Origin of the sequence: Anaerotignum sp., from assembly GCF_030625865.1 — a bacterium.
Classification (GTDB): domain Bacteria; phylum Bacillota; class Clostridia; order Lachnospirales; family Anaerotignaceae; genus Chakrabartyella.
Genome location: NZ_DAOUQB010000018.1, coordinates 1 through 57,671 on the forward strand (window position 1 = coordinate 1; position 57,671 = coordinate 57,671).

Genomic DNA, 57,671 nt, shown 5'->3' on the forward strand with positions numbered 1-57,671 from the left:
CTACTTAATTTAACCTTATAATCACATGAATTTGTTGTTTCATTACTTAATCTTAAATAAGACATTTTATTTCCTCCTATGATTTCCCTTGATTTTTTAGTTTTGCATTAGCTAATACATATGTTAAAGATAAAAAAGAAAGGGATTTGTCAACTTAAATATAAAAAAATATATTTTTTAATTTGCGTTGACTGTATTTTAAAGGATTGAATATCGTTCAAAGTTTTTATTGGCACTATAAAAAAGACAACACATAAAAACAAAAATGAGAACAATGATGCAGTGCTATCTGAGTTCATAATCCCTTGTAAACAAAAACAAAGTGGCAAGAAATTGATAATCAATTTTCTTTACCACTCTGTTATAAGAAATACTTTAAAAAACACATTAAAATTACCAGTACATTTAATTCCATATCTGCATTCTCTCTTAATGTTTTAATTCATTAAACTATGTTATGTACATCCTTTTACATGTCGTTTATTTTCATTTCACTAAAATTTTTTTGTAAACCTTAATTTGTAAATAAATCAAAAGCCTTAGATATAGTTAATCAAATCCTTTTTCCCATAAATTTATCAACTAACAATTTTCGTATTTTATTGATTTTTTTATTTATTGCCTGCCTTGAAATATTGTATTTATGAGCAATCTCTATTTCTGAATAGTTATTAAAAAGCGTAATTTAAAAAGCTCAAACTCCTCTTTATTTAATATTGCCTCAATAGCAATTAATAATAAGTTATATTCTATCTCATTTGATTGATATTTAGATTTTACACTGTCATCAAATTCGTCTTTTGAATCATGCTTCCTATTGTACTTACTAAGCTTTATATATTCGGACTTAATTGACTTATAGATATAATTAACTATATACTTATCCTCTTTAAAGTTAGCACATTCGTAGGGTATTTTTAAAAGTGCGATGTATAACGCTTCTGCTAAAAAATACTTTATATCTTTCTCTCCTAATTTCCATGCAAACTTTTCTAACAATGGCGTAAATCTTACAAAAAATTCTTCAAAAGCTTGTTCCTTTATAGGCCCAGTAGTATTCTTAAACTCTTTTAGAAGTTCATATTGATTGAGATTTTCATACATAGTCCATTCCTCTTTTTCTAAAATGCTTACCGTTTTTTAGAAGAAAGAGAGATTAACCATCTTATTATGCAATCTCAATTTTAATTTTTTTACATTTTTTCAATATTTTAAGAAATTTGTAAAAAATTTATATATAACTTTTTTGTTCTAAATCGCATTCTATCTAAATCCTATCTCTTGATTTAGAAAAGTAATCAGGCGGATCCAATTCGCCCAAATAGCTTCAGTATTGTTGATTTATTTGTTCATACACACTTTAAGAGCCTCATGAAAAAACTTACGCTTTGCATGTGCCCAGCATCCGCACAAAGTAACCCCTTATGCCCGTTTGCTGATAATATCTGCCCCAGCCATCTGTATGAAGATAGCCTTTAAACCATACAATTTATAACTTTTGATTTTTGATTCTTGATATATGCCATTACACTTGGAGATGCCAGGCTTTTTGGAATAATGCACCTCCTTTTTTATTCATTATAAGAAAAGAATCTGCTTTAATAGGTAGGCATTATTTGACGGCTACCCACTTTCTTTTTCCTACCTAAATTAAAAAGATCTTATATGATTTTTATCTAAATCATATAAGATCTCATAAAAACTATTTACAGAAAATTTTGCACGGCTGTTCTTTATTGACCAATAAACTCCACATCTTCTTTTTCAATGTATAAGCCAAAAGCCCCAGGAAATGTAACATAATAATTTGTATCATTTTCATTCTGAATTTTTCCAATCATTGTACTATCAAATATATATGACGATTGTCCTTCATTATTTTCAAGAATACCCACAGTTCCTTTTTTTATTCTTACCTCCATATTAATTACAGTACCTAAAGTTGAAAGAACTTCAACAAAGTCTTTTTTTATCCACATTTCCAGAAAGTATCTGCTGCATTACTTAATAATTTAATATAATACCACCCGCCGCTTTCCCCAATTACTTCTATAGCCATACCTTCTGATAATAATTTTATTACTCCTGAATTTTCGTTTGCACCATAGTATGCTTTGTTTCATTTAAAATATATTTTTCTTCATTTCTCAATATGAAATATCAACCCATTTCTGTTTTCCATCTGTTAAATTTTTGTTTTCATCACCGATTTCAATATAGGCCTTATGTGGGCCATGAGAACCATTAGAGTTGATACTACTACTAATCCCAAGATTTTAACCGTTATTTTCTTCATCATAAACCTCTTTCATATTGATTATAGCATGATATTTTTAGTAATAAAATAATACCATTGTTTACATTTTTTGTAAATAGTTGCCGATAGTAACAGTCAATGGCTTTAAGATTTAAGAGAATAATGATTATAATGTAAAAACGAAACTAATGTTGGTGACAAAAAGCCATCTAAAAACAAATTTTAACTTCTCATGCCCATTTTCAGTTAAATTTATAGTGAATTTATAAACCTAAAAAATATTTCTTCTAAGTCTCCAAATAAAAGAGTTAATATGTAAATCGAGCAGGAAAATTACTCCCGCTCGATAAGTATTGATCATTTTCTAATACTTTAAAATTAATCTTGTTACTATTTTTTAGGCAAAAAAGACGTTATATAATTTTATCTAAATCATTTAATATCTCATAAAAAACTATTTATAGAAAATTTCACACAGACTTTTCTTTATTGGCCAATAAACTCCACATCTTCTTTTTCGATGTATACACCAAAAGCCCCAGGAAATGTAACATAAAAATTTGTATCATTTTCATTCTGAATTTTTGCAATCCTTGTACTATCAAGTATATAAGACGATTGTCCTTCATTATTTTCAAGAATACCCACAGTTCCTTTTTTCACTCTTACCTCCATATTAATTACAGTACCTGAAGTTGAAAGAACTCCAACAAAGTTTTTTTTTACCCACATTTCAGGATAATTTACTGATGCTTCACTTAATAATTTAATATAATACCAACCATTACTTTCTCCAATTACTTCTATAGCCGTACCTTTTGATAATAATTTTATTACTCCTGAATTTTCGTTTGCACCGTAATATGCATTTGTTTCATTTAAAATATATTTTTCTTCATTTTTCTAAACCCAAACACATTTCATGAATTACTCGAAGTTTTACTGAGTCATAGGAGTGGTTAATAACATTGCCTATTGTTGAGCGAGGGACACCACTTTTCTTAAAGAAAACAATCTTGACGATTAAAAGCTCGACACAACAACTGAAGTGTCGAGCTTTTATTTAAAATTGCGGTTGATTCACTTTTTCAATGTAAGATATTAAAGTTAACCAATACCACCGAACATAGCACCTGTAACAAGTGCGATAAATGCAAGTGGGACAAAAAGAAACTTACCAAGAGACATAAACCAAGAACCGATAAGTTTATTTGCTCCTTCGTTAACTGAATCAAGTGCAAACTTGTCACCTGCAACATAGAAGAACATGATGCCTGCCAGCATAGCACCAAGTGGACATACATAAATAGAAACTGCATCCATCCAACCCGATACGATACCCTGTATGCACAGTGCAACCCCACATCCTACAACTGCGATTGCTCCAACTGCCTGAAGTCTCTTCATACCAAACCTCTCTTGAAGCGTAGCAACAGGTGCTTCATATAAGTTAATGAGTGAGCTTATACCTGCGAAGAGTACACAGACGTAGAAAATGATTCCTACAATCGTTCCCCCAGGCATACCGTTGAATACATTAATAAGGTAGATGAACATAAGTCCAGGACCACCTGATGAGAGTTCTGCACCACCTACTGCCATGGCAGGAATAATAACTAAAGCGGCAAGAAGAGCTGCGATAGTATCAAATATAGCTACATTACGTGCTGCAGTTATAACATTTTCAGATTTGCTTAGGTAAGAACCATAAATAACCGTTCCGTTACCTGCAATAGAAAGGGAGAAGAACGCCTGACCAAAAGCGAAAATCCAAACCTTTGGATCAGCCAGACCGGCTGGATTAAGGGTAAAGATATATTTATATCCCTCATGTGATCCATGAAGTGTGAAGATATAGATTCCAAGTCCTACAAAAAGTGTAAACAATGTAGGCATCATAATTTTGTTTGCTTTTTCTATGCCCCCGGCAACACCAAGAGCCATGATGGTAAGGCTGACTACTATTGCAATCATAATCCATAAGTTATTGCCCCATGATATTGCGGTATTTCCAAACATGCCACCGATCTGATCCATATCCTGCCCCATAGCAGCAAGCTTACCACTAAAAGCAAGAAAAGTATATTTAAAGATCCAACCAACTACGACTGTGTAACCGATTGCTAGTGCCAGTGAACCCAGAACCGGGATTGCACCGATTGATTCACCTAATTTTTTATTGCCGTTATGAAGCTGAGTGCATTTTCCAAATGCTCCTATTGGGCCTGCACCCGCTGCACGTCCAAGTGCCATCTCTTCGATAACGCCGGTAGAAGCAATCAAAATTACAAATAAGAAGTACGGAAGCAGGAATGTCATGCCTCCCCATGCTGAAACCATATATGGAAAACGCCATATATTACCCATACCTACTGCTGAACCAATACACGCTAAGACAAATCCCCATTTACTTTTAAATCCATCACGTTGTGTTGTTTCACTCATATTTGCCTCCTAAAAATAAAGTGATGGTGCCCAACAAAAAAATATATACATATTCTTTGCGGACACCATCATAGTTGCCCGATAATTTTGCGCATTATCTATACTATATATGAAAAGCTCTTGATAATAAACAACTTTTCTTATTTATTTGGATATGGCTCAAGGAATGCGTGGAAGTGACGCATGGGAAGCTTATGCCCTAAGGTAATCCTCATATTAGGAATATTCTCTCTGTCTTCATAAAGAGCCTTAACAGCTGCTATAACATAATCCAGATGTTCCTGGCTAAGCTGACTGCGGTTGATAGCAAAACGAACTACGTTGCAAACCTCGGCCTGCTGCTCCGGCGTCTTAAGATCATACTCCATGGAGTAATCACCAAGCTCAGAAACTCTGATTCCGTATCTTCTGATCAATTCAAGTGAGAAGCCCTCTCCCGCAAATGATTCGTGTCCACGTTTACCATGGAAGAATTCGTCCATATTGATATATACACCATGGCCGCCAGCAGGAAGCACAACCCCCTTAACTCCAGCCTTGTATAAGCCCTGTGCAAGATATTCGCACTGTTCCACCCTCTCCTTGAGGTAATTTACATTGCAGCACTCATAAAGACCAACTGCAAGTGCCATAATATCTCTTCCCGACATACCACCGTAAGAATCATTACCGTAGCAAGAAATCTGTTTCACTTTCAGAAGCACACCCACATCAGTCTTAACTGTTCCATCTTCGTGAAATTCCGAGAAATTTTTCCAGAAGAGTCCCCTATCACAGAAAGCAAGGATGCCACCCATGTTAGCATGCCCATCCTTTTTAAGAGACGCACAGAAGCCATCGCAGTAAGAAAACATTTCTTTTGCAATCACAGGGATGGATTTATCTGCATAACCTTCTTCGTTCATTTTGATAAAATATGCATTTTCTGCCCAACGAGCTGCATCAAGTATGTAAGGAATACCATACTTATGAGCGATCGCACTAACCACACGAAGGTTAGCCATAGAAACAGGCTGCCCACACACAGGGTTGTTCGTAATACATGTGAAAACGAGGGGAACGTTCTCAGGGCCTACTGCTATAATAAGTTTCTCTAACTTATCAGTATCCATGTTACCTTTAAAAGGATTTTTTGCGTATGATCCCCCTTCAGGTACTTCAAAGAGTAGTTCTTTGTTGTAAAGGTTACGAGGAACTGAACCCATTTGTTTAATATTACCTTCGGTTGTATCAAAATGTCCGTTTGAAGGAATCGTAAATACTTTTCCAGGATGACGAGTGTTCAGAATCTTCTTAACGATCTCCATAAGAACCGACTCTGCTGCACGTCCCTGCTGAATAATAAATGTATTTGGTCTCTCCATCTGAGCTGCACCACCATTGAAAAGACCACCTTCATATTCACAAAGATACATCTCATCCATCATCTTATTTATATCTTGACAATCTGTACGAACAAGATCAATAATCTTTTTCTGATCATCACCACGTTCAAATACATCTCTTAAGGTATCAAGAAGTACATAGTAACCTTTATTACGTCCATAAGCTTCATCACCAAGGAACATGGCTGACCACTGCACATCCGTCATAGCTGTTGTGCCTGAATCAGAAAGCATATCAACTGTAAGCATGCCAGCTGGAAATGCAAATTCATTATAATGTGTTGCTGCGAGAGCTCTCTCTCTCTGCTCAACCGTTACCTGTGGGATGTTTCTTTTCACATATGAGAATGAACTAGGTGTTGCTACGTTTAATGGATACTCTTTCATTTATTTTTCCTCCTAATATGGCGTCTTACGCCTTCATGATAGAGGATACCCCGGTCATCGCTTTAGAGTGACTGGCGGACAGTATCTTTTGTGGTTGGTTATGTTTGTTTTGCACGCTCTTATTTTTCTGCAATAACTTCAATTTCAACTAATGCATCCTTCGGTAATCTTGCCACCTCCACTGCAGATCTTGAAGGATAGCTGCCCTCTTTAAAGAAAGTAGCATATACTTCGTTCATAGCAGCAAAGTTGTTCATGTCGCTAAGGAATACTGTAGTCTTAATTACATCCTCCATTGAAGAGCCGGCTTTTTCAAGAATAGCCTTAACGTTCTCAAGTGATTGCTTTGTTTGCTTTTCAATTCCTTCCGAAAATATTCCGGTTGCCGGATTGAGCGGCAACTGCCCTGATGTAATAATCAGATTTCCAGTAATAATTCCCTGTGAATAAGGGCCAATTGCAGCTGGTGCCTTATCTGTATTTACAATTTCATTCATTCTCCCCCTCCTTCCTATGAAAATAATTATATCTCTAGAAATAATTTATTTCTTTGGAAATAATTTATCTCTTTAATAATATATTATTTTTATAACAATATATTTTCACGATAAAAAAATATTCCAGATTTTCTTTTTATTATCATAAAAGGAAAACTAGGCAAACAGAAAGAAGGAGCACACCATACTTACTGTGGTGTATTTGGAGAACAAGAATATCGTTAAACTGCAAATTTTTGATTGGAGGTACTTATATGGCAAATTCATTATTAGCTCCATATATTAAACTAACTGAATTTTTAGGAAATGCTTTAGGACCTGATTACGAAGTGGCTTTACATGACTTGACAAATAGGAACCAATCCATAATAGCAATCGCAAACAGCAATATAAGTGGGCGAGATATAGGTGCTCCCCTTACAAATATGGCTTTGCAAATGATTAAGGATAACGTTTATGAGACAACTGACTTTTGCTCTAACTACAAAGGGATTGCTGAAAATGGTAAGGCTCTTCGTTCTTCAACTATGTTTATCAAACATGAGGGAAAGTTGATTGGCCTTCTATGTATCAATTTTGATGACAGCAGATATCAAATCATCAGTGAGGAACTTATGCGAATATGTCACCCGGATACTTTTATTGGAACCAGTTTTCAATACGGAGGACAACATGTAACATTTTCCAGCAACATCAAAAGTGTATCCTCTGAAAGGTTTCCGGATTCTAAAGATTCTGTAATTTCTGAAGCGGTTTCAACCGAACTTGCTGTCCTCAACGTCAGCGTAGAAAGACTTACAGCTGATGAACGAATATCTATTATATCTTCACTTGAAAAAAAAGGGGTTTTTCTTTTAAAAGGGTCGGTTCAAAATGTTGCTGACAACTTACACTGTTCTTCTGCCAGTGTATACAGATACCTATCTCAACTAAAAAACATTGTATTTAAATCTGATTCTGCTAACATTCCACGAAAGGAAGATGAAGAATCCTAATTTGAATTTTTAGATTTATTGCACTGTTTGTAATATTTCTTCGTTCGTTAAGTGTCATTTTCAAACTTCCCACAAGTTTCTAGTGGTGTATCTTAGGGTATACCACTTTTTCTGGTAATACAGGGTACTTTTCATACCTTAACTAATCATCCATATGAATATAACCGCAATAACCACCCAGAAACTTCTGAGGATAGATTCCGATTTCTTCCGCCTATCCTGTCAATTTTCACAAGAATGAATCGGCGATCTGTCTCGTCTAAATGAAGCCTTGTGGCATTAATGCCCACAATCCAATCGGCTTTTTGTCTGCAATCAGCACACTCGTATAGTAGGCGAAAATCTTTCCCGTGCTTTAGATTATTTCACTTTACCTACTACAAATCTTATAAACTCATCAGGAGTAGGTACTTCATCTCTTCGAGGCACTTGGTTTTGATACGCTTTGATAACCCCATTATTTGAATTATTATAGGCATTTTCAAGGACCAACTGCATTTCGCGTTTTACTTCAGCAATAGTTAGCCCCTCTTCTTTTGCTATTTTTCGATACATCTTTCTGTTAACCATTTTGCACCCCCACATTTATTTCACAAATATGTTGCTCAATATATTGAGCAACATATTTGCTATTTTAGCATATAATAAAGCAAATTGCAAACAATATTGAGCAAATGGAGTGCTATATGGATAAACTAAGACAAGATATTACTATCGGTAGTAATTTAAAAAAGTTACGTAATAAAAGCAGCTTTACCCAAGAACAGGTTGTATCAAAACTGCAGCTTATGGGTTCTAGTACCACTCGTTCTATTTATTCCAGATACGAAACAGGAGAGTTGAATATTAAAATAAGCGACTTGGTTTTACTTACCCAAATATTCAAGTGTGATTACAATAATTTTTTTAACGGTATCGCAGTCCCTAAAAAATAAAATAATTCAAGAACGGTGAGTTCCTCCCCGGGAATTAAGGTTTGCATTATTTCGCTTTAAATAAAAAAGACGGAAACAATACGAATTACCCCGTTCTTTACATTTTCTATTCTGCTGTTTGCTGGATAAGCGTCCCCTACAGACACATCAGTTAAAACTACCATTATAGCTTAAAGTATTCTTTATTACTGGCAAATGTGTAATATCCATAGTCTCGTTCCAAGGATTTGCGTTTGTTAAATCATCAATGCTATATGCCATATATCCCTCAAATCCATACACTATTGCAGGTGATTCAAGTGTCAACATAGATAACTTAAGATTGGTTATATTACGGTTGGAATTATTCAAAGTAACAATTATTATTGTCAGAGCAAACCAAGCAACAATGGCTGCCCATTTATAGGTTTTCTTTTTTGCATAATTCTCTCCTTCTTCTAAAAACTCATTGTCTATATTGTTATTTATTTCAAAACCCTTATCCTCTTTCATAATGCCACTCCTTCATATGCAAAATATTTTATAATTTTCTGGTTCTAAAAAGATTCTACCGTGATCACAATGGGTAATGTTTTGCATAACTTTTTTATTGATTCTGCAAGCCAGTTTCCTTAAAGAATAACACTACAATCTCTTTAATCTATTTCCTCAAAAACCTAGCATGATGCTTATTTGAGATAGTTATCACTTGCCCACCGGAAAATAATCCCCATCTTCCAGTTGAAATGCTTGACTCTCTTGCACGATCATAGGAAGCCAACCATTCATCTCCACATATACAATTTGCGATCCATTTATTCCTTGAACCATATAGCGTGATATCCATTCAAAATCATGATAGGAATGATATCCGATACCCACAAGCTCAATGGAAGTAAATTCATATTGTGGATAATGGGTGTGAATATAATGGCTTGCAGTCATCTTTGCAAGCACAGACCGGATGGGTGTGGCCAGATAGATAATAACTCCTAGAAATATAATTAAAACCATAAAAAAAGTCTTGGCCTTTGTTTTTTTCATTCCTATATGTACCTCCTCAAAAACAAAAAATAATTTCCCTTAATTGTTTTTATCATCTTTTAGGTATTTTAACATACATTTGATTCCCAATATAGCAAGTAGAATTCCTAACCCATAAATAATCAAGGTTGGAATTAAGTACAAAATTGGATATATTGAACCCATTACAAAACCTCCTATCAAAGATAAACCCATTAACAAATGTATCATATTATTCCAATAAATTCCATATTTTTTTGTAAAATAAAAAATTCCTTTATCCCCTATATTAAAAAAGTTTTGACAAAGCCACGAAGTCTTTTGTTATTTATAACTATATCCGTTCTTGGCATTAATGACATTTACATTTTTTATCTTTCTGTACACTAAAAAAGCACCTGTTATAAACAAGTGCATTTTTACTAGTATTTTCTTGAAAAAAGTGGTTCAGGAATAACCCTATCCCTGCCTACCTCAACATAAAAGCTTATCCAGTCTATAAATAACAGAAGAAACTTCTGCACGAGTGGCAATCTGCTGAGGGTTAAAACAATTATTTTCATTACCATACATTAATTTTGATTCCTCTACGAAAGAAACTGCATCTTTGGCCCAAACATCTATCTGATTACTATCCGCAAATTTTTCGGACTCTGTAACTGTAATATCCCTGCCTGTTTGCTCAACATATTTATACAGCATTACTGCAAGTTCCTCCCGTGTTATGGTAGAACTTGGACTTGCATCACCACTTTCGGTCAATAGATTATTTGCATCTGCCCATACTATGTATAAACTGTAATTTGTGGTTAAATCCTCCACCGAATTTTCCAACTTTAATCCAACTACCTCTGCATCAACGGCTTTTCCCAACATCAATACATACATTCCTAATGTAGCGCTTTTATCTGGCTCAAACTTTTTATCTCCTGTACCCCTTGCAATTCCTTCATCGGCCAAAGCCTCAATAGAATCTCTAGCCCAGTGATTGGCTATATCACTAAAAACAGGCTTCTCTACTTTCTTAAGCTCAATCCCATCAACAACTTCACCTAACGAATGGGCGAGCTCCTTTATCGTTGCCTCATCAAATGTGTTTCCAAAGCCTAAGTCTGAAAGAGTCTGCATATATGTATCGGCCTGCTCTCTGTTGACTAACTGCAAATATCTTTCTTTTGCTTCTTCAAAGTCTGTTTGTGCTTGCATCCAAAGCTCCCATGCCGGAATCATAGATACGGCATAGCTTATATAGTATAGCGGATCTGTGAAATTATGAATCGTTTCTGTCCAAGCATATGACTCACCTAATTCTGCGTCAGAATATCCACTTGTCGGCGTATAACCGTACTCTAAACAAAGATTGTAGTATAATTGATTCATTTGGGATAACGTCATATCAGGATGATGATATATAATCTGCTGAAATTCATCATGCATACATCCATCAATAATGCTTCTAATCCAACTTTTAAGTAATTTTATCTTAAGCAAATCAGTACATTTGTCATCGCCAATCATGTCATCATAAAAATCATAAAACAAAAGTTCCAATCCTTGGGAATCTATTTCTGACAATTCCAACATCGGCAAAATATCTCTGGAGATAAAAAATCTATTATAATGCCCTGTTTCATGAACCAATATCCATACATCATTAAAATCTCCGTAAGGTTTATTGAACATAAATGGAACATTATAATCCAGTAATAAAGATGTAAACCCGGTATCCGCCTTATTATCATCTGCTCCAATATCATAAAAACCGTGATCATACATATAGTTAAAACTTTCAAGTAATTCAGGAAATTCTTTTTCAATAACTCCCTTTTCTCGGGAAATCAGTGTTTCAGGAGAATAGTCTAACTCATTCAAACTACTAAAATCTATATTGGTAATTATCTCGTTTAACTTTTTATTTATTGGAGCGATATACTCCTTAACTAAAGTCGACAACGCTGTCACATCTTCCGAAGTAAAATCTCTAAAATAAGTATTCTCATAACAATAGTCTGTATAGCTTTCATATCCACAAAGCCTTGCAATCTTTGCTCGTGTTTTAACAAGATTTATATAAACTTCGCCTAGGGCAGAATTTTTATTTTTATGGATTTCTCTAATAGCATCTTTATATATGTCTTCCGGAAGCTTTGCATTCTTAATTCCATCTAAAGTCATTGCTTCCCCATTTACAACTGCCGTATACTCCTTATTTGCAGTTTTATAATATTGGTTTATAAACTCTTTTTCCGCAGACATTAAAGAACTCAGCTCAACATCATCCGCACCAGCATCTACTTGTTGTAATATGTATGTTAACTCGCTTTCATCTAACACATCATAAACAGTACCTGCACACGGAGATTCCAAAATGATTTCTAAAGTGTCAGCTAAAGAATGTAAAATTTCCGTGTCAAGATTAAAAGAGTATAAATACTCCTCATTATATGTTGCATCTGAAGCATCCTTAGATTGCAATATTACTGCCAAAGTATATTGGGTATTAACACGATACCAAAAATCAACAAGTTTGCTGATCAAACTTTCAACGGAACTGTAATTATTCTTGTCCGCCGCTTGCGTAATAACCAAATCGGTAACTTTATAAAATTCTGCTGGATCCACATGCTCATATTCAATTTCAGAATAGTTAATATCGGCATGTTCTGCAGCAAAAACCGTTGAAGAAAACGTTGATATCGTAAATACCATCGCCAGCAACAGGGATACAATTCTTTTCTTCATCAAAATTTTTCCTCCGTTTCAAAACTTATCTCTTTGTCAGAAATTTTTTTATCTCTTCCTACAAATTGAATCGGTCAGCGAATAAAACTCTGTCAATTCACCAGGTTCATATGTGATGTCAGCGTAATGAATCTTGACATGCTCAAAGCATACATTGGTAAAGAAAACATGGATACAGAAAATACCATAGCTAGAAACAGGGCTGTCATTCTTTTTTTATCATATTGTTTCCTCCCAGTATAATAATCTAAAAGTGCACTAACATTACTATTCCATTATATAAAGTGATTCAAGCATCAATAAAATGGTTAATTTATAATACTAACTTATAAAATAATACCTGAAATGTCAACAAAATTCGACCATTTTCGCCCAAAAAATGGATTGAATAACGAATTTTATCCCATTCAAATATTAATTTTCTTCTACGCTTTTAAGCTTAAAATAAAAAGTATTTGGTCATCTCAATAGGAATATCTGATTTTTTCAAAAAACAAAATAAAAAAGGACGGAAATTTTTTTTAAAAAATTATTCCGCCTTTTCAAAATTAGTCGTAAATTTTCATCCTGAGCAAATGTACATTATGGATATTCCCATATTATTCAGCCAGATCTTTAAGGGTGTTCCCAGCAATGCGATAAACCGTCCAATCACTCATAGGTTCGGCACCAAGGGATAGATAGAAATCTATGCTGGGCTTATTCCAATCAAGACACCACCACTCTAACCTGCCACACCCACGGGCAACCGCTATTTTCGCAAGTTCCTTCAACAATGCCTTTCCATAATTTTTCCCCCTATATTCCGGCAAAACATATAAATCCTCTAAATATATTCCTGCACGGCCTAGGAACGTAGAGAAGTTATGAAAAAACAGCGCAAAACCAACTTCTTTTCCCTCTTCCATGGCAAAAATCACTTCTGCTTTTTTCTTTTCGAATATCCATTCCTGAATCAATTCTTCCGTGGCAATCACTTCACCTAACATCTTTTCGTATGTCGCAAGCTCTTTTATAAAGTATAAAATCTTTGCGCCATCTTTTTCGTCTGCAAATCGAAAACCTAATTCTCTTTTCATCTCTCGTTCCTTTCTTTTAACCTCAAATTCAACTATATATAAGGATATTTTACCATAATATTCCGTTATAGTAAAACACAGTAGCACGGTAAACAAAATGGGGATACCTTAATGAAATAACTAACTGAATTTTCAACATATTTAAAAAACAAAGGGATACTTGGTCTATTGTCAAATTATTTATTGAAATTCTTACTTCTTATACAATCTATAAGAATGCTGTATACGGTTTCACAAAAGCCTTCATCCTGATACCTTTCTTTTTCTGTGATTGTCCCTTGCAAATCTTGCACCAATTTTTCAACCATGTGCCTACAAGAGCTGTTTTTATCATTAATTGCAATCTCCAGCTGCATAATCCCCATATCCCCGGCTGTTAGCAAAACACTCTGCAAAAGCTTTCTCCCAATCTGTCTGCCTCTTTCCTCTGATTTTACAGCAATTTGCCAAATAAATATTTTTCGTTTTTCTGCGGACAGGAGTGCTCCGATGTATCCCAAAACTTGACCATTCTCCTCTGCTACAAGACAAGTGGACGGAAAATACTTTCCAAGCATCCAATAAATATAATTATTATATGATGCCACAAAAGGCTCCCCCTGTATTAAAATCTCTCTTACGGCCTTGATATCTTCTTTTTTTTACGTTCTAATGTACAAAAGCATCCTCTCCCTTAAATACTCACTTTTCTTCTACATTTGTAAATTTTCACCATACCAAATCAATACACAAAGGGTAGAGAATACAAATAATATAAGGCTAAATGAAACAATGTACCCACCAAAGGCACCTGCCACCTCTTGGAATGCAATTGATGCTACGATGTATATTGTTGCCATAAAAGGAACTAGTTTTTCAGTAAAGCTACCGAGCCTCTTAACTCCTCCGATTACAACGATACCTGTAATTACCATAACAGCTAATATGTTGTCAACTAAAAAATTCTTCTTTGCTCTTTAAAAAAGGGCGTGGCAAATTAACTAGGCTAAATTAGAAAGCCCAGCTAGATTGTTTTGATGCGATTAGGCAGCGTAAGACTCTAAGACTCTGGCATAGTAAATTCTAAGGAACTTATTCATGGCTGCCACTTTTGCAACCATTTTAGGTTTTCCTTGGGCTTCTTTCTTTAGCATAAAATCAAATACAGCGGTATCTTTCTTTGGTGGCTTCAATTTCAATGCCATCATTGCCTCAAAGCATAATTTTCTCAACTGAGACGAGCCACGCTTAGAAATATGTCGTTTTGTTCCATCGTATATACCAGATTTATTTGGTGGGGCATCAAGGCCGGCATAGGCAACAAGAGCACTTCCGCTATGAAAGCATCGTACATCAAACGAACCTCCCTTCCTTTAAAATAACAAAATTCAAGAATATTTCATTGCAAAATCCTATCAAATTTAAGTTAACTTATATAACCCTTTTTAACAATGCAAAAAAAGTAAAAAAGTTGCCATAAATTTTTCTTTTTGCTATAATAAAAGCATTTGAAATAGCATTTTATAACCATACTTCGTAAGGCAGAGGAGATTGAAATGTATAGTATACCGCCGGATATCGGAAAAGAAATGAAAAGAATACGAACAGAAATGAGAATCAGCCTTGATACCGCAGCCAGACTTACGGGTGTTTCTAAGGCTATGCTTGGACAGATCGAAAGAGGAGAATCTGTCCCTACCATATCAACCCTTTGGAAAATATCAACCGGATATAAAGTTACTTTTTCCAATTTTATTTCTCAGCCATCAGATGAAAATAACATATTAAGTATTGGTGATATCTATCCAATTAAAGAGGAAAATGGAGAAATGCTCCTCTACAATATTTTCCCCTTTGATCCTATTTCAGGTTTGGACTTTTTGCAAATACACATGAACCCCCATTGTCGGCATGTGTCTTTTCCACATACAAACGTATTAAACGAATACATTGTTGTAATTAAAGGACAGTTGGAAATGACAATAAACGAAAATGTATATTTATTAAAAGAAGGCGATGCCATGTCCTTTCATGGAGATGTGAACCATATCTATGCTAACCCTTCCAATGATGAAACTATATTCCATAATATAATCAGATATAAATGAAAAATGTTGAAAGTGGCAGAGAACAATATAAATGTTCTTTGCTCTTTTTTTGTTAAGTCACCATTAAATTATAAAAATAATTTACTCACCCCTTAGTTTTTAAATCTTATAGCAGCATTTCTTTTCATTTTTCGCAACTTTCTACATTATGCGATAAAATATTTTTTATGTATTTCTCATAAAAATCACTAAGTTTTTTAAAAATAATTATAGATATTGCAAGTATTTATATTGACATTTCTGTAAATCTGTGTCATATTAAAAATAGATTTTGAGCGTTATAGCATACATATATATTTTAAAATATTCGTTATAACGCAAAGTTTTAAATAATATTTCTATTGTTGTTCTCGTTTATTTCATTTCAAATTAGGAGGGTCACTATGAATACAACACCACGAATTGAACGGTTAAGACAAAATTACGTAAATTCAAAACCGTCTGTGTGCATTGAAAGAGCTCGAATTTTCACCGAATCCCATATGTGTACAGAAGGTATGCCTACCCCTATTCGCAGAGCACAGGCCTTTTATGATTTTTGTAATGAATTTGAAATTAAAATATTTGAAGACGAGTTAATTGTTGGTACCGCCGGCAAATTTAGAAGAAGCGGTATCTTAACACCTGAATTTTCCTGGAAATGGGTGGACAAGGAAATGGATATGTTTGATAAACGCCCCCAAGATCCTTATGAAATGACAGATGTTCAAAGAGATTATGTGCGAAATAATATTTTTCCATATTGGAAAGGGCAATCCTTAGAAGAACATTTTCTTTCCATTCTTCCAAAAGAAACAGCGAAAATTGCCGTTGACACCGGAATTGTAGATAATGACTCAAAGTGGCGCCAAGCAGTTGGTGAAACAACTCCGGACTATCAGGACGTTCTGTTTCCTTCTGGCTTCCAAGGGATTTTAAAGGAAGCAGAAGAAAACTTGGCAAAATTAGACTATGCAAATCCTGATGATTTAGAGAAAATCATTTTCTACAAATCAACCATTTTAACAAGCAAAGGCATCATGCGCTTTGCTGAAAGATATGCAGATTTAGCAGAACGAATGGCAAAAGAAGAAAAAGATAAAGAAAGAAGCAATGAGCTCCTTAAGATTTCAAAGGTTTGCCGTAATGTTCCTGCAAATCCGCCAAAATCTTTCCACGAGGCAATTCAATTTGTTTGGTTTGTTCAATTGGGTGCAATTATTTCCGAAAACCCATTGGCTCTTAACCCCGGAAGATTCGATCAATATATGTTCCCTTATTATGATGCAGATATCAAAGCAGGTACAATGACTAAGGAAGATGGGGAAGAACTGGTACAGGCTCTTTGGCTGAAATTTTCCGAATGGGTATGGACTATTTCCGCAAACACAACAGGTTATTTTGCAGGCTATAATCAGTTCCAAAACCTTACAGTTGGGGGTAGAAAAAGAGATGGCTCTGATGCTACCAATGCGCTTTCCTATATTTGCCTCGAAGCCACGGATAAGGTTAGAACCCATCAACCCGGTTTAAGTGTACGGATTCATTCTGATTGCCCGCAAAAATTCTTAGACGCCGTAACTGATCTTGTAAGCAAAGGCACCGGCTTCCCCGCAATCCACAATGACCAAGCAGGTGCACAAATGCTTCTTCAGGCAGGCTATGAACCAGAAGATGCCAGAGATTGGAGCAATTGCGGTTGCGTAGTCCCCCATTTCCGTAAAACAGGGCAATGGACAGCGGCGGTAAATATTAACTTTGCAGCTGCATTGGAATATGCCTTAAATGAAGGAAAAAGCAGGCTAACCGGAGAAAAAATGGGTCTGGATGCAAAGCCAGTTTCTGAATATAAATCCTACGAAGAAGTAAAAAACGCAACTTTGGAACAAATGAAAAATTTAATTTATCATAGTGTAGTCGCTACCGTTGTAGCTCAAAAACTACATACACAACTTGTTCCCCGCCCCTTCCTTTCCACTTGTGTTGAAGATTGCATGAAAAACGGAAAAGATCTTTCACGGGGTGGCGCTCATTATAACGTGGGTCCTGTTCTTACAGGGATCGGCCTTGCTGTAGTCGCAAACTCCCTTGCTGTAATAAAAAAGCTCGTTTTTCAAGATAAAATTATAACTATGTCTGAATTAAACGATGCTTTAAATGCCAATTGGGTAGGCTATGAAGATTTAAAAGCAAAAGCCTTAAGCGTTCCAAAGTACGGCAACGATGATGATTATGTGGATGCTATTGCAAGAGAAATTGCCAACTATTACTACGAAGAAACCAGAGCCCATAAAGATATTTTTGGTTCGAAATTTAACTCTGCTTTCATGGGCATCTCCAATTATATCCCAACAGGTAAGGTTGTGGGTGCAACCCCTTGCGGAAGAGAAGCAACAAAGCCAATTACAGAAGGTGTTTCTCCTTATGCCGGAAGTGATATCTCAAGCCCTCTTGCGGCAATGCGTTCCAGCGCAAAAATGAATCACGATGTACATACAGGCGGTACACTACTTAATCTTCGCCTAAGCGAAGATATGGTAAAAACGCAAAAAGGCAAAAGAGATCTTGGAAATATCATCCGTGCATATTTTTCACTTGGCGCTTTCCATGTTCAGTTTAACACGCTTTCTACAGAAGTACTTCGTAAAGCCCAGAAAAGTCCGGAAGATTACAAAGACCTTTTGGTACGTGTTGCAGGATACAGCACGCAATTTGTAAATCTATCCCCAGAGATGCAAGAAGCAATCATTGCAAGAACAGCACACACAAACATGTAATAAAAAAATAATTCGCCTGCTCCCACTTCGGGGCAGGCGTCTAAAAATAGGAGATCTTTATGGGAGAATGTTCAAATACCGGTGTAGTTATCCAAATGCAAGACTATTCTATTCATGACGGTGATGGCGTAAGGACAACCATATTTCTTGCAGGCTGCAAACTGCGCTGTCAATGGTGCGCCAATCCCGAATCTTGGACACCTAAGAGAAAATTAGTATATTACAAACATAAATGCACTAATTGTATGAAATGCTCCCTTGCTTGTCCAATGAATTTAGTTCCTTGCAAAATGGAACGTCCCAACGATGTATGTATTACCTGTGGAAAATGTGTAGATGTTTGTCCCCAAAAGGCCCTGGATATCGCCTGTGTCGAAAAAAATTCAGAGGACTTGTTAAAAAAAATTGAAAGAGATGCTCTGTTTTTTCGATTTACAGGAGGTGGCGTTACTTTTTCCGGTGGAGAGCCTTTTTTGCAGCATAAATTTATGAGAGTTTTATTGGATAGGTTTGAAGAATTGGGTATAGATAGCTGGGTTGAAACCTGCGGATACTTTGATTTTGAATCAGTGAAAGATTTACTGCCGAAATTCAGCCATATTTTTATGGATATCAAGCATATGGACAGTAAAAAACATAAAGAGTTCACTGGCTGTGGCAATGAATTGATATTGGAAAATGCAAAAAAAATATATGCTACCGGCGTCCCAATGACAATTCGCATACCAACAATTGCAGAGGTTAATTTAGACGACAAAAACCTTGAACAAACGGCACAGTTTATCAATAAAAACTTACCCACAGCTGATGTGGAATTGCTCCCATACCATGAACTTGGTAAAGCGAAATATATTTCTTTAGGTATAGAAGATAAATTTGTCAAATTCACAACCCCAACAGTTGAACAACTAAACCATGCATCTGAAATTTTTAAAAACCATGGCATAGAAATAGTTGAGTATAGATAAAATTTGGAAATAAGCTAGTCTTTTCTTATATTTAAAAAAGGGTTCGATAAAAGGACTCTTTTTCTTTTTCACAATTTTGCAATCGCAATCAGCCCACAAAATCCAATGGATTCTTTAAATAAAAAACCCCCGCTCTTCTTACTCTGCTGAAAAGCAGAAATATTATCGGAGCAGGAAGCTTTCATTGCTTAAGTTATTATTTTTACAATAGTCAAATTAAAAACCTTCATTAGATCTATTTTTTCTTTGGTTTTGGTAATGACAACCTTGGGTCTTAAGTGATGTACATGGTTTTGCTTAACCACGATCGCCTCTTGCCCATCAGAAAGCTCCACGGTAATTCCAGTGGGATAAGGAGAAATATACTCCATGGCTTTTTTCACACAGCTTACGTCAAACATAATGTATGAATTGGACATTAGATATTCAAGAGCATCCGCTGGATTCATGGCTTTTCTATAAACCCTGTTGGAAACCAAAGCATCATATACATCACATACATGGATAATCTTTGCATATATATGAATATGTTTTCCTATTAGACTACGAGGATACCCGCTCCCATCTTCATTTTCATGATGTGAAAGAACAGCATTCTTTACCAGGCCTGAAATCATAAAATTATCTTTGATAATGTTGTACCCCTCTTGGGAATGGGAACGAATAATATTCATTTCTTCATCTGTCAATTTTTCTTTTTTATTTAAAATATCAATGCTTATGTTTACCTTTCCAATATCATGAAGCAACGCTGCCTCTGAAAGCTCTTTCAATTGGGTATAGTTTAAGCCCATACCAATTCCTAAAATAACCGATAAAACCGCAACATTAATGCAGTGTATATAAGTATAGTTATCAAAGGATGCAATGTTTACCATATCAACGGAAACATCAGATTTATTGAGCAATTCATCTACAATGGAATGCGCCATAAGCCTACAAGAATCAAGATTAAACGATTTCAGCGCTTGTACGGTACTTCTTTTAAGTTGCTCGGAAAGCAATTCAGTTACAATAATTTCGTTGGAAATGTCATCATAAATATATAGACCCGCATACCCAAGGACAGCTAATTTTTGAATATAAGCACGTTTCAAAATCGTATTCGCATTAAGAAGGATGCTTCCGGTATCGTTATACACAGGAATCGCCAATATTGAGTTTTCTTTTATTTGTTGTAATGGTAAATATCGCATCTACTGCCACCTAATTACTTTCTCTTATCTACGAATTTGCCTCTGAATATCCACACTAATTTGTTACAACAACTGTTAAATACACATCTTGCTCTGGCTTTCTACATATTTCTGTAGTATTACATTAAAAGTTTATAAGTATAACATTTCAAATTTTTTGAAACTTCAAAATTTGGTAAATATTTTATTTGGCGAACAATAACAAAAGGAAAACCAACTGGAAATCAAAACAAGTTACATTTTCTTATGAAAAAATGTAAACTTTTGTAAAAATATAAACAAAAATTATTGTACTTTATTATGACTTTTCTGTCGAATCTATTTTACCAAATATCTACAAAAAATGCAAATTACATTTAAATTGTTTTAAATATAATTCTTATGATATACAGGAGCTCTAATTCATTACTTCCCCTCATAATTGTATCTAATAAAAAATCACCATGTTCGATGGTGATTTTTTATTAGATACAATTATCTTAATTTTTAAAAGCTTTTCAATTTAAATAATTATCATCCAAACCATCTGATGGAGAATGGGCTTCCTCTTCTTGAATGGGATTGTCTGATATATTTCTTAGCCTAAAGCTGCTTACAAGCTCTTGCAGCAATTGAGCTTGACTAGTTAGCTCCTCACTTGCCGCAGCACTTTCCTCAGCGGTAGCACTATTTGTTTGCACAACAGCAGAAATCTGCTCAATTCCTGTAGTAATCTGGATAATAGATCTAGTTTGGTGTTCAGACGCAGAAGAAATTTCACCTATCTTCTGTGATACAAGCGTGGTTTTTTCAACCGCGGAATCCAAAGAATGTGCAGCCAAATCAACAATCTCTTTCCCTTGATTAACAGCTACAATTGCACTTTCAATAAGTACTGTTATATTTTTTGCCGCTTCAGAAGATTTTTGGGCAAGGTTACGAACCTCATCAGCCACAACAGCAAATCCTTTTCCTGCTGACCCTGCCCTTGCAGCCTCAATGGCAGCATTGAGTGCAAGAATATTTGTTTGAAAAGCGATAGCATCAATTGTTTTTATAATATTACTAATTTCAGTAGAAGCTTTTGTGATATTACCCATGGCTTCCACAATATCTTTCATATGCTCATTGCTTTGAGCAATACCTTCACTTGCATTAAATGAAAGTGTATTTACAGCCCTTGCATTATCAGTATTTCGCTTTGCCTGTTCCGAAATTTCTACAATAGTTGCAGATACCTCTTCAATGGAAGAAGCCTGTTCCGTAGCGCCTTGGCTTAGTGACTGCGCTCCATTGGAAACTTGTTCAGAACCAACGAATACCTGCTCTGCCACATGGGTAATATGGGAAAGTGTTGAATTCTGCTGATTTATTACATCTTTTAAAGCAGTTAAAATCCCACTATAGTCTCCTTGATACGCATCGTCATTCGTACTACTAACAGTAAAATTACCATCCGCAAGATTACTGAGTATATATTTTATATCGTTAATCACCATGTTCTGACTTTGGACTATAAATTGCATTGCCTCCGTCAAAATGCGTGTTTCATCTTTAGCCGTTACCATAGGCACTTCTGATGAAAGGTCGCCCTCACCAAGACATTTCAATCTGTCCGCACAAGCAGTAATTGGTGTTGCAATTTTTGTTCCAAAAGACCTCATTATGAAAAAAGCAATCAATATAAGCCCAAGGCATATAAGCGTACATATTATGGCATTTGTATATGTAGACTGCAAAAAATCTTTGTCATCAACATATATTCCCAGTGACCATCCATCAGTGGAATCAATCGGAGTCATAAAAATCATTTTCTTTATATTTGCAAACTCAATCTCTCCAAAACAAGGTTCCCCATTTACAGCAGTTTGCTCAACAACTGCAAGTTTTTTCATACTGGGGTCATTTGCAGAAAGTTCAATATTATTTTGACCAGAAATCACCTGGTTATAATCACCATTGGCAATGGTGGTTCCTTCTTCATTAATAACATAAGCTCTACCACTTTCTCCAAATTCAATTTCATTTGTAATATTTGAAAGATATGTTCCATCCAAAATGCCCATAACGCAGCCTTCGATAAAACCATCCTGAATGCCATCCTTCCACAAAGGCGCCGATACAAGTATTTGTGCCCCTTTGCCATCAGAAGTAGTTCTTGGATAATCAAAGTATACCTCACCCTTCATTGCCCGCTGAAACGCTTCCGTATTTGCATAATTATTACCGTCAAGTCCCTTACCATTTTTATCCGTTATGGTTGAAGATAGAAAATCATTTTTTGACGTAGTGCTGTCCAAAATCTTCTGCTTGTCTGCCACTGCACTATTACTGTCGACAAGAACACTATTAACACCAAGTTCTTCTACGGCATTTTCTACAATAAGTAGCCTGCCTTCCACAACATTAGCTGCCGTAGCCGTAGTTTCTTCAAAGATCTCTCTTACTGTTTTCTTCGTGTTTGCAATACTTGTTAATGTTAAAATCAAAGTAATTAACGCCATTGAAATAAACAAAATCAATGACGTAGATAAAACAATTTTCTTTTTTAGGCTATGCATTTTGTACCTCCTCTTAAATTTGAATCATTTGTCGTGTTTTGTAACTTGAAAAATTTCCCAATAAACATTATCCCATATATGTTATCTCGTCTTTAATTGAAAAAAATAAAGCCTTATTACATTAAAATCCCAAATAACATGTTAAAATCCCATTAAGTTCTGTTAAAAATGTATAAATTCCCTATTCCCCTTCGTGTCTATGCAAGAAAAAACCTACAGATACCCGGCATTTATTTCCTTTAAGCGCTAACAAAAAAAGCCTCTGCCCACGCAAAAGCCCGCATCACACACAATATTGTAAAACATCTAATTCTTGTCTTTCTAAATGACAAAAAACGCTCCCAGTACTATTTCCGCAATAACACCCTCTGTGTTGACTCTCTTGGAAAACAAGCATATATGTACGCAGGAAAAATCACCATAACAGGAATAGCCAACCCTGTAATCCAAAAATAAATAGTATCTCCTATATTTATTGTAAAAGCAAAACCAAAGGCACCAGACATCATAACTGCAAGTCTAGTCCCAAAAATTAATCCCTTATCTTCCGCTTCTTTGTTAATAACCCGTTTTATGATATCGTGCTGAAAATTGCATTCCAATCATCGGCACATTGCGGATCATTAAGCTGATGGCAACAGGTATTCTTATCCATTCATTTTAGTAGGACGATACGGAATATGACAATATACCTCTTCTTCGCCACATTGTAAAAACTCTGACATCGCCGAAGTTATATCCGTTAGCTTTCAAAACAGCCATAACCTTCACGTTTTGTTTAAGTAAGCTTTTTATTTTAAAAGTTATACTTTGAATTTTCAATAGAAATTTTTACCCATGCCCTCTTAATGAAATCCATTATATTCTCCCGCTAAAAATGCCCTAAGAAATCCTCTTAAGGCATTTATTTCGTACTTTTTAGTTTTTCATATCTTGCTCTATAGTTTCAAATGAAACCTTTTCCGGATTTTTTCCTGCTTTTAATTCAGGGATAAATCGTTTCCAGAAATCATTGTATAATCTGAATATTTCTTTCCGTTTTGCATAAATAAATGTCAAAGTAATGATTACATACATGGCACTTAAAATATCCGTAACTGCCCAAAGCATGTCCGCTTTTATATTGTAGAAGACAAGGGCTGGAATTAAGAAATATACCATATAAACCGGAGTGAATTTTTTATTCAGCTCTGTATCTCCAAGGGCATAATTGACTGACTTTGCACAACTATAATACATACCAATAATCGTAGTCCATGCAAAAATGGAAATTGCACTGGCCATAAAATAACCGCCAAACTTACCATAAGCTACTTTAAACGCAACTGTAGTTAACTGCGCACTGGTAATACCGGGGAAATCAATATATGAATTGGTTAGAATAATCGTTAATGCTGTAACTGAACAAACTACAATGGTATCTAAGAAAACTTCACCCCATCCCCAAGAAGACTGACGTACAGGATGATCTGTTCGTGCTGCTGCATGGGCAACAATACCATAACCGGTTCCCGCATCATTGGAATAAAGCCCACGGGCAATTCCGTATCTTACCGCATCTCTAACGGTAGCACCTGCGAAACCACCAACTCCGGCCATAGGACTAAAAGCACTTTTAAAAATCAGTGCAATACCGCTAGGAACGGCATGAATATTCATAATTAAAATTCCAATTCCAGACAATATGTAAGCCAGAGCCATAAAAGGTACTACTTTTTCCATAACACCGGAGATTCTCTTTAACCCACCTGCAATTGTTGCAAAGCATGAAACACCAATTACAACAACGGAGATAATGGGAGGAATTTGAAATGCTTCATATAAAGAACTGGTTACTGATTCTGTTTGAACCGCGTTCGTCCATGGTCCAAAAACAAATACAAATACAGCAAGTATAATGGAACCTGTTTTCCAGCCAAGGGCATTCTTCATAACGAACGACCTGTCACAAAGATATTCATCCATTGACTTTTCATACTTTACTCTGTATCTTTGACCTAAAATAATTTCACATGCTTTTGTACTCATTCCCAACAATCCTGACATCCACATCCAAAAGATTGCGCCAGGTCCACCCATGGTGATTGCAGTTGCTACACCACCAATGTTCCCTACGCCAATGGTATTGGCCATAGCGGTACATGCCGCTGCAAAACCCGAAACTGTTCCCTCTCCTTCGCCGCCTTTGAACATTTTACCAAATGTGTTTTTGAAATGAAACTTTATTTTCGTAATGTACGCAAATCTAAATTTAATTGTAAGATAAAGTCCTGTTCCCACCAATGCAATTGTCATAGGTGTTCCCCATAAAAAATCTGAAATCGCCCATAATACTTTTAAGATATTATCCATCTTATAAAAACCCCTCCGTTTTAATAAAAACTTGATCTGTAACGCATTATACTTACTTAAATACCTCCAGTGCTTGGTTTAAGTCCTCAATTAAGTCTTCTGCATCTTCTGCGCCTGTGGAAATTCTAATGAGCCCTTCATGAATGCCCATTTTTCTCAACTCCTCCTCTGTAAATTCATTCCGAAAGGCTGTTGCAGGGTGAGCTAATGTAGTTCTTATTCCCCCTAAGGTACCTAAATACTTAATTATTTTAAGACGATGGATAAATTCGTCAACTTTTTCTCTGTTGTCTTCTACGGAAAAGCTAATCATTGCGCCATAGCCATAGGAAAAAATTTGACAGGCCAACTCATGCTGGGGATGATTTTTTAAACTTGGATGATATACATACTGAATTTTTGGGTTTTTGCTTAACGCTTGTGCAACAAGAATTGCGTTATCCAATTGCGCTTTCATTCTTAAACCCATAGTTTTGATACTTCTTTGCAAAAGCCATGCTGAATTTGCATCCAGTGATGCACCCAATAATAAGTAGCTTGGTTTAATTTTTTTAATCATAGCACTGCTTGAGGTAACAGAACCACCGGTCACATCGCTATGTCCGCCAAAAAACTTTGTCAAGCTATGGATTACAATATCTGCTCCAAAATCAAGGGGCTTAATCACAAAAGGTGTGGTAAATGTACTGTCCACAACAACTATCGCACCATATGAATGCGCAATTTTACTGATTGCTTTAATATCAACAACGAGTGTCAAAGGATTGGCAATGATTTCTGTATAAACTACTTTCGTATCCTCTTTCATGGCATTTTCAAATTCAGTAATATCTGTAAAATCCACCAAAGAAACATGTACTCCAAAGCCTTCCAGTATCTCTATCAGCTCAATTGTTTCTCCATAAATACTTTTATTAAAAACTGCATGGTCCCCACATTTTAAAAGTCCTAATACCGTAGTAGAAATAGCACCCATTCCAGAGGAACATATTAAGGTGTCCTCACCATTTTCTAAATAAGAGATGGCCTCCGCCAACCCATCTCTATTGGGATTTGCAGTTCTGTTATAAAAATATTTTCCTCCATTGTTAGCGAAATCATAATCTCTGGTATCATCAATGATATATGCTGAGGAGGGATAAATTGCCGGTGTTTCCGGATGAATTGCCCCTTCCCGATCCTCTGTTCCTTTGTAAAGAATTTCTGTATTTTCCTTAAACAACTAACCCACCGCTTTCTTGATTTTTCTTTAACAAAATCCTAATTCTTATACCTACTATAAGGTCAATTAGTACTTATTGCCAAAGAAATATCTGCACTTCGTACTGGGCATTAGAATAATCCACTAAGTTATCTTCAAATTCCATAGCCAATACCAACTTGGGTTTGGGTCTGTTGCCAAAAAACTCTGTAAGCATATTAATATCCCAGCTTTCCGATAAAGCCTGGGTTTGAAAACACAAATACTCTCCAGCCGGAATTACATCATACAATGACTTATCCAAATCAGGCTTTTCTCTAAAGTATACAAAATACTCTCTGGGGTAAAATTCTTTTTTTAATAACGCTTCCACATCTAGTTTATATCCATACTGCCTTCTAAATTTTGAGTTGACATATTCATTTTTACTTTTTGCCCCTGCCAAGCGAATTTCCATCTGGGGTAATTGTTCTTTATAGAAACAAGGAACACTTAAAATATACCTTTCTTCTTTCTGAACTTTATATAGATTGTCTAAAATTTCGCTCTTATTTATATAAGTAAAATAATCAATATACCATTCAATATCTTTGATTCTTTCCTTCGTTTCCTTTAATTCCTGTATTGCTTCTTCTCTTTTTTTCCTCAAATAAGGTAACAGTAATTCAACACTGCCACTGTGTATTATTTTTCGAATATCTTCAAGCTGCATACCAAAGCTCTGAAGATACCTTATTCGATCAATATAATGAAATTGGTTATAGTAATAATATCGATAACCTGTAATTTCATCGGTAAATCCCGGAGAAAGCAACTTAATTTTATCATAGTAACGTAATGTTTGTGTAGAAATTCCTAACAGGGATGCTGTTTCACCAATCGTAAATTTCTCTTTCACGATTTCACCTCTTAATTCCTTAAAATTCCTCTTATTATAACCTTAATAAAAGAAGAATTTCAATAGTAAGCCCTGAATTAAAGGCTACCTTCCAGTGCCATTCCCTTTTTGAGAACACAAAAAAGACGATATATAAAATTAAATCGTCTTCTTTGCTATAGCTATAAATTTAAACCATTTATTGAGGAACAACTTCGCAAACATAAATTCCTTATTAATTTTCTTCATCTCTGATATAAAACCAACTTGTGTATACTCGGATTTGCCGCTGATTTTGAAAATATTTTTAAAACTTATTGTCCCTCATACACATCTGATATTATCCAACTACCATTTTTAAACTCCGAAGTCACCTGAACATCAGCACCCCAGCTTCCATTAGAATTTCCATCAAAAGATACGTCATAAAAATACCAGTAAACTGATTTGGCTCCTGTAAACCAGTGAAAAGTAAGCACAGGAGTACGAAAAGAAATTTCCCATGCCTCTGGGTATGTATACTTATTTATAGCATATTTATACTTATAACATAATTCCTGAAAATCTTCATCTGAAATCATCTCGGGTTTTGGATTAATTTTATCTGGCATTTCATTCCCTATACGTATTAAGTTATCAATTCTTAAACTAATAAATACAGAAAAAAGGCAATAAAAAATAATAAACAAATAGAGACAAAATAGAATTTTCTTTTTTATTGTAATTGTTTTATTCATTTTACTCCTTCTTTTTAAGCAATATAATAACTGAAAATATATGATTATTTCAAATCAATACTGATGTACCTGGTACATATATAGTATATTTAATACTAAAATAAATGTCAATAAAATTATTTTAAATATAAGTTAGATTGATGAATTGTCAAGTCAAGTGCGCCACTTTTGGCTTACTAAAGCTAAATTGGTTCTCTTAGGATAAAATGCTCTCAAAAGACCATTAGAATTTTCATTGCTACCACATTGCCATGAAGAATAAGCATTGGGAAAATAAAGGATTAAACCGAGCTGTTCTTCAATATTTTTGCAACAGGCAAACTCTTTGCCACGGTCTGTCGTGCCGGTCTTGAATGCAGTATATAATCGACTTTTTCGTTCTAGAGATGAAGCTTTTGTGGGATTTTCGATGGAAATAGCCCGGTGATAACAATTCTTGTATGCGCCCTCGCTCGTATGTGGTAAAATAGTGGTAGCCCATAATGTTGCCTTCGTTTGAATGTTGTCTCGATAACTCCATTCTACATGATGGTCTCCATTATGGGCTATTTTTTTACCCTATTAGTGTGGTGAATTCATTTTACAATCTAACTTATATGAAACGCATTACGTCGAACAGCACTTTAGAAAGAACCGTTCGACGTAAGTTTATAAATATTTTTTATGTGGGTTTTTATAGAATTTTATTTTTCGCCGCAAAGAACCAATAAATCAATCCAATGGCGGTTAACTTCTTCTTGCATCTTTTCGACCATCCATTCATTACCCGGCTTTAACATATGGGAAAAACGCCCTTGCGCCTTTAAATAATCTTCAACCGGCAATTTTGTTTTCGGTTTATAACTCAAAAAATATTTTCCATCAATCACTTCATAAAGGGGCCATACACAAGTATCAACTGCCAACTTTGTAATTGTCATCAATTCCTCTGTCTCATAACGCCAACCTCTGGGACAAGGAGCCATAACATTTAAAAATGCAGCTCCGGGTGTGTAAATCGCCTTATGTGCTTTTTCAGAAATATCCTTGAAATTACCCATAAACGTTGTCTGCGCAACATATGGTACATTATGGGCTACCATAATTTTTGTTAAGTCCTTTTTCTTCTGCAATTTACCGGGGATTACAGCACCAACAGGGCTTGTAGTTGTATCCGCAAAATGCGGTGTGGAGGAGGATCTCTGGATACCTGTATTCATGTACGCTTCGTTATCGTAGCATACATAAACCATGTCGTGCCCACGTTCCATTGCCCCACTCAAACTCTGGAAACCTATGTCATATGTACCGCCGTCACCGCCGAAGGCAATGAATTTATAAGTATCGTCGATTTTGCCACGCTTTTTCAATGCCTTGTAAGCTGTTTCCACACCGGATATCGTTGCTCCTGCATTTTCAAAAGCATTATGGATAAAACTATCTTTCCATGCAGTAAAAGGATACATGAAAGAAGAAACTTCCAAACAGCTTGTTGCAGAACAAACAACAGCCTTGTCCTCAGGGTTTAGGGCACGTAAAACCGTACGTACTGCAATAGGAGAGCCACATCCTGCACACATTCTATGTCCACCGGTAAACCGTTCTTCTTTTTTTAATTCTTCTTTTAAATTGTAACTCATGTTTTATCCCCCCCTATTCCCTTACATCAAGGTAACGATAGCTTTCGCCAACATCACCTGTTTTAACAATTTCATCAAGCTGTGCAAAAACTCTTTCAATGCTTTCTACACGAACATCACGACCTCCAAGACCATAAATAATATTAATCCCCTTCGGATTATTTATATTGGCAACACACATTGCCGCACTAACCTCCGCAAAAATAGGACCACAATGACTGTTAAAGCTATCAGCTTTATCCATCACAGCGAAAACTTTTACATTTTTGAGTGCCCGGGCAATTTCTTCGGCAGGAAACGGACGGAAGGAACGAATTTTAATAAGTCCTACTTTTTCTCCTGTTGCACGTAAACCTCTAATCGCTTCTTTTGCCGTACCAGCAGAAGAACCAATTATGATTATTGCTCTTTCTGCATCTTTCATTTCGTATTCTTCAATCAAATCATATTTTCTTCCTGTCATTTTTTCAAAATCAGCAGAAACACTGCGAATTACATCTTTGGCATCAATCATTGCCTGTGCTTGTTGCCGTTTTGCTTCAATATAGAATGCTGGGGTTGCATAAGGTCCAACTGCCATAGAACCTTTTAATAATGAATATTCGGGTTTGTATTCACCAACAAAATCCTTAACTTTATCATCTTCAACTAATGTTATGTTTTCAATTGCATGGGATGTAATAAATCCATCTTGACAAATCATAATAGGTAAATTAACAGCTTCTGCAATTCGCATTGCTTGTAAATAGTTATCATATGCTTCTTGATTTGTTTCTGCAAACAGCATCAGCCAACCTGCATCACGCACACTCATAGCATCTGAATGATCATTATTAATGTTTATTGGACCTGATAATGCACGGCAAGAAACCGCCAATGTGATTGGCAAACGATCTGACGCTGCCACATAAAGCATTTCATGCATGTAGCTTAATCCGCAAGAAGAAGTTGCGCTAATTGCACGACAACCTGCCGCTTGAGCACCAATGCATGTAGACATAGCACTATGTTCACTTTCAACAGCGATAAATTCTGTATCAACTTCTCCATTATCAACGTAACTTGAGAAATATTGTGGTATTTCAGTTGATGGTGTAATTGGAAATGCACCCATTACATCGGGATTAATTTGTTTCATTGCCACAGCAATAGCTTCATTCCCTGACAATCTTTCTCTGATACCCATATATTGCAACCTCCCTATTTTTCGTCTTTAATCATTGTAATTGCATCAAACGGACAAACTTTTGCACAAATGCCGCATCCTTTACAAAAAAACAAGTTAAATTCTCCACGACGACCATCTTCTTCTACCGGTATTGACATATCAGGACAAACAGGAACACAAAGCATACATTGTTTGCATTTTTCCATATCTATAACCGGTTTAATTGTTCTCCAATCACCTGTGTTTACTAATTCAGCACTACCCCCTTCAAAAACGCTGCAGCCAAGCGTAATTTCTTTCCAAGTAATTGTTTCATTAATGTCTTTTGCTTTTAAGTTACTCACCCTACTGTCACCTCCTCCATAGAACGTTTTAAAGCTTCCATATTACCTCCAATAACTTGTGGTTTTGTTGCAAATTTATGATGGAAAGATGCGTCCATATCTTTAATAAATTCTTCAACCGCAACTACACCTGAAACTTTAACAATTGCTGCAAGCATAGGTGTGTTGGGGAAGTTTTTGCCTAATGTTTCTTGGCTGATTTTGCCTGCATCGATTGTACAGACTTTCCCTGCATAGCCTCTAAGCAAAGGACGAAGCTCTGCGGGAGTCTTCGCACTATTGATGACAATTGCGCCTTCCGCCTTAAGCCCAGCAGTAACGTCAACAGCACTAAGTAAAGTTTCATCTACAACGACCACATAATCAGGGTAATAAATATTTGAATGAACACTGCTTCTTTCTGAACTGATTCGATTATAAGCAGTAATCGGAGCGCCCATTCTTTCCGGTCCATATTCAGGAAAACCTTGTACAAATTTGCCAGTATTAAAAGCTGCATCTGCTAATAACAATGATGCTGTTTTTGCGCCTTGCCCACCTCGTCCATGCCAACGGATTTCTACTATGTCTTTCATCTTAATCCTCCTTAAACATATTTCTAAATAACGATAAAACTTTTATGGATTTTTATTATCTATAATTTTCAGAAAATCTATTAATTTATCCACATCTGCCATGTTATTAAAATAATGTAATCCTATTCGTACTAATTTTCCGTTTTTAAAGCAATGTGCTCTAATTCCATATCTCATTAACATCTCATCTGCACCTATGGCAATATAATACTTAATTACTTGCACTACAGCTTCAAGACACAATATGCTTAATTCTCCCCATTCAAAACGACTTACATCGGTTTTAAATCTAAAACTTGCAGGGTTATCAATTTCGTTTATAAACAATGTAATAAAGAAAAAGGACGGTTAATCTTCCGTCTCTTCTTCTGTTTTAACTGCTGTATTCCCTTTGCCGAAGCATTTTTAGTGATTACAGAATCTATTTATATTAAATTACAAGCTAGAAATGCTTGCTGTAAATCTTCAATCAAATCCTCCGCGTCCTCCAAACCTACGCTAAACCGGAAGAAGCCATCTTGAAAAATTTGAGGATAATGGGGCAATTTATCGCTGTTTTTATCATAATAAACAATCAGGCTTTCAATATCACCTAAAGATACGGCATGAGTAACCAACTTTAATTCATTTAGAAACTGCTGGTGTGCCCGCTCATCTCCTTTAATGTCAAAAGCAATCATACCAGAATACTGACCGTGCATCAGCTCTTTGGCTCGATTATGTTGTGGATGGCTTTCTAAGCCTGGATACCAGACAAATCTAACTGCTGGACTCTTCTCTAAAAATTCAGCCACTGCCAAGGCAACACGACTATGTTGCGCCATTCGCATAGGAAGGGTTACCAATCCCCTAGCAATTAGCCACGCATTAAAGGGACTTAAAATGCCTCCAAAATTCACCATGGCAATTTCCTTTACCTGTGTTAACAGCTCTTTTTTGCCTAGCACGCAACCCCCCAGCGAATCACCATGACCATTTATGTACTTTGTCATACTATGAATTTCTAAATCTGCTCCCAAACGAAGAGGAAAGAGGCTTACTGGTCCTGCAAATGTTGCATCTATAGAAAGCAAAGCACCAGCAGAATGTGCCAATGTTGCAATTGCTTGTATATCACTGATTTCCGTCGTTGGATTTCCAGGTGTTTCTATATGAATCAAGCGTGTATTGGGACGAATTGCAGTACGTATCGCCTCCGTATCAGTTGAATCTACAAAAGTTACTTCTATATTATACTTTTCCGGCAAATACTTACGAAACAACAAATTTGTTGCACTATAGCAGACTTCGGAAACAATTACATGATCACCAGTGTTCAAAAACGGTACAAATACACCAGTAAGCGCCGCAACACCACTTGCAAATATTGCGCAGTCTTCTGCACCGGTTAAAGCACAGAGTTTGTCTTGTAAAACCATTTGGTTAACATTGCGATTTCTAGCATAAATATTGCTCTCCGTTCCACTCCAATCCACAGGAGTGCCATCTGTGGGAATGCGATAATTCGAAGTCATATAAATAGGTTCATTAATGGCTCCAAAGGTGTCGTCTTTTCGAATACCACCATGTACAGCAGTCGTTTGTGTCCTCATTGATTGATTCATTACATATTCACTCCTCATCTATTATGTTGGAGAAACAATACTTCATCTCCTTAAAAGCATCATAGCATGCTATGATTAATCTGTAAAACAAATGGTTTTGATTAAAACAATCATTTTTTTCGATTGATTTAACAAGCAAAATATTGTATTATAAAACCATTGAAAACATCTGGAGGCTATCATGGAAATTCGGAATCTAAACACTTTTTTGAAAGTAGCTGCTTTGCAAAACTTTACACAGGCAAGTCGAGAATTAGGTTACTCGCAATCAAATGTCAGTGCACAAATTCAACAATTAGAGCGGGAAGTTGGTGCCCCACTGTTTAACAGAATCGGTCGTAGTGTCTCATTAACTCAATACGGAGAAGAATTACTGCCCTATGCACATCAAATCGTGTCCACTGCTTTACGTATGGAAAGCTTCCTAAGATCCGAAGACGCCCTCGGTGGAACGATACGAATAGGCATGGTAGAATCGCTTTTTAATTTGGTCATGGAAGACACACTTATTAATTATCATCATCGCTTTCCCCGTGTAAAAATTGAAATAACCGTGGATGCTACAGCAACTCTGAAAAATGATTTACAATACGGGCTTTTAGATGCGGCTTGTATTATTGATGACCCATTACCCAAAACTGAATGGCAGTGTTGGCACATGGTTAACGTCCCTATTGTAATTGTTGCCAATCCATTGCATCCACTTTCAACTCAACGCCAAATAAAACTTGAGGATTTGTCCGGACAAGATTTTATTTTAATGGAAGAATCCGCACCCTACAGCGTACATTTTCAAGGTATCATGGCAAACCATCACATTGAATTTCATCCTTTTTTGAAGTTACAAAGTGCAGATATGGCACGAAGGATGGTTGAAAAAGACACTTTCTTATCTGTTCTCCCCCTCTATGCTGTACAAGATTCTATTGCGCAAGGAAAAATCCATATTCTCAATATCCCGGAATCAAATCAGGCACAATCTGTGCAGATGGTTCTCCATACCAACAAAGTTTTGACCCCACAAATTGAAGGATTTATGGAAGAACTGCGAAATATTCTTCAAAGGGTTTTTCCTGAAAAATAAAATGTACGGTCATATTTTGTTAAAAAAATTTTTGACTTTTTTATGTAAGTATGATAGATTTTATTTATATTATTATTTTGCCGCCGGGTAAACGTCTTGATACCATTCCATTAGGCCTTAGAAGGAATGGTGTTAAGGCGTTTTTTTGTTTATTTGAGATATATTCTAAACAACTTGGTGCATCAGGAAGGAGGAAAAGAATCATGTTTAAAGAAATGCGTAGGACTGATAGAAAGCTAACAGAACAGGAATCCGTGCAAATTTTGTATGACAATCAATATGGCGTACTATCTACTGTAAGTATGGATGGCTATCCATATGGCGTTCCAATCAGTTATGTTTATGCAGACGGGAAAATATATTTTCATGGTACAAACGCCGATGGACTTAAAAAGGAAAATATTGAACACAATTCAAAGGCATGCTTCACAGTAGTTGGAAAGACAGAAATTCTTCCATCAAAATTTTCAACAAAATATGAGAGTGTAATTGCTTTTGGAAAGATAAAGGTTTCTGAAAATACTCAGGATATACTAAGAAAATTACTTCAAAAGTATAGTCCAGAGTACTTGGAAAATGGAGAAAAATATATTTCTGCTTCTATGAAAAATGTAACGGTCTATGAATTTGAGATTGTATCTATGACCGGCAAGGCAAGAAAAAATGGTTAGATCAATTTATATATAATAAAAAATTGCAAAAATAGAGCATTGTTTGAGGAGGCTAAACTATGCAAGGATTTGATTATAAAGATATTTATATTGAGGACGGTAAAAGAGTATTGGAAGTAAATATTCTTCCAGAAAAGTATTGTAACTTTGATTGTATTTTCTGTCCGATTGGAAGATCAAAAAACAAGATTGATACTCAAATTACATTTGGTAATGTGACTGAGTCGTTAACTGAGTTAGAAAAAATTATTGAACAAACAAACGCAGAACTTGTCTTAATTAACTCTAAAGGGGAAGCTCTTATACATAACCAAATCCGCAATATTATCAGTTTCATAAAAAACAAAGGACTATCTGTTCGATTGTTTTCCAACGGTTATTTGCTCGGTAGAAAAGACTGTATGGAAATTGCAAATATGTGTGATGAGGTCGTTGGCGAACTAAAGGTAATTACCGAAGAAACTTTTCAAAAAGCACAAAGACCAATTCAAGGGTATACATTAGACCAATATATTTCCAATATGGTTAACTTTCAAAAACAGTACAATGGGAAGTTTATCTTTGAAGTCACAATTATAAGAGGGTATAACGATGATGAAGTATCTGTTCAAAAGCTAAAAGATGTTATTGAGGATATTTCTCCTGATAAATTGATAGTCGTAAGGCTTGAGGAAGAAAAGTTTCAAAAAAAGCTTGGGATCACAGATGAGCGGTTTGCAGAAATTACAAATATGCTTCAAAGTATTGCCCAATAGAATTTGGCATTGGAACAGAACCAATATTATTACTTAAAAATAGCAAAATCAACCCGCCGGGGTTTCTATTGTGTAGTAGGCCTGTGTTACGCAACGCAGGTCTACTTTTTTATTTTTGCATGGAGGTTTCATTTAATGAATAATACAAATTGCTTTAAAGATTTTATAAAATATTCATCACTAAACGTACTTGGTATGATGGGGCTATCCTGCTATATTTTAGCAGACACTTTCTTTGTTTCAAAAGGACTTGGAATAAATGGCTTAACAGCATTAAATCTTGCAATTCCAATATACAGCTTTATTCATGGTAGTGGGTTAATGATTGGCATGGGTGGCGGCACTAAATATTCTATTTTAAAAAGTCAAAAGGACAAAGGGGCGGCAAATCGTACATTTACAAATGCTGTTATATTGGCACTTGGTTTTGCAATTGCTTTTTTTATAATCGGAATTTTTTTCTCTGAAGCAATTGTAGAAATGCTTGGAGCTGATGAGACGGTTTTTCATATGAGTAAAACTTATTTGCAAGTAATCTTACTGTTTGCCCCTATGTTTATACTGAACAATATTCTCTTATGCTTTGTAAGAAATGATGGCGCACCACAGCTTTCTATGACCGCAATGATTGTGGGAAGCCTATCAAATATTGTTTTAGATTATATTTTTATTTTCCCATTTAAAATGGGGATCATGGGCGCAGTTCTCGCTACAGGTCTTGCCCCGGTTATCAGTATATTTGTACTATCTCCTTTTTTCTTTAAAAAGAAAAATTGCTTTCATTTAAAAAAATGTAAAATTTCAAGCAAGTTGATCATGACTATTTTTTCAAGTGGATTACCTTCACTTATCACAGAGGTTTCTTCGGGTATTGTTATCATTATATTTAACATTATTATATTAAGACTGCAAGGAAATATCGGTGTCGCTGCATATGGCGTTATAGCTAATCTCTCATTAGTAGTAATGGCAATATATACAGGTGTAGCGCAAGGGATTCAGCCAATTATCAGTAGTAATTACGGATCTGGGAATCATGCCAATGTTCAAGGGATTTTACGTTATGCTATGACAACCATATTAGTTATATCTGGCATAGTCTACTTCTGTGTATTTTTCGGAGCATCACAGATAGCCAATATATTTAACAGTGAACATAATGCTCTCCTGCAAATTATTGCTGTAACCGGGTTAAAGTATTATTTTACTGCTTGCCTTTTTGCCGGGTTTAATATCATCATGTCTGTTTACTTTACGTCCACTGAATATGCACTCCCTGCGCATATTATTTCTATTCTGCGTGGATTTGTAATTATCATACCTATGGCTTTCTTATTATCGTCAATTGGTGACATGATAGGCGTTTGGTGTGCATTCCCAGCAACTGAATTACTTGTATGTATAATTGGATTTACTTTATATCTACTGCATAAAACTTATATCACCTGATGAAAAAGAGATACTTTGTTCAAACGGCACTTTAAGTACAAAAAGTAGAAATTTTAATATTTTTGTGTCTACTTTATTGACTATTGTCCAGCCAATTCCAAGATTTTAACCATTATTTTTTCATCTTTAATTCCCTATCATGTAGTTTGTTGGTATAATATCTTTTATTGTTATACTAGTATATTTTACATTTTTTTCAAATAATTTGTCTGTGTATGTGTTCGTCAATCAAATTTAAAAGGGGTAGAATATTTGTTTATTATATTGTTAGTTTATAACAAACACAAATACCGATAGAATAATAAAGAAGTGTTCATTCCTTTTTTCTTTTCAGATAATTTTTATCAGTTTTTAAATCCTAAAAATTGCTTCTAAATCTGCACAAAAGCAGTTAATATGTAAATCGAGCAGGAAGAATTACACTCCTGCTCGATACGTGTTTATTATTTAGTTCTGCCTTACTTCTCTGTTCTGGCTTAATCTTGTCACTATTCTTTAGCCATAAAAGCAAAAATTTTTCGCCTTTATAAATGCTGCTGCTAATGTGATAATGGCAAGACCTGCTATTACAAATACTAAATCTTTATACTTACCTTCATCGAAAGTGTAAGAACCACCGTGAAAAATAATGCCATCAAAATTACCATTGTTACAGTTAAAAGTGGATCGACCGTTTTTCTACATTTAGGGCTGCTTCTCGCATGGTTTCTGTAACAGTGGGATGGGAATGTATAGTGGAAATTAATTCTTCCGCCGTTGCTTCCAATCTAATCGCCAAAGCACCTTCTGCAATCAAATCTGTTGCTCTTGGCCCTATGATATGCATTCCCAAAACTTCCTCATATTTCACATCGGTAATGATTTTGACCAAACCCTCGCCCCCGTTTAAAATAAGAGCTTTCCCATTTGCCGACATCGGAAATTTACCAATTTTATACTCAATTTTTTTCTTTTTGCAAGCTTCTTCCGTAAGCCCAACTCCAGCCGCCTCAGGCATCATATATACGCAAGTAGGACTTGTGTTTTCAATATATTGAGAAGAAATCCCGCATATATTCTCCGCCGCCACTTCACCCATAGCAGAAGCCGTATGTGCAAGTTGCGCATGCCCCATTACACAGTCCCCTATGGCATATACACCGGGTACATTGGTTTCCATCTTCTCATTGACAATGATACGCCCTCTATCGTGGCTGACACCGCCCAAGTCTAATTGCAACGCTGCTGTATTGGAACGACGACCGATTGCCACCAATACTTTTTCTGCTTCAAAAGCCACAGTCTTTCCGTCCTTATCCTTGCAAACGACTTTTGCTCCAACTGAGGAGGGCTCTATTGCCTGTACAGGGCATTCCAAATGGAAAGAAATTCCCATTTTCTTCATATGGGCAACACCAACTGCTGTAATTTCCCCATCCATCATGGGCAGCATATGGTCAAGAGCTTCAACTACAGTAATCTTTGTACCAAAACCAGCGTAGGCACATGCCAATTCCAAACCAATTACGCCGCCCCCAATTACCACCATGGATTTTGGTAATGCTTCCAGGCTAAGGGCACCTGTAGAATCGATACAATTTGAATTTTCCTTCAAACCCGGTATGGGTGGCACAAAATTAACAGAGCCAGTAGCCAAAATAATAGCATCCGCTTTCAATTCTTCCTTTTGACCATCTGCCTTTTGTACCAATATGGTTTTAGGCCCAAGAAAGCTTGCTTCACCGTCAATTTTTTTGATTTTATTTATTTTTAATAAGCCCGCAACGCCAGACGTTAATTGTTTGGAAATTGCATCCTTATGGGCGATTACCTGAGAAAAATCCACCTTGAGCCCTGTGGCGTTAATCCCCAATTCTTTTCCTTGGTGTTTGATTTGTTCAAATAGCTCTGCACTATGCAGCAAACACTTTGTGGGGATACAGCCAATATTCAAACAAGTGCCGCCTAAATATTCTTTTTCAATTACCGTAACGTCTGCGCCTAATTGCGCCCCACGAATCGCCGCTACATATCCACCTGGGCCGCCACCCACAATAATAATCGATTTTTTATCAGAACTCTTCGATGCCGTATCCTTGGAAGACTCCTGAATAGGTGTGGTTTCCTTTTGTGCGCCAGCATTTTCTCCAACGTTTTCTCCCGCCTGCCCAATGTATGCAACAACGCTTTTGCAGGAAACCGTTTCTCCGGCAGAGCATAGAATTTTCAGCAATACCCCCTCTTTGTCGCATTCCACATCACTGGTTAATTTATCAGTTGCCACGGAAAAAAGCACGTCCCCTGCTTTTACCGTATCCCCTTCTTGCTTTTTCCATTCCTCAATGGTTCCTTCAGTCATGGTCAACCCCAGTTTCGGCATCAAAACTTCACTTGCCATATACTCAGTCCTTTCTTTTTTATATTTAACTTATAACCTTGCTATTTCCTCTTTTGTAAAAAACGGATAAAGACGTTTGCCTCCATCCGTTTTGTTTTTTATGTAAACAAAAGATACGGGTTTTCCAAAAGCTCGCAAAGACGTTTTAAAAATTTTGATGCCATAACCCCATCAACCACTCGATGATCTGCAGTCAAACAAAGGTTCATCATTGGGCGAATTACAATTTCTCCATTGCGTACCACGGGAGTTTCCACCATATCGCAAACGCCTAAAATTGCCAATTCCGGTTGGTTGATGATGGGTGAAAAATTCGTTATGCCATAAGGACCCAAACTGGAAATGGTAAAGGTGCCCCCTGTCATATCTTCCATACCGATTTTTCCGCTGCGAGCAGCTTCAATCAGAGCCTCCGTTTCCTTCGCAACCTCTACCAATGATTTTGTGTCCACACTCTTGACATTGGGAACAATAAGCCCATCTCCCTTTGCCACCGCTAAACCCACATTTGCATGGATATGTCTTGTAATCATGTAATCTGTAAAGCTTGCGTTGACATCAGGAAACTCCATCAAAACCTTTGCCGCCATCTTCATAATAATATGGTTATATGTTAATTTAACATTGTCTTGTTTGCATGCTTCTTTCAATTTTTGCCGCATTTCTTTCATAGCTGTAGCATCCACAGGGTGTGTGTATGTTACACGGGGAGAGGTATTCCAAGATAATGTCATGTTTGAAGCAATACTCCGACGCAAAGCATTTACTTTTATTGGAGGTAAGTCATTTCCATTAACCTTTGCCACTTCACCCATATCTACATTAGCCGCTGCTAAAACGTCTTTTTTCATTACCCTGCCGTCTACACCAATTTTTTCAATGTTCACACCCAATTCTTTTGCCAGCTTTTCCGCCATCGGGCTTGTTTTTGTTCTTTCATCGCAATTGTCTTGTTTCGGGTTTGCACAATAATCCTCTACATCTTGCAACGTAATTCGACCATTGGGGCCAGTTCCCGAAACCAGACTAATGTTGATATTTTTTTCTTTTGCCAATTTTTTCGCTGCGGGTGAGGCCAAAATATTTCCTTTTGGAGGTGCCGTAGGAGCGGTTGTTTTTTGCATGGGTTCCGCTTGTGATTTTTCTTCCGCTTTTTCTTCTGCCGTATAATTTTGAGAAACCGCTTCTCCCTCCTTCCCAAGATAGGCAACAGCAGCCTTGCACGCTGCTGTTTCACCGGCAGGTACCAGAATTTTCAAAAGTACCCCATCTGCTTCTGCCTCAACATCATTGGTCAATTTATCTGTAGAAACACTAAATAAAATGTCTCCTTTTTTTACAAATTCTCCTTCTTTAAACTTCCATTCATCAATGGTTCCTTCTGTCATGGTCAGTCCTAACTTGGGTAATAAAACCTCCTGTGCCATAACTCCACCTCCAACTTATATGATTTTTTATGGCAGCACCACACATCTGAATACACAAAATTGTGCGATATTGCCTAGATTCTTTTGAATAAACCTATTTCAACTGCTTTTTCAAGCGTCCTCTTAATCTGAACTCGCCAAGGTCCTCCTTGTGTAATCGCAAACGCCAGACGATCGCCTTTTTTACCACGCAATTCCCGTTCTCCGTCTAACGCCACCATGCAATCCCACTCCATAACCAGTTCCATTGGCGTCCCTAAAGGTAGAAACTCTGCCTTCAAATAGTTCAAGGATGCCAAAAACCCTGCCGCAATCGGTGCAATGATTTCCTCCCCATTTTCTCCTAGGGTTAAGGCTAAACCATATGGGTCGTTATCCTCCACAATCTGAATGCACCCCGCCGCTGAAGAAAATCCGATACTTGCCGGATGGCATCGAGTCACAAAAATATGCTTTAATTTTTCCGCATCCCATATGGCTTTCGCTCCAACCCAAAGATCATCTGTAATCACCGCATCAATTAAGGCAATATCCAAAAGGCTACCATTTTTATATATTTCAATTCGCTTATCTTTCGTACAACATTCCTTTGCGTTTGGCATCAGTGCAATTCCCGCTGCTGCCATCCCCGCTACAGTCCCTTCCACCATAGTAGGGTATACGTTATTTGTTCCTGTGGAAAGAGGAAGAAGGGGAGTGTCCGTTAATCCCTTTGCAACCGCCCGACTTGTTCCGTCTCCTCCCAGAACAATTACACAGCCCACCCCCATTTTTTCCATTTCAGCCGCCGCCCTCGTTGTATCCTCGGAGGTAGCTGTTAGAGGAATGTCCATCACTCTACAATCTATATGTAATTTTTCATCACAGGATAAGTCAGAAATGGCCGTAAAACCCATTTGAAACGTGTCCGGCATAATCCAAACCGAATCAACCCCAAGAGATTGAGCAGCCAATATGATTCGTTTTACGATATTCACTTTTTCTTGGTTGTCGATGGTCGTTGCATAGGAAACCAGCCTGCGAATGTCCTTGCCCGAGGCAGGATTTGCAATGATGCCGATGCTGGACATAAATACCCTCCTTCCTAATACTTTTTAAATCAATGAACGGATAGCACCTAAAATATCTTTTGCATTGGGGATACAAACCTGCTCCAATACCGGTGCAAAGGGAATCGGTGAATCCAAAGCGCCAATACGAACCACAGGGGCATCCAAGAAATCAAACATTTCTTCTGCAATAATCGCAGAAATTTCTCCGCCAAAACCGCCGCGTCTGGTTTCTTCCGTCACAATCACAGCTTTATGTGTCTTTTTCAAAGACTGGGCAAGTAATTCTTTATCAAAAGGATATAAGGAACGAGGATCCAATATCTCAACAGAAATACCGTCAGCTTCCAGTTGTTTTGCCGCTGCCAAGGCTTCATGTACCATTTTGCCTGTGGCAATCACGGTTACGTCATCCCCGGCATGTTTGATATCGCCCTTGCCAAGGGGAATGGGTTCAAAGCTTTCCACATCACCCTTCATGGTATACATTGCTTTATGTTCGATAAACATAACGGGGTTATCATCGTCAATTGACGCTAGCATTAAGCCTAAGGCATCCTGAGGTGTAGAAGGATAAACCACCTTCAAGCCGGGTACATGGGTCACCCACGCTTCTAAAGATTGGGAATGCTGTGCCGCTGCGCTAACACCTGCACCATTTGGTAAACGCACTACCATAGGCATGGAAATTTTACCGCCAAACATATAACGCATCTTAGCTGCTTGGTTTACAAGCTGATCCATACCAACGGTCAAGAAATCGCAAAACATTAATTCCGCAATAGGACGTAAACCCGTCGCCGCCGAACCCACCGCAGTACCAATAATTGCACCTTCGGAAATGGGAGTATCACGTACACGCTTTTCGCCGAATTCGTTAAACATTCCTGCGGAAACACCGAAACACCCACCAAATGCACCAACATCTTCGCCAAACAACAATACATTGGGATTTTCACGCATCCGGATGCTCATGCCTTCTCGGATTGCCTCTGCATAACTCATCTTTTTCATCTTACCCGCGCCTCCTCTACAATATCGGAATAGATGTCCTGTACAACGGATGCAACGTCAGGATCAGGACTTTCTTCTGCGAATTGAATTGCTTCTTTAATTTCATTCTTTACTTGATCAACGCAAGCTGTAAGTTCTTTTTCGCTTAAAATACCATTTTCTTTCAAGAATGCCTCAAATCTGGGAATTGGATCTTTTTTCAACCATGCTGCCTGCTCTTCTTTGGGCTTATAATTTCCGGGATCCCCTTCAAAGTGCCCTCTCCAACGGTAGGTTTTGCACTCAACCAAAGTAGGTCCTTGCCCTTTTCTCGCCCTTGCCACTGCCTCAGATGCCGCTTCATAAACAGCCAAAACATCATTTCCATCTACAGCAATCCCAGGAATTCCATATGCCGCACCACGGTCAGCCACATCTTTGATTGCTTGGTGACGGGATTGACTCATGGAAATACCGTAATTGTTGTTTTCACATACAAACACAATAGGAAGTTTCCAGACTGATGCTAAATTTATTGATTCATGGAAGGTACCTTGGTTTGTTGAAGCATCTCCGAAAAAACAAATACAAACCTGATCCGTCTCACGATATTGTGCAGATAAACCAGCACCAACCGCAATATTATGACCGGCGCCTACGATACCGTTTGCACCCAAAATGCCTTTATCACGATCCGCAATATGCATGGAACCGCCTTTTCCTTTGCAGTAGCCTGTTGCTTTGCCGTACAGCTCTGCCATCATAAATTTCAGATCGCCGCCTTTTGCCACAATATGTCCGTGTCCTCTATGGGTACTGGTGATGTAATCCTCATCGCTAAGGCAAGCACAAACCCCTGTAGCAACCGCCTCTTCCCCTAAATATAGATGTACAAAGCCCGGAATCCTTCCATCTGCAAACAAGGTTTGTGCCTTGCTCTCAAATTCACGGATGCGCAACATCCGCAGATACATATCCTTCATGACTTCCTTAGGTACTTTCATTTCATAACCTCCTTTAAAATATTGTTCAAGAACGCCTTATGGCTCCAGAATCCAAACCTCCACCGCCGCAATGGCAGCCTCGATACTTTCATCTTTATCGCCAAACCTTGGTATATAAAGTCCCGGTACCTGCAATCCTCCTTTTACCGCCTTAACCTCAACTTCTCCAATCGGTAAACATTTTACAATTTCCTCAGAATCTGCTTTTTCCGGACTTGACATAGCCACAGTGACTTTAATTTTTACCGACTTGTCCAAGTCTTCCAACCCCAAAACCTCTGTCAAGCCACACAGACAACTTCGAGAAACTGCATCCCGTACTGCTTTCACTGCTGCCTTTCCTGCATCCTGACCATGGAAATCCGTGCCGATTCCAAATTCAATAATATAACGCCCCATACCTCACCTCCATTCACATATTTCTATCTTATTAATAAGCAATCTTTGTGCCATAACGGGTAGATGAAATTCTTTTTGTGAATTTCGACAAACACAAATGTTTTTTGAGAGATTACATCAAGTGATTTTTATACATTTTTAATAAAATACAAAAAACCGTAAGATTTGGGAGGTAAATTTCCCTCACAAATATCTCACGGTTTTTGATAATTTCTCAAGACTATTTGAGAAATTTGAGAATTATAATTTTATTTTCTTCGGCTGTATTCCATATTTTTTACAAATACGGTAAAACGTTGCCCGACTTACTTGCAGAATTTTTGCAGCCTGTTCAGCATTTCCTTTTGTGCTTAAAAGTGCTTCTACTACCTTGTTATACATTGAATCTCTTTGAGAAAAGCTATCCTGCTGTAATTTTGTATTGCCCGTTACATAGCAAAAATCCTCTGGTGTCAACATATCTTCACTACAAGCATAAAATGTTCTTTCTATGCTGTTTTGCAATTCACGCACATTCCCCGGCCAATTATACTGCATCAACGCATCTAAATACCCCTTAGACATATTTTTTTGTTGCTTGGGATATCTTTTATTGAAACGATCCAAAAATATCTCTGCGCATCCGATGATATCCAGCGGCCGTTCCCGTAAAGGCGGTATATCCAATTTTAGGACATTTAATCTATAAAATAAGTCTTGGCGAAAACGTCCCTGCTCTGATTCCATACGCAAACTACGATTTGTAGCAGCAATCACCCGTACATCAAGCTTTCTTTCTTGTGTTCCGCCCAAACGGCGAATACGAAGGGATTCCACCGCTCGCAGTAGCTTGGCTTGAAATTCCAAGGGCATTTCCCCAATTTCATCCAAAAACAACGTTCCCGAATTTGCCAATTCAAATTTCCCGGGATTTCCTTCCTTTAGCGCACCCGTAAAGGCACCTTTTTCGTAACCAAATAATTCACTCTCAATAAGATCTCTAGGCAAAGATGCACAATTTACAGCTACAAAAGGCCCCTTGGCACGGCTGCTTTCGTTATGTATTGCTTGGGCAAATAATTCTTTACCCGTTCCACTTTCACCTTCAATCAAAACTACGCCATCATAACAAGCAAATTTTTGCGCCAGCTGTATTGTTTTTTTCATCAGAGGATCTTGAGCATAAATATGTTCAAAGGTATAATTGGCTCGATTTCCTGAAACCTTATTTACAGAATCAATTAAGTATTCTTGCCGCTTTAACGTTACGGTAAAGGTTCTGGAATCACCATCCAACGTGGGCAACATAGTTGCACTGCAATCGTAAACATGCCTTCCTACTAAAAGACGTGTATCATTTGTAATGTATTGCCTTTCCTGCTCCCAATGCTCCAATTGTGTCCAATCCACATCCGGCATATATTCCCGAAAATCTAAATCTTCCAAAAGGGACATGGTTAGACCAAAATTTTTTTCCGCTGCCTGATTAATCCAAATAGGAGAAAATGCATCATTTAACACCACAATTCCGTTTTCGCTGCTATCCAGCGTTTTTCTCATTAATCTTGCGCTATGCTGTTTCTTTATCATAGTTTCGATACTAAATGCAGCGGCTACCACAAGCCCTAAAGTATGAGTATGGGGCGAGGCACTATGGGAATCCCCTGACAAATCTAAGCAACCGATGATTTCACCATTAACACCATGTATTGGTGCGGCAGAGCAAGTCCATTTATGATGGGGCAAACCATAATGTTCCGGTCCTATCATTTGGATGGATGTATCATAATCTAAGGCGATTCCGATGGCATTGGTACCCACTTCTAAGTCGCTCCAAAGGGAGCCCTTGACGAACTCAAGCTCCTTTGACATTTGCTGCACCGCCAAATCCCCAATGGTTTCTAAAACGTAACCCACGCTGTCTGTCAAGACCAATAAAAAATGTGATTGTTTCACAATTTCATAAACACTTTGCATAACCGGTAAGGCTATTTCCAATAGTTCTTTATTCCCTGCTCGAATGCTTTGAAATACCTTTTCATCCGCACGACGTCCTCTGCCTTTCATGGGGTCTAACCCATTTCGCTGACATTTTAACCATGACTTTTCTATGATTGGATTCATTCTTACATCTGTCTCACCTGTTTTGACAAAATGTTCCCATATTCCCTGTAAAATCTCAAGTTCCATCTTATTCGCCCCTTTCTTATCCATTATGTCTCAAAATTCTTATGCTTATTATATAGGAAGATTTCTTTTTCCACAACTACTTTACCGCTGGCTATGCTGTATTCAACTGATAAAAACGACTTCGTAATTCTGTATAACGCAAATAGCAATTATAGTGAAAAACAATTATGCCAGGCTGCTTGTAAATGGGTTTGCTACCATTTTTCTGTGCAATTTTTATGGAATAACTCATCAGTAATGCTTTGGCCTTGGGAATAATTCTCAGTACTTCCAGAAAAAAAATTCATCTAAACATTAGGGTATCACTCTTTTTCTGAAAAAAGGAGCCCGTTTTTACACAGACTCCCTAACTTGCTTATATTAAATATTAAGATATCATAGTTTTCTTATCTGGCCACAACATCCCGTTTTTTCAACCATACGACGGCAAACATAATGCAGAAAATCAGATAGAAAATACCGTTCATAACAAACTGTTCCGTACTGCACTGCATGGGGCCTCCGGGATGATTGGCGCGCATGCCTAGGCAAAGAAGAGAATACGGAAACCATACTCCGTACCCTTTCACCAACGCCGCAAGTCCCACGACGCCTCCGATCAGTGCTATCCCCACAGGTATGGCAAAACTGCGGATGACAAACGAGATGCAAAGTTGCAAGGCACAGATGACGATTCCACCGACAGCGCCATACAAAAGCCATTCCGGAAGCTCTGGCGGAATAGGAGCAGCCAGACCGGAAAGCATTCCGGAAACTACAAACAACACACCAATCCAGATCTGGGTCAGAAGCACCATAACTGAAGCCGTTATAAGTTTTGAAAGATAAATATACGCGACTGGAACGGGGGCGGTCATAACCGAGTTCCAGTTATGATTGATATGCTCCAGACGACACAAATAGGAGCAATAAACGCCGATAATGGCGGGAAGAAAGAAATAGCAGGTGAAGAGGGTATGCTGTGTCCACAGGCTGTACCACTGATCCTGTAGGATGTCAATGTTTTGCAGATAATTAAAAGTCCCCATAATTGCTGGCAAAACAGGAAGTATAATAAACGCAAGCCAGACCGGACTGTGCCGCAGTTTCATCCTCTCTGCCCAAAGAGTTCTAAAAAGCATCTTTCACATCTCCTTTCGAACGAACAGTGCACGACCAATGATATAGATTACACAGAACATAACAGCCAGGCTGATAAACCCTGCCCAGTCAACCGGCGTATAATAAAAATCCGTGATGCGTGTCACCCTGTCCCAATCCATACCCACAAACATCAGCACGCCGTAGTACCCCCAAAGAAAAAGCCTTTCAAGGTTTTGAGGAAAAAACATAATAAAAAGACCAGCAAGTCCACCTATCAGCCCCACAGTAAGCGGCACCATCTGATTGACAAATAAAAGCGACAGTACCTGCTGCAGCAACAAAATGGTCAAGTTTACAGCCGTGGTGAAAAGGAGGTAATAAAACAACTTATCAAATGGCGGGGTTCCCATAAATCCAACAGCATACGCCACTGCAACAATAACAACGAGCTGCAAAAGAACGGCGGCGAGCATGTACAAAGCGCCACATAGAAATTTTGCAGTGAACAGGCGCCCTGCGGGCATTACGGTGTTCAAAAGCTTTAACGTCTGTCCCTTATGTTCATTATCGCAAAGCCGCGACGCCACCACAGCCGCGATGACCGGCATCATAATGGAGTTCAGCAGCGGGAACTGGTAAAGAAAGAACATCCATCCCTGAGAAAGTTCGTGCGCATCCATTCTCCCAACTCCTCGAATTGACCAGAGTATCTGCACCAAAATCATGGCGGCGACAATCATCCAAACGCTTCTGCGGTGGATTTTGTGAAATTCCAGGGCAATCGCTTTTCTCATAAACTCACCGCCGTTCCTGTCAGCTCAAGGAAAATATCTTCCAGGCTCTTCCGGCGTTCTTCGATGCGCACAACATTGATATGTCTATCAAACAGAAGGGAAATATACCCTGCCAGCTCGTTGTCGCCAAGCTTGGACAATAAAAGGTATCCATCCTGTGTCTGATAGGAAACGCCCTGTTCTTCGAGTATTTTTGCCGCTGCCTCGTTATTGAGCGTGCGGACAGCGATGCCAGGCCTACTCTTTTCATGAAGTGTTGATAAACTGTCTTGAAAAACAAGTTCGCCGCCGCTGATAATTCCGACATTTGTTGCCATCTGGTCAATTTCGCTGAGTAGATGGCTCGAGACCATCACTGTCATTCCATACTGCTGTGGCAAAGAACAAATCAGTTCACGCATCTCCTGGATACCGGCAGGATCAAGACCATTTGTCGGTTCGTCAAGGATTAAAAGCTTTGGGTTGCCCAGCAGCGCACAGGCAAGCCCAAGGCGTTGCTTCATACCCATTGAGTATTGCCCAACCTTTTTCTCCTTCTGATTTTCAAGACGTACGATTTGCAGTACCCGGTCTATGTCCTTGGGTGGAACGCCCTTTAGCGTGCTAATAATCCTCAAATTTTCTGCACCGGTCAGGTGCCCGTAATAACTGGGTGATTCTATAAGCGATCCGACATCTTTCAGGATAGAAAGTCGGTTTCGGCTATTCATCTCTTTGCCGAATACAGCAATGTTTCCGGCTGTGGGCCTTGCAAGTCCCAGTATCATTTTCATTGTGGTAGACTTGCCCGCACCATTTGGTCCGAGGAAACCATAAACAACCCCCTCCTGCACCTTAAGATCCAGATCCTTCACCCGCAGAACCTTTCCGTACCGCTTGCAAAGACCGGTCGTTGTGATAATATCAGACATTTCGATGTCCTCCTTTTTTTAAACTGGAAACATCATAGCAAGGCTACCTTACATAAGTCTGTACCTAAGCTTACATTTACCTTAATCTTAAGAAAAATCACCCATTTTGCCCCATATCTACGTTATAATGACTGTGGTGATGAAAATGAAGGATATTTTTGACTGTAAGCTGCTGATGGTGGATGACGAACCAGAGCTGCGTAAGATGGTGAATGAAATACTACGGCGGGAAGGCTTTGTGAAAATCATTTCCGCCTCCAATTGCAATGAAGCGCGTCAGATCTTTATTCACGAGAAGCCGGACGGTGTGATCCTGGATGTTTCTCTACCGGACGGGGACGGCTTTTCACTGTTGAGTGAAATTCGGACGACGTCAGCTGTACCGGTACTGTTTCTTTCCGCGCGCGATGAGGATGAAAACCGTTTGCTCGGTCTGGGACTTGGCGCGGACGATTATATTACGAAGCCGTTTTTGCCCCGTGAACTGACACTGCGACTCCGCGCAGTGTTGAGCCGTGCCTATTTCCCTGTTATTCTCAAACGAACGGAAAAACCGATTTTCCGCCTGGGCAAAACGAAAATAGACTTAAACAGCGGCGCGGTTATAACAAAAAACGACCAACTTATGCTCACCGCAAAGGAATTCGCGTTGCTTGAAAAGCTATATGAAAACAGGGGAAATATCGTTACCGGCGACAGCTTATGCCGTGCAGCGTGGAGTGACAACCTTTATGGCTATGAAAATACGCTGATGGTTCATATCCGCCGTCTGCGCGAGAAGATTGAACCGGAACCCTCTACCCCACGTTACCTTCTTACCGTGCGAGGACTTGGTTACAAGCTGACGGGGGTAGAAGACAGATGAAAAACTTGATGAAGATCCTTACTCGCTATGTACTTTCGGCTGCCGGAGTTGCGCTTATCCTACTTGTTGTCAACTTTGCTGCATTAATTACGTGGACAACCCAGTCGGGTAAAACGGTGCGAAAAAATTATGACATTGCGCAAATTGCAGACAGCCTTCTCCGGTCGGACGGCGGTTACACCCTTCCCGAAACCGCCAGAAACAAGATTGAAACAAACCGTCAGTGGGCCATGCTGATTGATAACAACAGCGGCACGGTCATCTGGAGTTTGAATCAGCCATCAGAAGTGCCGCAAAGTTACACCGTTTCGGATGTAGCTGGCTTTACACGCTGGTACTTAAACGGCTATCCGGTCACTGTTTGGAAGCACCCGGACGGACTTTTCGTGCTGGGTAACGAAAAAGACAGTGTTTGGAAATACTGTGTTACAGAGCCAATGGCAATCATGGACAATGCCGGAGTATGGATAATAATTATTCTGATTCTGAACAGCCTTGTAGCCGTACTGCTTGCGCTGCTTTTCGGTCTGCGCCTGTTTCGTTCCCTGAAGCCGCTTGCAAAGGGCATTGAGGACATGGCAGAAAAACGGCCCGTGGAGCTTTCCACCTGTGGTCTTCTCGGTGATCTTGCCGCCGGGATCAACGATACTTCTGCACAATTAAAAAGACAAGAGGCCGCTCTCAGCAAAAGGGACAACGCTCGCACGACGTGGATTGCTGGAATTTCCCATGATATCCGCACACCGCTATCTATTGTGATGGGTTATTCGAACCAACTTGAGGAAGATGCCGAACTACCGCAGTCAAAACGAGAGCAGGCAGGAATCATCCGCAGACAGAGCGAACGGATTAAAACTTTGGTAAGCGATTTGAGCCTTGCATCGAAGCTAGAATATGATATGCAGCCAATCCGAAGGAGTGAAATTGCTTTGGCCGCACTTTTGCGGCAAACTGCTGTCGATTTTTTAAATAGCGGACTTTCCGACAGCTATGATCTTGACGTAATAATCAAAGAAGATGCTCAAAATGCAATGATCAGTGGTGATGAAGAACTTTTGAGACGTGCAGTCTCAAATTTGATCGCCAACTGTATTCAGCACAACCCAAACGGCTGTGCTATAAAAGTCACTCTGGAAAAGACGCTGGGCAATTGCTCCCTTACAGTTTCGGATAACGGAGTCGGGTTCAAGCAGGAAATGCTTGACGATCTCAATCATCCCAAAAACTCTGCTCGGTTGGAAAACCATGGTCTTGGACTTACCATTGTCCGGCAGATTATCAAGGCACACGGAGGAATCACGAAGTTTTATAATCTTGCCGAAGGCGGATGCACAGTTGTACTCAGCCTCCCGTAATCAATACTGGCATTTACTGATTACTATTCTTTTTCCGTTATATACCCAAGATGCCCCCAGAGTATCCTTACAAATAGGTTCTTATAAACAACGTTTTAAACGGAGCAAATTGATTTGCCCCATTTAGTACTTAATACACCTTAAATTATAGATAAAAACCAGAGTGGAGGTATATTATGATTGAAATAGTATTTAGTGAAAGTGCATGTGGTAGTCTGAAAATGGCACAGCATTACGGCAAAGATGACTATATTGGATGTGGATGTTGTACCGGAGTATTTATTAGCAAGCATGATGGCAGCCAACCAACACCCGAGGAAATTTATAAAACTGAAAAGAAAGCTGAAGAACAAAATCGTTTAGACTGGGAAAATTCTATTCCTATGGGAGGGAATCCCGAAGATGTTTTTGGATTTAATTTGATGTTAAGTGTGGGAAATATTTCTTCTGATGATTTTGTTAAAGGACGACAAGAAACTATAGAATCTTTGTGGAGCATTTATCCCGACAATCCATCATTTGACCTTGTCAACGAACTCCATAAAGGAATTGCGGCTATTCGCAATCGGTTGACTCAGAATGATGACGTTCGCATTTGGTATAGCAATCAACCGGATGAGATGTGTGGTTTATACTGGTTTATGTGGGAGCTTGAACATCTTACAAAAAAGCCCAAGACAATATATATAGTAAAACTACCCGACCACGAATACAGAGAAAATAATACCGTTGTCAGTCATACCGATTGGGGTGAAATTTCTCCGGGTGAATGGCATCGATACACCCCATTTGCAGAAGTTACAACAGAAGTTTTTCGCAAGCGCTGTGCTTTAAAATGGGAAACTTTGCAATCTGAGAATGCACCTTTACGAATAGTTCTGAATGGGCAACTTCATAGTGTGTCAGAAAGCATTTACGATGAACTTATCTATCGTGAAATTGATAATCAAAAAGATGTATTTCAAGAAGCTATGTTAATTGGGACTGTCCTCGGAAAATACCAACTCGGGATCGGGGATGCATGGGTAGCAAATCGTATTCAAAAAATGATCGCTGACGGAAGGCTTTCTATCGCAAGCCAACATGTTGAAGAAATGCCAAGCTATCATCGAATGTTAAGAAAAAAAAAGTGTTTTTAATAGTTTGAAACGAGCCACTACACTCGGTGTAGTGGCTCTTGCTTTGCCTACATATCCAATATCGTTCAGGGTATCCTTGCAAAAGGACTGTGAGCATTTTTTATTTTCATGATGGTTAGCGCTTTACATGAAGGTGCTATGAATTGGAAAAAACTTATTTATCTAAGCATTGTTTATCATTTCTCCGCATTTGCTATAATGTTTTCTACTGCATACTTTATAAAAGCAGGATCAGTCGCCAAATTCAGGCGGATAAACCCATGATAGTTTTCTCCGAACCATTCTCCATAATCCACCGCTAGTCTGCATCTTCTTTGAACAAAATCCATGGTCTGCTCCGGCTCTACATAACTTCGCAAATCAAGCAATACCAGATATGTCCCTTCCAAAGCGCACACTTTCAATTTCGGCAGCCTTTTGTTCAATTCATTCCTAAGATACTGATAATTATCGCGAACAACATCAAGTACATGTCCTAACCATTCCTCACCGTATGTGTAGCCTGCCTTTGTTGCAACCATTCCCATAACGCTAACTTCTGTCCGGTTCAAAGCAGATGCGAATTTATCATAAATCATTCTAAGCTCATCATTTATAATAATAATGTGCGAATGAAGAAGCGTAGCCAAATTAAATGTCTTAGATGCTGAATTCAGAGTAATCACTATATCCTGATATTTACCTTTTGACACAACTGCAGCCGGCACAAACGGCTTATCTCCTAATACGATATCCTGATGAATCTCATCACTGACAACCAAAACGTTGTGCTTCCGGCAGATAGCCAGCACCTTTTCAAGTTCTTCCTCCGACCACACTCTACCCACTGGATTATGAGGAGAACACTGAATAAACAGTTTCACCTGATTATTCACAATGGCTTTCTCAATTGTCTCATAGTCCATAGTAAAATATCCGTCATTATAAGCTAACTCCACTTTTACCAGTTTCCGTTCATTATTGGTAACCACGTTATGAAACGGATAATATACTGGTGTCAAAATCATACAGGCATCGCCCGTCCTTGTAAATGCATTAATCATCCATGCAATCGCTGTCACACATCCGGTCGAAAACCTTACCCACTCCTTTTGAACAGGAAAGTGATACCGTCGATCCATCCAGTTAGAAAATATCTGATAATACTCTTCCGACACACAACTATATCCAAATACACCTTGATGCGTCCTCTTGACCATTGCATTCACAATCTCATCGCAGGTTTTAAATTCCATATCTGCTACCCACATGGCAATCAAGTCGCTTTCTCCAAACTTCTCTTTCAGACCATCCCACTTTGTACAGTCTGTTCCATGGCGATCCACCAAGTATCTATGTAAAAACTCCTGTTTATCCATGTAACCAACCTTCCTATGTTTTTTTCGGCATTGTTACTTTTTCACAGCAACCGCTTCAATCTCACATAAAACTCCCTTTGGCAGGGTCTTTACGGCTACACAGCTTCTGGCAGGTTTGGATAGGAAATACTTTGCATATACTTCATTGAATGCCGCAAAGTCAGCCATATCAGCCAGAAAACAAGTCGTTTTAAATACCTTTTCAAGCCCGCTTCCCCCAGCATTTAGAATCGCTCCCACATTCCTACAGCTCTGTTCTGCCTGCGCAGCAATTCCTTCGGGTGTTGTTCCATTTTCCGGATTTACCGGAATCTGTCCTGATGTATAAATCACTCCATTTACTTCAAAGCCCTGAGAGTACGGTCCAATTGCACCAGGTGCTTTCATTGTCTCAATTACCTTCATTCTAAAATCCTCCTTATTTAGTCAATTTTCTTTTTCTTCCTTTGTCCTCAATAGTCCGAACTGAATAGTAATACATGTAAACAGAAGCAATAAAATGGGATAAAAGGCAAACCGTACAATTTCAAGATACGTCGCTCCTCCATATTGCTGTACCAGAAGAACACTGCTATCATGTGGAACCAGCATCAGAATTGCGCAGGTGAAAATATCCAGAAGGCTCGCCAATCGCTTAGGGGCAATCTTATACTTGGAACCCAGTTCCTTTGCAACTGGTGCAGTGATGATAATTGCAACCGGATTGTTTAACGTCGTACCTGATATTACCATACTCACCAATGAAATTAGATATTCACAGCCTTTTCTACTCTTTATTTTCTCATTCATTGACTGAACCAACCATGCAATACCTCCATAGTATTTTATTAGTTCAATCAACCCTGATACCAGCATAGAAAATACCGCAAGGAAAAACATGTCTTCCATACCAGCTCCGATCGCCATTGTCCACTCAAAAAAAGTAACTGTCCCCATGGCCATTCCAATGATTCCTGCCATCAATATCCCTATCAACAAAACCATAAGCACATCCAGACCAGCAATTGCAGTAATGAGAACCGTTATATATGGTAATACTTCAAGCATACTATAATGAAGTCCTTCTGTATCCACTGGCCCACTCCCATTTGCACCCAAAACTGCATAGAGGATAATCGTAATCACTGCCGCAGGAAATGCTATTAGAAAGTTCATCTTAAACTTGTCTTTCATCTCCGCACCAACACCCTTTGTAGCACAAATTGTTGTATCGGAAATCATGGACAGGTTATCACCGAAATATGCACCTGCAATCACTGCGGCACCTGCCATTGCTACATTCAACCCCGCTCCCTTGGCTACTGCCACTGCAACCGGAATCATGGCGACCTGCGTTCCCATGGATGTACCAATACAGGTAGAAATAAAGCAGGTTACAATAAAAATACCGGGAATGAGAAAATTGGATGGAATTAAGGTAAGTCCCATATTCACAATAGACTCTTTACCTCCCATGGCTGCAGCCGCAGAAGAGAATCCTCCGGCCATTAAAACAATAATACCAAGGAGCATAACCCCTGAACTGCCTGCACCTTTACAGTAAATATCAATTTTTTTGCTAATAGATGTCTTTCTGTCATAAAATATCATTGCAACAATAATGGCTGCCATAACAGCAACGTATCGGGGCATTTTTCCAAATGGGTTTTCTGCTCCCATGATAGTGAACACAACTCCGCATCCAACATATAGGCCTAAAAAAATCAACATTGGTAGAAACGCCAGTGCCTTGTAATTTTTGTTACACCTCTCATCCATATACATTTACCCCTTCCCACAATTTAAAAAGCCTTGCTAAGACCTCATTTAAATCAAATGTTTTCAATCGTTTCTCCAGTATAAAAATAGTCACGTGTGTTTATTCGCCCTTGTATTTCTCCGTATGTTTCGTATTCACTGCCTCACAGATGCGTTTCATGCCCTCAGCCAGCGTTGCCTTCGGACGTGCTAAATTCAAACGAATAAAACCATCCGAATTCTGCACAAACATATTTCCGCCCTCCAGCAGAACGCCTGCCTTATAAGCAAAGAACAACGGCAGTTCCTCATCAGGTTCAAAATATTCATTCAGATCTACCCAAGCTAAATACGTTGCTTCAGAAATATGATATCTGGCTTTGGGTAAATGCGCCGACAAATACTCTCCTACAAACCGAAAATTTTCATCCAGATATGCCCGAAGTTCTTCCAGCCATACATTACCTTTTTCATAAGCAGCTTGTGCTGCTGCAATACTTAGAGGATTGTCAAAATTATAATGCCGACTTAGCCATACCTCTCTTAACTTTTCATTGCGAATTATAATATTGGAAATCATTAATCCAGCTAGATTAAAGGTCTTGCTGGGTGCCATAGCCGTGATCAGCCTCTCATAATCCGGCATAATTTTTCCAAGGGGAATGTGTTTCTGATTCAACCGAATTAAATCACAGTGAATTTCATCAGAAATCACCCATAAATTATATTTCTTAATGATTTCAGCGAGCTTTTTCAGTTCTTCTTCCTTCCATACCCGTCCGCTGGGATTGTGGGGATTGCAGAATATAAACAACGTCGTTTTTTCATCCGCTGCCTTCTTTTCAAAATCCTTAAAATCAATGGAATACTGTCCATCTTCATTTTTTAAGTCGGAGCATACATAGTCCCGTTTGTTAAAATCTGCCGCATATTTAAAATATGCATAGGAAGGGGTCAGAAAGAGAACCTTTTCGTCCGTCTTGCAGATATACTCTACCAACTCATACAATGCCGGAATAATACCGTTTGACATCACCAATTCTTTTCTATGAAAGGTCCAGTCATAACGGTTTTTACACCATCCTGAAAACGCATCATAGTAACTCTTTTCAAATACTCTGGTATAACCAAAAATCCGTTTTTCCAATCGCTCCTTAATTCCATCAATTACTACATCCGGTGTGGCAAATTCCATATCCGCTACCCACATTCTGATAAATTCCTCATCTTTGTAGGGAAATGTCATACTCTCATCAGCATGAAAAATGTAATCACGAAAACCATCTGTATTCATGGCATTCGTA

At 37.9% G+C, this 57,671-nt stretch carries 51 protein-coding genes and 2 pseudogenes (1 of these 53 running past the window's edge); 12 read left to right on the forward strand and 41 right to left on the reverse strand.

Features of this window, described 5'->3' with window-relative positions:
- Positions 1–553: 553 nt before the first annotated feature.
- From P9Q65_RS13405 to P9Q65_RS06760, 8 genes and pseudogenes are all read right to left on the reverse strand, one after another.
- Positions 554–685 carry a hypothetical protein gene (locus P9Q65_RS13405; protein WP_442870839.1) on the reverse strand — a complete coding sequence of 44 codons (132 nt, stop codon included), beginning with the start codon at positions 683–685 and terminating at the stop codon, positions 554–556.
- On the reverse strand, positions 655–1,104 hold the full coding sequence (locus P9Q65_RS06735) for a hypothetical protein (RefSeq protein ID WP_304508605.1): 450 nt from the start codon (positions 1,102–1,104) through the stop codon (positions 655–657). The genes P9Q65_RS13405 and P9Q65_RS06735 overlap by 31 nt, the downstream gene beginning before the upstream one ends.
- Positions 1,105–1,359: 255 nt before the next feature.
- Positions 1,360–1,480, reverse strand: a pseudogene (locus tag P9Q65_RS13410) (IS66 family transposase); the annotation flags it as partial.
- Positions 1,481–1,733: 253 nt separating this feature from the next.
- Entirely contained in the window at positions 1,734–1,979 is a 246-nt protein-coding gene (locus P9Q65_RS06740) for a hypothetical protein (RefSeq protein WP_304508606.1), read from the reverse strand.
- 764 nt (positions 1,980–2,743) lie between these two features.
- Positions 2,744–2,920 carry a hypothetical protein gene (locus P9Q65_RS06745; RefSeq protein ID WP_304508607.1) on the reverse strand — a complete coding sequence of 59 codons (177 nt, stop codon included), beginning with the start codon at positions 2,918–2,920 and terminating at the stop codon, positions 2,744–2,746.
- A gap of 444 nt (positions 2,921–3,364) precedes the next feature.
- Complete coding sequence (locus P9Q65_RS06750; RefSeq protein WP_304508608.1) at positions 3,365–4,702, reverse strand: sodium-dependent transporter; 1,338 nt, start codon at positions 4,700–4,702, stop codon at positions 3,365–3,367.
- A 140-nt stretch (positions 4,703–4,842) separates the two neighbouring features.
- On the reverse strand, positions 4,843–6,474 hold the full coding sequence (locus tag P9Q65_RS06755) for a tryptophanase (RefSeq protein ID WP_304508609.1): 1,632 nt from the start codon (positions 6,472–6,474) through the stop codon (positions 4,843–4,845).
- Positions 6,475–6,593: 119 nt separating this feature from the next.
- The gene (locus tag P9Q65_RS06760) at positions 6,594–6,971 is read right to left on the reverse strand and encodes a RidA family protein (protein WP_304508610.1); all 378 of its coding nucleotides are present in this window, start codon (positions 6,969–6,971) and stop codon (positions 6,594–6,596) included.
- A 254-nt stretch (positions 6,972–7,225) separates the two neighbouring features.
- On the opposite strand from P9Q65_RS06760, the gene P9Q65_RS06765 reads away from it, so the two are divergent.
- Positions 7,226–7,966, forward strand: a complete 741-nt coding sequence (locus tag P9Q65_RS06765) for a helix-turn-helix transcriptional regulator (RefSeq protein WP_304508611.1) — start codon at positions 7,226–7,228, stop codon at positions 7,964–7,966.
- A 360-nt stretch (positions 7,967–8,326) separates the two neighbouring features.
- On the opposite strand, the gene P9Q65_RS06770 is transcribed toward P9Q65_RS06765, so the two are convergent.
- Complete coding sequence (locus tag P9Q65_RS06770; RefSeq protein WP_304508612.1) at positions 8,327–8,536, reverse strand: sporulation initiation factor Spo0A C-terminal domain-containing protein; 210 nt, start codon at positions 8,534–8,536, stop codon at positions 8,327–8,329.
- A 116-nt stretch (positions 8,537–8,652) separates the two neighbouring features.
- Here P9Q65_RS06770 and P9Q65_RS06775 point away from each other — a divergent pair, with 116 nt between their 5' ends.
- Complete coding sequence (locus P9Q65_RS06775) at positions 8,653–8,901, forward strand: helix-turn-helix domain-containing protein (protein WP_304508613.1); 249 nt, start codon at positions 8,653–8,655, stop codon at positions 8,899–8,901.
- A gap of 147 nt (positions 8,902–9,048) precedes the next feature.
- Here the strand turns inward: P9Q65_RS06775 and P9Q65_RS06780 are convergent, their stop codons facing one another.
- From P9Q65_RS06780 to P9Q65_RS06810, 7 genes and pseudogenes are all read right to left on the reverse strand, one after another.
- Complete coding sequence (locus P9Q65_RS06780) at positions 9,049–9,393, reverse strand: hypothetical protein (protein ID WP_304508614.1); 345 nt, start codon at positions 9,391–9,393, stop codon at positions 9,049–9,051.
- A gap of 192 nt (positions 9,394–9,585) precedes the next feature.
- A complete protein-coding gene (locus P9Q65_RS06785) occupies positions 9,586–9,924 on the reverse strand; it encodes a hypothetical protein (protein ID WP_304508615.1) in 339 nt (112 codons plus the stop codon).
- Positions 9,925–10,377: 453 nt separating this feature from the next.
- The gene (locus P9Q65_RS06790; RefSeq protein ID WP_304508658.1) at positions 10,378–12,645 is read right to left on the reverse strand and encodes an S-layer homology domain-containing protein; all 2,268 of its coding nucleotides are present in this window, start codon (positions 12,643–12,645) and stop codon (positions 10,378–10,380) included.
- 599 nt (positions 12,646–13,244) lie between these two features.
- On the reverse strand, positions 13,245–13,724 hold the full coding sequence (locus tag P9Q65_RS06795; protein ID WP_304508616.1) for a GNAT family N-acetyltransferase: 480 nt from the start codon (positions 13,722–13,724) through the stop codon (positions 13,245–13,247).
- Between the two features lie 176 nt (positions 13,725–13,900).
- Entirely contained in the window at positions 13,901–14,311 is a 411-nt protein-coding gene (locus P9Q65_RS06800; protein WP_304508617.1) for a GNAT family N-acetyltransferase, read from the reverse strand.
- 105 nt (positions 14,312–14,416) lie between these two features.
- Complete coding sequence (locus P9Q65_RS13415) at positions 14,417–14,638, reverse strand: alanine:cation symporter family protein (protein WP_304508618.1); 222 nt, start codon at positions 14,636–14,638, stop codon at positions 14,417–14,419.
- Positions 14,639–14,746: 108 nt separating this feature from the next.
- Positions 14,747–15,058 (reverse strand): annotated as a pseudogene (locus P9Q65_RS06810) (transposase); the annotation flags it as partial.
- Positions 15,059–15,259: 201 nt separating this feature from the next.
- Here P9Q65_RS06810 and P9Q65_RS06815 point away from each other — a divergent pair.
- The 3 genes from P9Q65_RS06815 (at position 15,260) to P9Q65_RS06825 (ending at position 19,535) form a co-directional block, all read left to right on the forward strand.
- On the forward strand, positions 15,260–15,811 hold the full coding sequence (locus P9Q65_RS06815; RefSeq protein WP_304508619.1) for a helix-turn-helix domain-containing protein: 552 nt from the start codon (positions 15,260–15,262) through the stop codon (positions 15,809–15,811).
- 383 nt (positions 15,812–16,194) lie between these two features.
- Complete coding sequence (locus tag P9Q65_RS06820) at positions 16,195–18,567, forward strand: glycyl radical protein (protein ID WP_304508620.1); 2,373 nt, start codon at positions 16,195–16,197, stop codon at positions 18,565–18,567.
- A 59-nt stretch (positions 18,568–18,626) separates the two neighbouring features.
- A complete protein-coding gene (locus tag P9Q65_RS06825) occupies positions 18,627–19,535 on the forward strand; it encodes a glycyl-radical enzyme activating protein (RefSeq protein WP_304508621.1) in 909 nt (302 codons plus the stop codon).
- Between the two features lie 188 nt (positions 19,536–19,723).
- On the opposite strand, the gene P9Q65_RS06830 is transcribed toward P9Q65_RS06825, so the two are convergent.
- From P9Q65_RS06830 to P9Q65_RS06885, 11 genes are all read right to left on the reverse strand, one after another.
- On the reverse strand, positions 19,724–20,731 hold the full coding sequence (locus P9Q65_RS06830) for an HD-GYP domain-containing protein (RefSeq protein ID WP_304508622.1): 1,008 nt from the start codon (positions 20,729–20,731) through the stop codon (positions 19,724–19,726).
- 497 nt (positions 20,732–21,228) lie between these two features.
- A complete protein-coding gene (locus tag P9Q65_RS06835; RefSeq protein WP_304508623.1) occupies positions 21,229–23,271 on the reverse strand; it encodes a methyl-accepting chemotaxis protein in 2,043 nt (680 codons plus the stop codon).
- Positions 23,272–24,189: 918 nt separating this feature from the next.
- A complete protein-coding gene (locus P9Q65_RS06840; RefSeq protein WP_304508624.1) occupies positions 24,190–25,623 on the reverse strand; it encodes an alanine/glycine:cation symporter family protein in 1,434 nt (477 codons plus the stop codon).
- Between the two features lie 52 nt (positions 25,624–25,675).
- Complete coding sequence (locus tag P9Q65_RS06845; protein ID WP_304508625.1) at positions 25,676–26,845, reverse strand: trans-sulfuration enzyme family protein; 1,170 nt, start codon at positions 26,843–26,845, stop codon at positions 25,676–25,678.
- A gap of 73 nt (positions 26,846–26,918) precedes the next feature.
- The gene (locus tag P9Q65_RS06850; RefSeq protein ID WP_304508626.1) at positions 26,919–27,722 is read right to left on the reverse strand and encodes a MerR family transcriptional regulator; all 804 of its coding nucleotides are present in this window, start codon (positions 27,720–27,722) and stop codon (positions 26,919–26,921) included.
- A gap of 293 nt (positions 27,723–28,015) precedes the next feature.
- Positions 28,016–28,438, reverse strand: coding sequence for a hypothetical protein (locus P9Q65_RS06855; protein WP_304508627.1), 423 nt, complete (start codon positions 28,436–28,438; stop codon positions 28,016–28,018).
- Positions 28,439–29,121: 683 nt separating this feature from the next.
- Positions 29,122–30,057, reverse strand: a complete 936-nt coding sequence (locus tag P9Q65_RS06865; RefSeq protein ID WP_304508628.1) for a thiamine pyrophosphate-dependent enzyme — start codon at positions 30,055–30,057, stop codon at positions 29,122–29,124.
- Between the two features lie 13 nt (positions 30,058–30,070).
- A complete protein-coding gene (porA, locus tag P9Q65_RS06870) occupies positions 30,071–31,243 on the reverse strand; it encodes a pyruvate ferredoxin oxidoreductase (protein ID WP_304508629.1) in 1,173 nt (390 codons plus the stop codon).
- 14 nt (positions 31,244–31,257) lie between these two features.
- Positions 31,258–31,569, reverse strand: coding sequence for a 4Fe-4S binding protein (locus P9Q65_RS06875; RefSeq protein WP_304508630.1), 312 nt, complete (start codon positions 31,567–31,569; stop codon positions 31,258–31,260).
- Positions 31,566–32,144 carry a 2-oxoacid:acceptor oxidoreductase family protein gene (locus P9Q65_RS06880; RefSeq protein WP_304508631.1) on the reverse strand — a complete coding sequence of 193 codons (579 nt, stop codon included), beginning with the start codon at positions 32,142–32,144 and terminating at the stop codon, positions 31,566–31,568. Before P9Q65_RS06880 ends, P9Q65_RS06875 begins: the two co-directional genes overlap by 4 nt.
- A gap of 425 nt (positions 32,145–32,569) precedes the next feature.
- Complete coding sequence (locus P9Q65_RS06885) at positions 32,570–33,748, reverse strand: trans-sulfuration enzyme family protein (protein WP_304508632.1); 1,179 nt, start codon at positions 33,746–33,748, stop codon at positions 32,570–32,572.
- Positions 33,749–33,929: 181 nt separating this feature from the next.
- Between P9Q65_RS06885 and P9Q65_RS06890 the strand changes: the two genes are divergently transcribed.
- From P9Q65_RS06890 to P9Q65_RS06905, 4 genes are all read left to right on the forward strand, one after another.
- Positions 33,930–34,832 carry a LysR family transcriptional regulator gene (locus tag P9Q65_RS06890; RefSeq protein WP_304508633.1) on the forward strand — a complete coding sequence of 301 codons (903 nt, stop codon included), beginning with the start codon at positions 33,930–33,932 and terminating at the stop codon, positions 34,830–34,832.
- Between the two features lie 203 nt (positions 34,833–35,035).
- Positions 35,036–35,503 (forward strand): pyridoxamine 5'-phosphate oxidase family protein, encoded by a 468-nt coding sequence (locus tag P9Q65_RS06895; protein WP_304508634.1) that lies wholly within the window; start codon positions 35,036–35,038, stop codon positions 35,501–35,503.
- Positions 35,504–35,562: 59 nt separating this feature from the next.
- Complete coding sequence (locus P9Q65_RS06900; protein WP_304508635.1) at positions 35,563–36,258, forward strand: radical SAM protein; 696 nt, start codon at positions 35,563–35,565, stop codon at positions 36,256–36,258.
- Between the two features lie 135 nt (positions 36,259–36,393).
- The gene (locus P9Q65_RS06905) at positions 36,394–37,707 is read left to right on the forward strand and encodes an MATE family efflux transporter (RefSeq protein WP_304508636.1); all 1,314 of its coding nucleotides are present in this window, start codon (positions 36,394–36,396) and stop codon (positions 37,705–37,707) included.
- Positions 37,708–38,362: 655 nt separating this feature from the next.
- Here P9Q65_RS06905 and lpdA read toward each other — a convergent pair.
- The 10 genes from lpdA to P9Q65_RS06955 form a co-directional block, all read right to left on the reverse strand.
- The gene (gene lpdA / locus P9Q65_RS06910; protein ID WP_304508637.1) at positions 38,363–40,084 is read right to left on the reverse strand and encodes a dihydrolipoyl dehydrogenase; all 1,722 of its coding nucleotides are present in this window, start codon (positions 40,082–40,084) and stop codon (positions 38,363–38,365) included.
- Between the two features lie 98 nt (positions 40,085–40,182).
- A complete protein-coding gene (locus P9Q65_RS06915; RefSeq protein ID WP_304508638.1) occupies positions 40,183–41,511 on the reverse strand; it encodes a dihydrolipoamide acetyltransferase family protein in 1,329 nt (442 codons plus the stop codon).
- Positions 41,512–41,585: 74 nt separating this feature from the next.
- Positions 41,586–42,581 carry an ATP-NAD kinase family protein gene (locus P9Q65_RS06920; RefSeq protein ID WP_304508639.1) on the reverse strand — a complete coding sequence of 332 codons (996 nt, stop codon included), beginning with the start codon at positions 42,579–42,581 and terminating at the stop codon, positions 41,586–41,588.
- A 24-nt stretch (positions 42,582–42,605) separates the two neighbouring features.
- Positions 42,606–43,574 (reverse strand): alpha-ketoacid dehydrogenase subunit beta, encoded by a 969-nt coding sequence (locus tag P9Q65_RS06925; protein WP_304508640.1) that lies wholly within the window; start codon positions 43,572–43,574, stop codon positions 42,606–42,608.
- Complete coding sequence (gene pdhA / locus P9Q65_RS06930; protein ID WP_304508641.1) at positions 43,571–44,557, reverse strand: pyruvate dehydrogenase (acetyl-transferring) E1 component subunit alpha; 987 nt, start codon at positions 44,555–44,557, stop codon at positions 43,571–43,573. Before pdhA ends, P9Q65_RS06925 begins: the two co-directional genes overlap by 4 nt.
- 36 nt (positions 44,558–44,593) lie before the next feature.
- Complete coding sequence (locus P9Q65_RS06935; RefSeq protein ID WP_304508643.1) at positions 44,594–44,956, reverse strand: Lin0512 family protein; 363 nt, start codon at positions 44,954–44,956, stop codon at positions 44,594–44,596.
- A 240-nt stretch (positions 44,957–45,196) separates the two neighbouring features.
- On the reverse strand, positions 45,197–47,125 hold the full coding sequence (locus tag P9Q65_RS06940) for a sigma-54-dependent Fis family transcriptional regulator (RefSeq protein WP_304508644.1): 1,929 nt from the start codon (positions 47,123–47,125) through the stop codon (positions 45,197–45,199).
- A gap of 386 nt (positions 47,126–47,511) precedes the next feature.
- Entirely contained in the window at positions 47,512–48,246 is a 735-nt protein-coding gene (locus P9Q65_RS06945) for an ABC transporter permease (protein ID WP_304508645.1), read from the reverse strand.
- A 3-nt stretch (positions 48,247–48,249) separates the two neighbouring features.
- Positions 48,250–49,002 carry an ABC transporter permease gene (locus P9Q65_RS06950; RefSeq protein WP_304508646.1) on the reverse strand — a complete coding sequence of 251 codons (753 nt, stop codon included), beginning with the start codon at positions 49,000–49,002 and terminating at the stop codon, positions 48,250–48,252.
- The gene (locus tag P9Q65_RS06955) at positions 48,999–49,913 is read right to left on the reverse strand and encodes an ABC transporter ATP-binding protein (RefSeq protein WP_304508647.1); all 915 of its coding nucleotides are present in this window, start codon (positions 49,911–49,913) and stop codon (positions 48,999–49,001) included. Before P9Q65_RS06955 ends, P9Q65_RS06950 begins: the two co-directional genes overlap by 4 nt.
- A gap of 145 nt (positions 49,914–50,058) precedes the next feature.
- Here P9Q65_RS06955 and P9Q65_RS06960 point away from each other — a divergent pair, with 145 nt between their 5' ends.
- The 3 genes from P9Q65_RS06960 (at position 50,059) to P9Q65_RS06970 (ending at position 53,272) form a co-directional block, all read left to right on the forward strand.
- A complete protein-coding gene (locus tag P9Q65_RS06960) occupies positions 50,059–50,778 on the forward strand; it encodes a response regulator transcription factor (protein ID WP_304508648.1) in 720 nt (239 codons plus the stop codon).
- Positions 50,775–52,133, forward strand: coding sequence for a sensor histidine kinase (locus P9Q65_RS06965; protein ID WP_304508649.1), 1,359 nt, complete (start codon positions 50,775–50,777; stop codon positions 52,131–52,133). Before P9Q65_RS06960 ends, P9Q65_RS06965 begins: the two co-directional genes overlap by 4 nt.
- A gap of 176 nt (positions 52,134–52,309) precedes the next feature.
- Positions 52,310–53,272, forward strand: coding sequence for a DUF3658 domain-containing protein (locus P9Q65_RS06970; RefSeq protein ID WP_304508650.1), 963 nt, complete (start codon positions 52,310–52,312; stop codon positions 53,270–53,272).
- 176 nt (positions 53,273–53,448) lie between these two features.
- Here P9Q65_RS06970 and P9Q65_RS06975 read toward each other — a convergent pair whose 3' ends face one another.
- From P9Q65_RS06975 to P9Q65_RS06990, 4 genes are all read right to left on the reverse strand, one after another.
- Positions 53,449–54,630 carry a MalY/PatB family protein gene (locus P9Q65_RS06975; RefSeq protein ID WP_304508651.1) on the reverse strand — a complete coding sequence of 394 codons (1,182 nt, stop codon included), beginning with the start codon at positions 54,628–54,630 and terminating at the stop codon, positions 53,449–53,451.
- A gap of 33 nt (positions 54,631–54,663) precedes the next feature.
- On the reverse strand, positions 54,664–55,035 hold the full coding sequence (locus P9Q65_RS06980) for a RidA family protein (RefSeq protein ID WP_304508652.1): 372 nt from the start codon (positions 55,033–55,035) through the stop codon (positions 54,664–54,666).
- Positions 55,036–55,056: 21 nt separating this feature from the next.
- The gene (locus P9Q65_RS06985) at positions 55,057–56,388 is read right to left on the reverse strand and encodes a Na+/H+ antiporter NhaC family protein (protein WP_304508653.1); all 1,332 of its coding nucleotides are present in this window, start codon (positions 56,386–56,388) and stop codon (positions 55,057–55,059) included.
- Positions 56,389–56,488: 100 nt separating this feature from the next.
- Positions 56,489–57,671, reverse strand: partial view of a MalY/PatB family protein gene (locus P9Q65_RS06990; protein ID WP_304508654.1) — the 3' portion only. Its footprint extends 35 nt past the window's final position; 1,183 of the gene's 1,218 nt are visible here — the last part of the coding sequence; its start codon lies beyond the right edge, outside the window; the stop codon is at positions 56,489–56,491.

Bases quoted from the DNA above. Each gene is read 5' to 3' on its own strand.
- P9Q65_RS06735 (WP_304508605.1), bottom strand. From the start codon at position 1,104: ATGTATGAAAATCTCAATCAATATGAACTTCTAAAAGAGTTTAAGAAT.
- P9Q65_RS06740 (WP_304508606.1), bottom strand. From the start codon at position 1,979: ATGTGGATAAAAAAAGACTTTGTTGAAGTTCTTTCAACTTTAGGTACT.
- P9Q65_RS06750 (WP_304508608.1), bottom strand. From the start codon at position 4,702: ATGAGTGAAACAACACAACGTGATGGATTTAAAAGTAAATGGGGATTT.
- P9Q65_RS06755 (WP_304508609.1), bottom strand. From the start codon at position 6,474: ATGAAAGAGTATCCATTAAACGTAGCAACACCTAGTTCATTCTCATAT.
- P9Q65_RS06760 (WP_304508610.1), bottom strand. From the start codon at position 6,971: ATGAATGAAATTGTAAATACAGATAAGGCACCAGCTGCAATTGGCCCT.
- P9Q65_RS06765 (WP_304508611.1), top strand. From the start codon at position 7,226: ATGGCAAATTCATTATTAGCTCCATATATTAAACTAACTGAATTTTTA.
- P9Q65_RS06770 (WP_304508612.1), bottom strand. From the start codon at position 8,536: ATGGTTAACAGAAAGATGTATCGAAAAATAGCAAAAGAAGAGGGGCTA.
- P9Q65_RS06775 (WP_304508613.1), top strand. From the start codon at position 8,653: ATGGATAAACTAAGACAAGATATTACTATCGGTAGTAATTTAAAAAAG.
- P9Q65_RS06780 (WP_304508614.1), bottom strand. From the start codon at position 9,393: ATGAAAGAGGATAAGGGTTTTGAAATAAATAACAATATAGACAATGAG.
- P9Q65_RS06785 (WP_304508615.1), bottom strand. From the start codon at position 9,924: ATGAAAAAAACAAAGGCCAAGACTTTTTTTATGGTTTTAATTATATTT.
- P9Q65_RS06790 (WP_304508658.1), bottom strand. From the start codon at position 12,645: ATGAAGAAAAGAATTGTATCCCTGTTGCTGGCGATGGTATTTACGATA.
- P9Q65_RS06795 (WP_304508616.1), bottom strand. From the start codon at position 13,724: ATGAAAAGAGAATTAGGTTTTCGATTTGCAGACGAAAAAGATGGCGCA.
- P9Q65_RS13415 (WP_304508618.1), bottom strand. From the start codon at position 14,638: ATGGTAATTACAGGTATCGTTGTAATCGGAGGAGTTAAGAGGCTCGGT.
- P9Q65_RS06815 (WP_304508619.1), top strand. From the start codon at position 15,260: ATGTATAGTATACCGCCGGATATCGGAAAAGAAATGAAAAGAATACGA.
- P9Q65_RS06820 (WP_304508620.1), top strand. From the start codon at position 16,195: ATGAATACAACACCACGAATTGAACGGTTAAGACAAAATTACGTAAAT.
- P9Q65_RS06825 (WP_304508621.1), top strand. From the start codon at position 18,627: ATGGGAGAATGTTCAAATACCGGTGTAGTTATCCAAATGCAAGACTAT.
- P9Q65_RS06830 (WP_304508622.1), bottom strand. From the start codon at position 20,731: ATGCGATATTTACCATTACAACAAATAAAAGAAAACTCAATATTGGCG.
- P9Q65_RS06835 (WP_304508623.1), bottom strand. From the start codon at position 23,271: ATGCATAGCCTAAAAAAGAAAATTGTTTTATCTACGTCATTGATTTTG.
- P9Q65_RS06840 (WP_304508624.1), bottom strand. From the start codon at position 25,623: ATGGATAATATCTTAAAAGTATTATGGGCGATTTCAGATTTTTTATGG.
- P9Q65_RS06855 (WP_304508627.1), bottom strand. From the start codon at position 28,438: ATGAATAAAACAATTACAATAAAAAAGAAAATTCTATTTTGTCTCTAT.
- P9Q65_RS06865 (WP_304508628.1), bottom strand. From the start codon at position 30,057: ATGAGTTACAATTTAAAAGAAGAATTAAAAAAAGAAGAACGGTTTACC.
- porA (WP_304508629.1), bottom strand. From the start codon at position 31,243: ATGGGTATCAGAGAAAGATTGTCAGGGAATGAAGCTATTGCTGTGGCA.
- P9Q65_RS06880 (WP_304508631.1), bottom strand. From the start codon at position 32,144: ATGAAAGACATAGTAGAAATCCGTTGGCATGGACGAGGTGGGCAAGGC.
- P9Q65_RS06885 (WP_304508632.1), bottom strand. From the start codon at position 33,748: ATGAATCAATCAATGAGGACACAAACGACTGCTGTACATGGTGGTATT.
- P9Q65_RS06890 (WP_304508633.1), top strand. From the start codon at position 33,930: ATGGAAATTCGGAATCTAAACACTTTTTTGAAAGTAGCTGCTTTGCAA.
- P9Q65_RS06895 (WP_304508634.1), top strand. From the start codon at position 35,036: ATGTTTAAAGAAATGCGTAGGACTGATAGAAAGCTAACAGAACAGGAA.
- P9Q65_RS06900 (WP_304508635.1), top strand. From the start codon at position 35,563: ATGCAAGGATTTGATTATAAAGATATTTATATTGAGGACGGTAAAAGA.
- P9Q65_RS06905 (WP_304508636.1), top strand. From the start codon at position 36,394: ATGAATAATACAAATTGCTTTAAAGATTTTATAAAATATTCATCACTA.
- lpdA (WP_304508637.1), bottom strand. From the start codon at position 40,084: ATGGCAAGTGAAGTTTTGATGCCGAAACTGGGGTTGACCATGACTGAA.
- P9Q65_RS06915 (WP_304508638.1), bottom strand. From the start codon at position 41,511: ATGGCACAGGAGGTTTTATTACCCAAGTTAGGACTGACCATGACAGAA.
- P9Q65_RS06920 (WP_304508639.1), bottom strand. From the start codon at position 42,581: ATGTCCAGCATCGGCATCATTGCAAATCCTGCCTCGGGCAAGGACATT.
- P9Q65_RS06925 (WP_304508640.1), bottom strand. From the start codon at position 43,574: ATGAAAAAGATGAGTTATGCAGAGGCAATCCGAGAAGGCATGAGCATC.
- pdhA (WP_304508641.1), bottom strand. From the start codon at position 44,557: ATGAAAGTACCTAAGGAAGTCATGAAGGATATGTATCTGCGGATGTTG.
- P9Q65_RS06935 (WP_304508643.1), bottom strand. From the start codon at position 44,956: ATGGGGCGTTATATTATTGAATTTGGAATCGGCACGGATTTCCATGGT.
- P9Q65_RS06940 (WP_304508644.1), bottom strand. From the start codon at position 47,125: ATGGAACTTGAGATTTTACAGGGAATATGGGAACATTTTGTCAAAACA.
- P9Q65_RS06945 (WP_304508645.1), bottom strand. From the start codon at position 48,246: ATGCTTTTTAGAACTCTTTGGGCAGAGAGGATGAAACTGCGGCACAGT.
- P9Q65_RS06950 (WP_304508646.1), bottom strand. From the start codon at position 49,002: ATGAGAAAAGCGATTGCCCTGGAATTTCACAAAATCCACCGCAGAAGC.
- P9Q65_RS06955 (WP_304508647.1), bottom strand. From the start codon at position 49,913: ATGTCTGATATTATCACAACGACCGGTCTTTGCAAGCGGTACGGAAAG.
- P9Q65_RS06960 (WP_304508648.1), top strand. From the start codon at position 50,059: ATGAAGGATATTTTTGACTGTAAGCTGCTGATGGTGGATGACGAACCA.
- P9Q65_RS06965 (WP_304508649.1), top strand. From the start codon at position 50,775: ATGAAAAACTTGATGAAGATCCTTACTCGCTATGTACTTTCGGCTGCC.
- P9Q65_RS06970 (WP_304508650.1), top strand. From the start codon at position 52,310: ATGATTGAAATAGTATTTAGTGAAAGTGCATGTGGTAGTCTGAAAATG.
- P9Q65_RS06975 (WP_304508651.1), bottom strand. From the start codon at position 54,630: ATGGATAAACAGGAGTTTTTACATAGATACTTGGTGGATCGCCATGGA.
- P9Q65_RS06980 (WP_304508652.1), bottom strand. From the start codon at position 55,035: ATGAAGGTAATTGAGACAATGAAAGCACCTGGTGCAATTGGACCGTAC.
- P9Q65_RS06985 (WP_304508653.1), bottom strand. From the start codon at position 56,388: ATGGATGAGAGGTGTAACAAAAATTACAAGGCACTGGCGTTTCTACCA.